The sequence below is a fragment of the Myxococcus sp. CA056 genome, from assembly GCF_013336715.1.
GTDB lineage: Bacteria > Myxococcota > Myxococcia > Myxococcales > Myxococcaceae > Myxococcus > Myxococcus llanfairpwllgwyngyllgogerychwyrndrobwllllantysiliogogogochensis.
Window position 1 is genome coordinate 57,672 of record NZ_JABUMT010000020.1, and the last position, 56,987, is coordinate 114,658.

The 56,987-nt window shown below is 68.0% G+C and carries 45 protein-coding genes and 1 pseudogene (2 of these 46 cut by a window edge); 13 read left to right on the forward strand and 33 right to left on the reverse strand.

The features are described 5' to 3' along the window. The 17 genes from HUA76_RS41150 to HUA76_RS41230 all read right to left on the reverse strand — a co-directional run. Positions 1–1,541 carry the 5' portion of an OmpA family protein gene (locus HUA76_RS41150; RefSeq protein WP_217440878.1) on the reverse strand. It extends 304 nt beyond the left edge of the window, so the window shows 1,541 of its 1,845 coding nt (coding positions 1–1,541); it begins with the start codon at positions 1,539–1,541; its stop codon lies off the left edge, out of view. A 255-nt stretch (positions 1,542–1,796) separates the two neighbouring features. Next, complete coding sequence (locus HUA76_RS41155; protein WP_174463993.1) at positions 1,797–3,404, reverse strand: CocE/NonD family hydrolase; 1,608 nt, start codon at positions 3,402–3,404, stop codon at positions 1,797–1,799. A gap of 101 nt (positions 3,405–3,505) precedes the next feature. Continuing rightward, positions 3,506–4,873, reverse strand: coding sequence for an ATP-binding protein (locus tag HUA76_RS41160; protein WP_174463994.1), 1,368 nt, complete (start codon positions 4,871–4,873; stop codon positions 3,506–3,508). Between the two features lie 4 nt (positions 4,874–4,877). Then, positions 4,878–10,658 (reverse strand): contractile injection system tape measure protein, encoded by a 5,781-nt coding sequence (locus tag HUA76_RS41165; RefSeq protein WP_174463995.1) that lies wholly within the window; start codon positions 10,656–10,658, stop codon positions 4,878–4,880. Further along, positions 10,655–13,111, reverse strand: coding sequence for a hypothetical protein (locus HUA76_RS41170; protein ID WP_174463996.1), 2,457 nt, complete (start codon positions 13,109–13,111; stop codon positions 10,655–10,657). Before HUA76_RS41170 ends, HUA76_RS41165 begins: the two co-directional genes overlap by 4 nt. 17 nt (positions 13,112–13,128) lie before the next feature. After that, a complete protein-coding gene (locus HUA76_RS41175) occupies positions 13,129–16,920 on the reverse strand; it encodes a hypothetical protein (protein ID WP_174463997.1) in 3,792 nt (1,263 codons plus the stop codon). Positions 16,921–16,923: 3 nt separating this feature from the next. Next, complete coding sequence (locus HUA76_RS41180) at positions 16,924–17,349, reverse strand: GPW/gp25 family protein (RefSeq protein ID WP_174463998.1); 426 nt, start codon at positions 17,347–17,349, stop codon at positions 16,924–16,926. 6 nt (positions 17,350–17,355) lie between these two features. Next, the gene (locus HUA76_RS41185; protein ID WP_141644325.1) at positions 17,356–17,658 is read right to left on the reverse strand and encodes a PAAR domain-containing protein; all 303 of its coding nucleotides are present in this window, start codon (positions 17,656–17,658) and stop codon (positions 17,356–17,358) included. 25 nt (positions 17,659–17,683) lie between these two features. Then, complete coding sequence (gene vgrG, locus HUA76_RS41190) at positions 17,684–19,483, reverse strand: type VI secretion system tip protein VgrG (protein WP_174463999.1); 1,800 nt, start codon at positions 19,481–19,483, stop codon at positions 17,684–17,686. Beyond that, positions 19,480–20,181 carry a LysM peptidoglycan-binding domain-containing protein gene (locus tag HUA76_RS41195; RefSeq protein ID WP_174457739.1) on the reverse strand — a complete coding sequence of 234 codons (702 nt, stop codon included), beginning with the start codon at positions 20,179–20,181 and terminating at the stop codon, positions 19,480–19,482. Before HUA76_RS41195 ends, vgrG begins: the two co-directional genes overlap by 4 nt. A gap of 2 nt (positions 20,182–20,183) precedes the next feature. Continuing rightward, positions 20,184–20,375: a DUF5908 family protein gene (locus HUA76_RS41200; RefSeq protein WP_141644328.1), complete on the reverse strand. Its 192-nt coding sequence runs from the start codon at positions 20,373–20,375 to the stop codon at positions 20,184–20,186. A gap of 10 nt (positions 20,376–20,385) precedes the next feature. Then, the gene (locus tag HUA76_RS41205) at positions 20,386–20,916 is read right to left on the reverse strand and encodes a phage tail protein (protein ID WP_174457738.1); all 531 of its coding nucleotides are present in this window, start codon (positions 20,914–20,916) and stop codon (positions 20,386–20,388) included. A gap of 14 nt (positions 20,917–20,930) precedes the next feature. Next, positions 20,931–21,383, reverse strand: coding sequence for a phage tail protein (locus tag HUA76_RS41210; RefSeq protein WP_141644330.1), 453 nt, complete (start codon positions 21,381–21,383; stop codon positions 20,931–20,933). Between the two features lie 57 nt (positions 21,384–21,440). Next, a complete protein-coding gene (locus HUA76_RS41215; protein ID WP_174464000.1) occupies positions 21,441–22,997 on the reverse strand; it encodes a phage tail sheath C-terminal domain-containing protein in 1,557 nt (518 codons plus the stop codon). A 38-nt stretch (positions 22,998–23,035) separates the two neighbouring features. Continuing rightward, the gene (locus HUA76_RS41220; RefSeq protein WP_174464001.1) at positions 23,036–24,490 is read right to left on the reverse strand and encodes a hypothetical protein; all 1,455 of its coding nucleotides are present in this window, start codon (positions 24,488–24,490) and stop codon (positions 23,036–23,038) included. Beyond that, positions 24,487–25,089 (reverse strand): DUF4255 domain-containing protein, encoded by a 603-nt coding sequence (locus HUA76_RS41225; protein ID WP_174457735.1) that lies wholly within the window; start codon positions 25,087–25,089, stop codon positions 24,487–24,489. The genes HUA76_RS41220 and HUA76_RS41225 overlap by 4 nt, the downstream gene beginning before the upstream one ends. A 612-nt stretch (positions 25,090–25,701) precedes the next feature. Beyond that, positions 25,702–26,586 (reverse strand): RNA polymerase factor sigma-32, encoded by an 885-nt coding sequence (locus HUA76_RS41230; protein ID WP_141644334.1) that lies wholly within the window; start codon positions 26,584–26,586, stop codon positions 25,702–25,704. A 305-nt stretch (positions 26,587–26,891) separates the two neighbouring features. Between HUA76_RS41230 and HUA76_RS41235 the strand changes: the two genes are divergently transcribed. Continuing rightward, positions 26,892–27,338, forward strand: coding sequence for a hypothetical protein (locus HUA76_RS41235; protein ID WP_174457733.1), 447 nt, complete (start codon positions 26,892–26,894; stop codon positions 27,336–27,338). Positions 27,339–27,468: 130 nt separating this feature from the next. Here HUA76_RS41235 and HUA76_RS46630 read toward each other — a convergent pair. Both HUA76_RS46630 and HUA76_RS41240 read right to left on the reverse strand, forming a co-directional pair. After that, a pseudogene (locus HUA76_RS46630) lies at positions 27,469–27,669 on the reverse strand (Imm52 family immunity protein); the annotation flags it as partial. Between the two features lie 52 nt (positions 27,670–27,721). Beyond that, positions 27,722–28,663 carry a zinc-binding dehydrogenase gene (locus HUA76_RS41240; protein WP_174464002.1) on the reverse strand — a complete coding sequence of 314 codons (942 nt, stop codon included), beginning with the start codon at positions 28,661–28,663 and terminating at the stop codon, positions 27,722–27,724. An 80-nt stretch (positions 28,664–28,743) separates the two neighbouring features. Here HUA76_RS41240 and HUA76_RS41245 point away from each other — a divergent pair, with 80 nt between their 5' ends. The 3 genes from HUA76_RS41245 (at position 28,744) to HUA76_RS41255 (ending at position 32,005) form a co-directional block, all read left to right on the forward strand. Then, the gene (locus HUA76_RS41245; RefSeq protein WP_174457731.1) at positions 28,744–29,184 is read left to right on the forward strand and encodes a MarR family winged helix-turn-helix transcriptional regulator; all 441 of its coding nucleotides are present in this window, start codon (positions 28,744–28,746) and stop codon (positions 29,182–29,184) included. Between the two features lie 486 nt (positions 29,185–29,670). Then, entirely contained in the window at positions 29,671–30,165 is a 495-nt protein-coding gene (locus tag HUA76_RS41250; protein ID WP_141641432.1) for a hypothetical protein, read from the forward strand. Positions 30,166–30,361: 196 nt separating this feature from the next. Continuing rightward, a complete protein-coding gene (locus tag HUA76_RS41255; RefSeq protein WP_174457730.1) occupies positions 30,362–32,005 on the forward strand; it encodes an LVIVD repeat-containing protein in 1,644 nt (547 codons plus the stop codon). Positions 32,006–32,077: 72 nt separating this feature from the next. On the opposite strand, the gene HUA76_RS41260 is transcribed toward HUA76_RS41255, so the two are convergent. The 3 genes from HUA76_RS41260 to HUA76_RS41270 all read right to left on the reverse strand — a co-directional run bounded on the left by HUA76_RS41260 (position 32,078) and on the right by HUA76_RS41270 (position 35,500). After that, positions 32,078–32,590, reverse strand: coding sequence for a hypothetical protein (locus tag HUA76_RS41260; protein WP_371823598.1), 513 nt, complete (start codon positions 32,588–32,590; stop codon positions 32,078–32,080). Positions 32,591–32,712: 122 nt separating this feature from the next. Then, complete coding sequence (locus HUA76_RS41265) at positions 32,713–33,570, reverse strand: hypothetical protein (RefSeq protein ID WP_174464003.1); 858 nt, start codon at positions 33,568–33,570, stop codon at positions 32,713–32,715. Between the two features lie 7 nt (positions 33,571–33,577). Beyond that, the gene (locus tag HUA76_RS41270; protein WP_174464004.1) at positions 33,578–35,500 is read right to left on the reverse strand and encodes an SPFH domain-containing protein; all 1,923 of its coding nucleotides are present in this window, start codon (positions 35,498–35,500) and stop codon (positions 33,578–33,580) included. Between the two features lie 142 nt (positions 35,501–35,642). On the opposite strand from HUA76_RS41270, the gene HUA76_RS41275 reads away from it, so the two are divergent. Further along, entirely contained in the window at positions 35,643–36,986 is a 1,344-nt protein-coding gene (locus HUA76_RS41275) for a sigma 54-interacting transcriptional regulator (RefSeq protein ID WP_174464005.1), read from the forward strand. Between the two features lie 134 nt (positions 36,987–37,120). Here HUA76_RS41275 and HUA76_RS41280 read toward each other — a convergent pair whose 3' ends face one another. The 3 genes from HUA76_RS41280 to HUA76_RS41290 form a co-directional block, all read right to left on the reverse strand. Further along, positions 37,121–38,143, reverse strand: coding sequence for a hypothetical protein (locus HUA76_RS41280; protein ID WP_174464006.1), 1,023 nt, complete (start codon positions 38,141–38,143; stop codon positions 37,121–37,123). A gap of 150 nt (positions 38,144–38,293) precedes the next feature. Then, positions 38,294–39,289 carry a bifunctional helix-turn-helix transcriptional regulator/GNAT family N-acetyltransferase gene (locus tag HUA76_RS41285; protein WP_174464007.1) on the reverse strand — a complete coding sequence of 332 codons (996 nt, stop codon included), beginning with the start codon at positions 39,287–39,289 and terminating at the stop codon, positions 38,294–38,296. A 221-nt stretch (positions 39,290–39,510) separates the two neighbouring features. After that, positions 39,511–40,857 (reverse strand): thioredoxin family protein, encoded by a 1,347-nt coding sequence (locus tag HUA76_RS41290; protein WP_174457727.1) that lies wholly within the window; start codon positions 40,855–40,857, stop codon positions 39,511–39,513. A gap of 139 nt (positions 40,858–40,996) precedes the next feature. On the opposite strand from HUA76_RS41290, the gene HUA76_RS41295 reads away from it, so the two are divergent. Continuing rightward, positions 40,997–41,944 (forward strand): hypothetical protein, encoded by a 948-nt coding sequence (locus HUA76_RS41295; RefSeq protein WP_141641425.1) that lies wholly within the window; start codon positions 40,997–40,999, stop codon positions 41,942–41,944. 86 nt (positions 41,945–42,030) lie between these two features. Here the strand turns inward: HUA76_RS41295 and HUA76_RS41300 are convergent, their stop codons facing one another. Beyond that, a complete protein-coding gene (locus tag HUA76_RS41300; RefSeq protein WP_174464008.1) occupies positions 42,031–42,486 on the reverse strand; it encodes a MarR family winged helix-turn-helix transcriptional regulator in 456 nt (151 codons plus the stop codon). 30 nt (positions 42,487–42,516) lie between these two features. On the opposite strand from HUA76_RS41300, the gene HUA76_RS41305 reads away from it, so the two are divergent. Beyond that, positions 42,517–43,674, forward strand: a complete 1,158-nt coding sequence (locus HUA76_RS41305; RefSeq protein WP_174457725.1) for an NAD(P)/FAD-dependent oxidoreductase — start codon at positions 42,517–42,519, stop codon at positions 43,672–43,674. A 26-nt stretch (positions 43,675–43,700) separates the two neighbouring features. Here HUA76_RS41305 and HUA76_RS41310 read toward each other — a convergent pair whose 3' ends face one another. Then, positions 43,701–44,129: a hypothetical protein gene (locus tag HUA76_RS41310; protein WP_174464009.1), complete on the reverse strand. Its 429-nt coding sequence runs from the start codon at positions 44,127–44,129 to the stop codon at positions 43,701–43,703. A 114-nt stretch (positions 44,130–44,243) separates the two neighbouring features. On the opposite strand from HUA76_RS41310, the gene HUA76_RS41315 reads away from it, so the two are divergent. Then, positions 44,244–45,005, forward strand: a complete 762-nt coding sequence (locus HUA76_RS41315) for a hypothetical protein (RefSeq protein WP_174464010.1) — start codon at positions 44,244–44,246, stop codon at positions 45,003–45,005. A 1-nt stretch (position 45,006) separates the two neighbouring features. Next, the gene (locus HUA76_RS41320; RefSeq protein WP_174457722.1) at positions 45,007–45,666 is read left to right on the forward strand and encodes an SCO family protein; all 660 of its coding nucleotides are present in this window, start codon (positions 45,007–45,009) and stop codon (positions 45,664–45,666) included. 82 nt (positions 45,667–45,748) lie between these two features. On the opposite strand, the gene HUA76_RS41325 is transcribed toward HUA76_RS41320, so the two are convergent. The 3 genes from HUA76_RS41325 to HUA76_RS41335 form a co-directional block, all read right to left on the reverse strand. Next, on the reverse strand, positions 45,749–45,943 hold the full coding sequence (locus tag HUA76_RS41325; protein ID WP_174464011.1) for a hypothetical protein: 195 nt from the start codon (positions 45,941–45,943) through the stop codon (positions 45,749–45,751). 16 nt (positions 45,944–45,959) lie between these two features. Then, the gene (locus HUA76_RS41330) at positions 45,960–46,679 is read right to left on the reverse strand and encodes a DUF1775 domain-containing protein (RefSeq protein WP_174457721.1); all 720 of its coding nucleotides are present in this window, start codon (positions 46,677–46,679) and stop codon (positions 45,960–45,962) included. Between the two features lie 170 nt (positions 46,680–46,849). Beyond that, complete coding sequence (locus HUA76_RS41335) at positions 46,850–48,139, reverse strand: AAA family ATPase (protein WP_174457720.1); 1,290 nt, start codon at positions 48,137–48,139, stop codon at positions 46,850–46,852. 170 nt (positions 48,140–48,309) lie between these two features. Between HUA76_RS41335 and HUA76_RS41340 the strand changes: the two genes are divergently transcribed. Further along, on the forward strand, positions 48,310–49,155 hold the full coding sequence (locus HUA76_RS41340; RefSeq protein WP_174457719.1) for a DUF2911 domain-containing protein: 846 nt from the start codon (positions 48,310–48,312) through the stop codon (positions 49,153–49,155). A 25-nt stretch (positions 49,156–49,180) separates the two neighbouring features. Here HUA76_RS41340 and bshA read toward each other — a convergent pair whose 3' ends face one another. Genes bshA through bshC form a run of 3 tightly spaced genes read right to left on the reverse strand, consistent with a single transcriptional unit; the run spans position 49,181 to position 52,769 of the window. Continuing rightward, on the reverse strand, positions 49,181–50,344 hold the full coding sequence (gene bshA, locus HUA76_RS41345) for an N-acetyl-alpha-D-glucosaminyl L-malate synthase BshA (RefSeq protein ID WP_174457718.1): 1,164 nt from the start codon (positions 50,342–50,344) through the stop codon (positions 49,181–49,183). Then, positions 50,341–51,147 carry a bacillithiol biosynthesis deacetylase BshB1 gene (gene bshB1, locus HUA76_RS41350; protein WP_174457717.1) on the reverse strand — a complete coding sequence of 269 codons (807 nt, stop codon included), beginning with the start codon at positions 51,145–51,147 and terminating at the stop codon, positions 50,341–50,343. Before bshB1 ends, bshA begins: the two co-directional genes overlap by 4 nt. Continuing rightward, a complete protein-coding gene (gene bshC, locus HUA76_RS41355) occupies positions 51,144–52,769 on the reverse strand; it encodes a bacillithiol biosynthesis cysteine-adding enzyme BshC (RefSeq protein ID WP_174464012.1) in 1,626 nt (541 codons plus the stop codon). Before bshC ends, bshB1 begins: the two co-directional genes overlap by 4 nt. A 144-nt stretch (positions 52,770–52,913) precedes the next feature. On the opposite strand from bshC, the gene HUA76_RS41360 reads away from it, so the two are divergent. The 3 genes in view from HUA76_RS41360 to HUA76_RS41370 are tightly spaced (each overlapping or abutting the next) and all read left to right on the forward strand, a layout consistent with a single transcriptional unit that may run on beyond the window. Next, positions 52,914–55,400, forward strand: a complete 2,487-nt coding sequence (locus HUA76_RS41360) for a PIG-L family deacetylase (RefSeq protein ID WP_174464013.1) — start codon at positions 52,914–52,916, stop codon at positions 55,398–55,400. Next, positions 55,397–55,567 carry a hypothetical protein gene (locus HUA76_RS41365; RefSeq protein ID WP_174464014.1) on the forward strand — a complete coding sequence of 57 codons (171 nt, stop codon included), beginning with the start codon at positions 55,397–55,399 and terminating at the stop codon, positions 55,565–55,567. Before HUA76_RS41360 ends, HUA76_RS41365 begins: the two co-directional genes overlap by 4 nt. Continuing rightward, a protein-coding gene (locus HUA76_RS41370; protein ID WP_174464015.1) for a sodium:solute symporter crosses the window boundary here: on the forward strand, positions 55,564–56,987 show its 5' portion. Its footprint extends 289 nt past the window's final position; 1,424 of the gene's 1,713 nt are visible here — the first part of the coding sequence; the start codon lies at positions 55,564–55,566; its stop codon lies beyond the right edge, outside the window. Before HUA76_RS41365 ends, HUA76_RS41370 begins: the two co-directional genes overlap by 4 nt.

Genomic DNA, 56,987 nt, shown 5'->3' on the forward strand with positions numbered 1-56,987 from the left:
ATGGACGCGACGCCGTCGAGCAGCTTGTGGCTGCGCGCGCTGATGACGTCCTGGTTGTTCTCGAAGAAGACGGCCTCGAGGATGCGAATCTGGCCCTCTCCAATCTGCGCCAGCTGCTTCTGCTTGCAGCCGTGGTTCTTCTCCGTGCCCGGCTCGTCGGGGCAGTTGTCCAGGCGGTCCACGAGGCCATCGCCGTCGCGGTCCTTGTCCGGGCAGCCGCGGTTCTCCTTCGGGCCCACCTCGTTCATGCAGGCGTCGCGCGCGTCGGCCACGCCGTCCTTGTCGTTGTCCGGGTCCGGGCAGCCGTTGGTGTCCTCGAAGCCGTCCAGGTCCTCCGCCTCGCGCGGGCAGGTATCCTTGGAGTCGGCCAGGCCGTCGCCGTCCGTGTCCGGGTCATCCGGGCAGCCGTCGGAGTCCTCGAAGCCGTTGACGTTCTCCGCCTTCGCCGGGCAGCGGTCCGCCAGATTGAGCAGGCCGTCCTTGTCGTCGTCCTCGTCCGCGCAGCCGTTGAGCTGGGCGAGGCCCGGCGCCGTCGGGCAGCGGTCCGCGAGGTTCTTCACGCCATCGCCGTCCGCGTCCAGGTCGGGACAGCGGGCCGCGTCGTGGGGCTGGCCCGCGACACATGACGCCACCGGCGTGTTGCCAGGGCCGAAGTTGACGCCCGCCAGCACGCGGAACTCCGGCGTGCCGGGCGTCTGGCCGAAGCCCGGGCCGCCCATGACGTAGAACTCGGTGCCGTTGCTCGTCGGCGCGCGCAGACCCAGCAGCACCTCCAGGGACTCCGGCGCGTCCGCGAAGGGCAGCGTGCCGCGCACGACGAGCTCCTCGCGCAGGCCGAACAGGTGAGCGGTGAGGTTCACACCGCCGTTCATCTCCACGCCCATCTCGTCGCGAAGCGGGTCCGCGCCGGGGGAGAGGGCGTACGTCTTGGTCCGCACCAGCGCGCCCACGTCGGCGCCCACGCGCCAGGTGTCGCCCAGCTTCTTGCCCAGGCCCAGGCGCGGGGTGAAGACGAAGCCGTCGTCCTTCGTGAGCACTTCCTCACTGCCCAGGGGCAGCGCCGCGCCCAGGTGCAGGCCCACGTCCAGCGGTCCACCGCGCGACTCGGACAACAGGCCCGCGCGCACCTGCAGCCAGGGCGTGCCCAACGAGCTGGTGTCCGGCGTGTCGAAGCCGAGCGTGCTCGTGTCCGGCCCCCACTGCGCGACGATGGGCACCTGCGCGCCCACTTCCAACCAGTCCGTCACCGCATAGGCGCCACTGAAGTGCACCGTCATGCGGTCCGAGATGATGGTGCCCTGCCGCGCGTCGTTGCGCAGCAGCACCAACGGCTCGTTCTCGTAATGCGCCGTGAGGGCGATGCGGAACGTGCCGTCCGGCAACAGGTCGCCGGTGGACAGCACGAGGCTGTCCTTCGCGCCCGGGTTGAGCTGCAATCGCTCCAGCTCGATGCTTGGGATTCGCTGGGCCTGTGCTTGAGCGGAAAACGCCCAGAGAACGGCCAGTCCTCCAAGCAGGGGATGACGACTTCTTGAATTCAAGGGTTCCTCCACGTCCGCGCTGCTCACTGGGAGCGCGCGCGGCCTTCAGCCACCAAATGTGTGTGAGCGCACATTTGCACGCCCCGGGCCAGGGCGTCGTGGGCGGTAGGCAGGAGGACGAGAGCCCCTGCTGACGTGTCAGGGCACGTCCGGACGCAGGTGCGCGTGCCGTTGACGTGTCAGGTCAGCAAGAGGCGGGTGGATGCAGACCCTCCCGGGCTCCTCAAAAAGAGTCCGGGAGGGATGGGCGCATTTCTAGCGCAGCGGCAGGTCCAGCCAGGACGGGCCACCGAACGCCAGCGAGGCGCCAGTGGTGTTGGCGTCGAAGTAGAGCGGGTCCTCGGTGTCGACGACGAGCGCGAGCCGGTGCCAGGCCGGGACGTCGTACGCCGTGGCGGGGAACACCAGGTTCAAGTCGAGCGGCGCGCCGGGCGTGGCGCCCGTCCAGCTCAGGGGGACGTGGGTGATGAGGCCTCCGAAGTCGCCGGCCAGGTCATAGAGGTAGGCGACCACGGTGCCCGACGCCGTCGTCGGGGTGATGCGCAGCCGCAGCGTGGCCGTGCCGCGAATGGCGACAGCGTTCGTGGAGAGCCCGGAGGTCCAGACGCCCGCGTTGAGGCGGTTGACGCCCGGCAGCCAGACCACGGGAGGAATCCCCGTCAGCGCCTGGAGCCCGTTGGTGAGCAGCGCGACGCCCGCGTCGGCGTGGGTGTCGAAGCCGCCAAAAATGGTCCGGGATGGGTTCGTGGACGAGCCGCCCAGCGTGCCGGTGCCGTCGAGCAGGCGGATGGCGCCGAGCGCGTGACGTTGGGTGCCCGAGGACACGTCGGCCCAGGACGTGTAGCCCTCCACGTCGCCGTCATAGGTGCGCAGCACCACAGGGGCCTCGTTGCCGATGCCGGTGTTGATGCCGGCCACGTACTGGTCCATCCAGCGCGTCACGCTGGTCCACACGTGGTTCTCCAGGCCGAGCAGGCCCGTGGCCTCGACGACGGCGTGGTCCCCGGGGGCGAGCTCCAGGCGCTTGGGGCCGGTGAGCTGACCGAAGAACGCGGAGAGCTGGTTGGGCGGAAACAGGCTGTCGCCATACGCGTTGGCGATGAGGATGGCGGGCGCGTTCGCGTTGATGCGGTCCACGTAGGTGGCGGCCGAGCGCACGCGGCCCCAGCTCTTGATGCCCTCGATGTCGCGGTTGGCGAAGTAGTTGTCGATGGTGGTGCGCAGCTCGGGGCTGGGCCGGCCCAGCAGGCGCGAGGCGATATCCAGCAGGGCCACCGCCTGGGGCCTGCGCGTGTCCCCGCCGTACAGCGAGGCCACCAGGTCCGTCCAACCGGAGAGCGCGGCGACGGCCTTCACGCGCGGGTCGAAGCCGGAGGCGATGAGCGAGATGCCGGCGCCGTACGACACACCCGCCAGTCCGATGCGCGCGCTGTTCGTGGGTGTATTCGCCACCAGCCAGTCGATGACGCGCGAGGTGTCCGCGATGTCCGCGGGTCCGCCCGTGTCGATGCCACCACCAGAGGCCCAGAAGCCCCGGGGCGTGTACGAGAGGGCCACGTAGCCCTTCTGCGCCAGCGCCTTGGCCTGGGCCAGGTACTCCAAATCATTGAGGCCCCAGCTCGCGATGAAGACGACGGCGGGATGGGGGCCGGGCGTCGTCGGCGCGATGAAGTTGGCCTTCAGCACCACGCCATTGCCGACCGGGATGTCGACGAACTGGAAGCCCGTGGTCGGCACCGCCGCGAGCACCACGCGCGCGACAGGGGAGGGATTGGGAACGGATGCGGCCCCGGCGAAGGGGACGAGCAACGCCAGGAGGAGGGACGGCAGTCGGAGCAACCGGGGGGCAAGACGCTGCGCCATGGAGCACCTCACGGGACTGCTGGCTAGAGGGGGAGCGTCCACCGTAACGGTAGATTGATTCGTCAATCAAGGTATGTCTAGGAAGACTTGTTAAGCAGATTTCATCGTCCCGGGAGGGAGTAGCGGCCTTCCTTGTGGAGTTCGCGGGTGATGCCGTGGAGGAGGTCCTGTGCGCGAATCTGTTGGGGCGTGCGGACGACGGCCTTGAGGCAGGCGTGGCGGAGCACGTTGATGATGGCGCCACCGGACAGCTCGTGCTCGCGCGCGAGTCGGGGCAGGTCCACGTCGGGCGCGAGGGGGAAGGGCTTGTCGCGGAAGCACGCCTCCCAGAGCCGCAGGCGCTGCGCGGGGCCGGGCATGGGGAAGTGAATCATGGACTGGAAGCGGCGCGCGAAGGCCTCGTCGAAGTGCGAGCGCTGGTTGCTGGCGAGCAGGGCGATGCCTGGGAAGTCCTCGATGCGCTGGAGCAGATAGGAGATCTGCTGGTTTGCGGCCTGGTCATTGGCGTTGCGCGACTCGGTGCGCTTGCCGAAGAGGGAGTCGGCCTCGTCGAAGAAGAGAATCCAGCGCTGGAGCTGGGCGTGGTCGAAGAGGCTGGCGAGGTTCTTCTCCGTCTCTCCGATGTACTTGGACACGACCTTGGAGAGGTCGACTCGGAAGACGGGCAGGCCCGTGGCCTTGCCCAGGAGCGTGGCGGTGAGCGTCTTGCCGGTGCCGGGTGGGCCGTGGAAGAGGCTGCGGTAGCCGGGCTTGAGCTGTTTGCGCAGGCCCCAGGTGTCCATCAGCGTCCGTTGGTGGCGCGCCCAGGTGATGATGTCCTCCAGCTCCTCTCGCAGGGGGCCATCGAGCACGAGGTCGTCCCAGGTCTGGAGCGTGGTGAGGCGCTGGGCGGGGAACTCGGGGCCGAAGGGAGGTTGGTAGGTACCTCCGGTGGTGAGGCGCTCCAGGTACTCCGGCGTGAGCTGGAGGGCGGCGGACAGGGGCGGCTCGTCCGGGTGACGGCGCTCCAGGCGCAGCACGCGTCGCGCGAGGAGTGGGTGCTCGGGATGGAAGAGGCGGTGATGGGAGAGCCGCGCCGAGAGGTCTTCTCCCGCGAGGAGGAACAACGCGGTCTCACCCGTGGGGAGGAAGCCGCCGTGGGAGCTGCCCACCAGTCCGCCGAACTCGGTGAAGCGGCGGTCCAGCGCCTGGTTGCGGATGAAGAGCGGGTCCAGGACCGCGGGCTGGATGTGCGGCAGGTACGCGAGGATGAGGAGCAGTCGCTCCGGAGGAGAGAGCTCCAGCTCGCGGACGACGTCCGCATAGGGTGCGGAGAGCTCCGGCAGGCGCGGGGGGGAGAGGGCGTCCTGGAGGGACTCGTGTGGAGCGTCTCCGGCGTGCTGCTTGAGGCGGAGGTCCAGCAGTTGGCTGAACCAGGCGACCTCGGCGCGGATGCACGCGGCGTTCGCATCGAGAGAGGGGGCGTCCATGTCGCTACCAGGAGACATAGAGGGGCTGAGGCATCCACGGATGGGTGAGGATGGAGATGCTCCAGGGGACCTGGTCGACGAGCACGTCGAGCGTCTTGCGTTGGACCTGGAGCTTCCAGCGGTCGTCGAGCTGCTCCAGTCGTCCCTCGCGTTGGAGGAAGGTCTCTCGCAGGCCGGCGACGGAGGTGTTGGCGATGGTGGTCCAGTTGGCGATGAGCGCCTTGAGGAGTCGGTCACAGAGAGACTGCTCGCGCTCGGTCAGGTCGATTCCGCTGGGGACGGGGGTGGGGACGGAGAGGCCGCAGAAAATCTTGTTGAGGACGAGGAGAGGCTCGGGCGCGGAGGTGCGGCCGTCGACGAGGTACTGGAGCAGGTGTACCGCGCGCGTGGCGGGCTCCGGGTCCAGGTGGGTCTTTCCCGCGTCGTCGACGCGTGACAGGCCCAGCTCTCGGAAGAGGTGAGGTATGAAGGGACTGACGAGGACGAGTCCGGCGTTGTCGATGTAGATGGGTGTGCCGCCGTGTTTCTCCTCGCTGAGTCGGAAGGCTGTCCGACGAGAGTCCTTCGAGGGATTCGCGGGCCGCGAGCGAGAGGTGTTGGAGCGACGCGAGTCGAGGCGGGTGGTGGTGGTCCACGTGGTGACGAGGGCGTCTCGTCGCTGACGGAGCAAGGCGGCGAGGCGCGGGACGGCTTCGTTTTGAGCCAGCTCGATGGCGCGCTCCAGCAGTCGCTCGGCGGTGTTGCGTGGGTCGCGATGGCCGGGCTGGGCGGTGTGGAGGCGCGCGGAGAAGTGCTCGAAGAAGGCGGAGACGAGTTGTTCCAGGGTGAGGCTTCCGCCGGGCCGTTCGCCGAGCAGCTCCAGGACGAAGCGCCAGAAGGCGGACCGCTCCGTCAGCGCGGGAGTGCCGGGTGGGGCGACTTCCTGCCAGGCGGCGGCGAGTACCTCGGTGGCGGAGAGGAGCGCCGCGTGGACGTGGGGAGCGAGCACGGCGCTGAAGCGTGAGAGGACGGAGTCCGGCAGGTTGCGGGCCCAGTGTTCCTGAAGCCGCTTCCGGTGGGCGTGTCGTCGGACGAAGCCATGAAGCACTTCCGGCGATTCATCGAGGAGGGACTGGAGCAGGCGCAGCAGGGCATCGTCCGAGAGCCCCGCGTAACGGTCCGCGCTCTCCGCGAGTAGGAACGAGAAGAGGGCCTCGCGTGCGTCGTGACCCTGGAGGTTCGTGGGCCGCGAGGGACGCGGATGTGCTTTGGCGTCGAGCGGTGCCACTTCGTCGGGGCTCGAGCTGTCGCGGCGGTCAAGTGGTTCGGGCGCTGAGTTGCCGTCCTGTGTGCGCGAGGTGTCGAGAGGGGCGAGGGATTCGCGGCCCGGCGCGGAGGAGGACTCCGATGGTGGCTCACGCGTAAGAGGCGAGGGAGAACGTTGAGGTGCGCCGGCTTCGTGTGATGCAGCGGAGGACCGCGATATCGGGAGGGGTGCATCCGATGAGGGGCTGGAGTCTTCATCTTCACGCGGCGCACTGGCAGTGGCCGCATCCAGTCTGCGACTGGATCCTTCGCGCGGAGCGCTGGCGGTGGTCGCATCCGATATGAGCCCGGAACCTTCACGCAGTGCACTGGAGCCGGCCGCATTCAGCCTGCGACTGGAGCCGTCACGCGGTGCGCTGGTGTTGGTCGCATCCGGTATGAGGCTGGAGCCGTCACGCGGTGCACTGGTGTTGGTCGCATCCGGTATGAGGCTGGAGGTTTCGCGCGGTGAGTTGATGTTGGTCGCGCCCAGTCTGCGGCTGGCGTCGTCACGCGGTGCGCTGGTGTTGGTCGCGTCCAGTCTGCCGCTGGAGTCGTCACGCGGTGCGCTGGTGTTGGTCGCGTCCAGTCTGCGGCTGGAATCGTCACGCGGTGCACTGGTGTTGGTCGCATCCGGTATGAGGCTGGAGTCTTCACGCGGTGCGCTGGCGTTGGCCGCGTCCAGTCTGAGGCTGTAGCCGTCACGCGGTGCGCTGGTCGCATCCGGTATGAGGCCGGAGTCTTCACGCGGTGCGCTGGCGTTGGCCGCGTCCAGTCTGAGGCTGTAGCCGTCACGCGGTGCGCTGGTCTCATTCGGTATGAGGCCGGAGTCGTCACGTGGTGCGCTGGTGTTGGTCGCATCCGGTATGAGGCCGGAGTCTTCACGCGGTGCGCTGGCGTTCGTCGCGTCCGCTATGCGGCTGGAGGGCGGGGCGGAACGTTGAGATGCACCGGCTTCGGGTGAGGCAATGGGGGTCAGCGAACTCGGGATGGGTGCATCGGATATAGAGCTGGAGCCTTCATGCGGTGCGCTGGCGTGGGTCGAGTCCGGTATGCGGCTGGATCCCTCACGCAGTATTCTGGCGTTGGCTGCATCTGGTGTCGCCGGTCGCTGACTGCGCGCATCCTCAACGGAGTGACGGTGCTCCGCGCCTTGGGATGGAGCCGGGATGAAGCCATCGGTGCGAGTATCCGGCTGTGTGCTCGTGCGGCTCGGGACAGCTTCGCGCGATGGATGGAGACTCGTAGGTGGCGGCTGGGCCATTCCTGCGTCAGCTGCCTTCGGAATGGTGGACGCTGAAGCGACCTCAGAGTCACGTGGACGTCCGAGACTCGCGGATGGTGGCTGGGCAGTGCCTGTGTCTGATTCCGTCGGGAGCGGGGCGACTGAGTCGGCCTCGGTTGTGCGTGGGTGCCCGAGAGTCGTGGCGGGTAGCTCGTAAGGAAATGCGCCCGCTATTGGGGACAGGAGCGTGGAGGTTGCCTCGGGCGCTGGTGAACCCTCGAGTCTCGTAGGTGGGAACTCGGTTCGGGTTGCACCCTCCGACAGAGGAACGAGCACCGAATCTGCTGCGAGCACTCGCGGATGCCCGAGGTGCGCGAGCAACGGATCGACAGGAGCCGCCTTCGCCTGCTCCGGTGGAGTGACCGCTGCTGTTGATTCGTTCGTTGGTGGAGGCTCGCGACTCGCAGGTTCCGACTCGACAAGTACAGCGGAAGTCGTCGGCGAAGCCGTAGTTGCCTCATGTGCGCGCAGAGGCTTGAGGCCCTTGGTCGGTGGCTCAGCCACCTCATACGTGTGCCGTGGAGCAATGTACTCCGCCTCCGCTTCATGCGTGGACGGCGGCTTGAGGTCCACGGTCGACGGCGCAGCCACCGCGTCCACATGCCGTGGAGACCCAAGGCTCGCGGTTGAAAACGGAGCCGGGTTTTTACCCGCCCTCACTGGAGGCGCGGACTCACCTCTCTCTTCGACGCGTTGGGCAGTTCCCAGGGTCGCGGGCGATGAATCAGCTTGGACCTCATCTCCTGTCTCGGAGATGAGCCTGCCCGGCGATGACCTGTCGATTCCCTCCGCCTCGGGGGCTGACGCTGCCAACCCAGATGTGCGCCCACGAAGAGCGCCCTCGAGAGACCTCTCTGCTTGAGCGACGTTCCCCTCCTCAATCGGCAGAAGTGGCTCATCGACGTCAGTCGTTCGCGCATGCCGGGCGCCTCCAGCGGAGAACGCCAGCGGCTCATCCTCGTCGAACGTGGGTGGTGGCGCCGAGCGACCCTCGCTGCCCACGGTCCTCGACCGCGTGGAGTCAGTCTCTCTTCCCGGTCCTCGTGAGCTCCGTTGGACCTCGGGCGAAGTCACCTCAGCGGCCGAGTCATCACCCGTCGTCTCCTGGCGAGCGCGAACCACGCCCGTGTCTGGCCGCTGCTCATCCCTGGCGGTCTCGGACAACGCCTCGATGGAAACACGCTCACGTGACACGGATGCACTGCGTTCAACCACTCGACGCACGTCCCCGGCACGAGCCGCGTCCACGTCATCGGGTTGCGACGCCTTCACAGCACCCGGCGTTCGTGGACCGAGTTCTTCAATCGCCCCGCGGAACGCCTGAACCTGTTTTGCGGGAAGTTGCCCCGCTGCCTCCCAGGCAACAGCGGTCCGGAGCAGGAAGCCATGAACCTCGTCAGGAAGCACCGACCCGAACAGCCTCGTCAGCAACCGACTGAATGACCCCTGTGACAGCGGAGCAGTCTCACCCAGCAGCAACAGCTCGTGAAACACCTCCTGCCGTGCCCCCTCCCTGCCGAGTGGAAGGACTCTCTCCGGCAATGCATTCAGCGCGTGCAGGAGCGCACTCATCGTTCCCGACTCGCGGGGCCGCAACAGGTCCATCGCCCGTTCGAGCAGCTCTGGCTCGCTCTGCTCGACCAGCTCCGTCCGCAGCGCCTCCACATCCCGCAACGCGAGCAGGAAGTGTCGAGTGTCCTCCGGAAACGATGCCAGGAGCGCTGCCAGCAGCTCCGCCACCGTCGGTCCCGTCCGCGTCCCGAAGCGGAGTCGACTCACCAGCGCCGACTTGAGCGCATGTGCCTCCCAGCGTGAGAGGTCCGACTCAGGGGAGCTCCGTGTCTCCGCGAACGCCCCCGCACGAGGCGCCGCCAGCTCCTCCAGGTCCACCGGCCTCCCATCGAGGAGCGCCGATATCAACCGCGCGAAGAACAGCGGCTTGTCCTCCGCCCGCGCCACGAACACTGGCAGCGCCGAACGCAGAGGACTCCCTTCATCCCCCGAGCGCGGCATCAGCCGCACAAGCAGCTTCGCCAGTATCTCCTCCGGAATCCTCCGCACCGCGCGCACCAGCCGCGTCAGAGAACCTCCCGGCTGTTCCCACGCAAGCGCCCGTCGCTGAAGCGAGCGAGGCAGCTCCGGAAGCGTCGCCACGACACGCTCCGCGGTCAGCTCCGGCATGCGCACGAGCGTTCCCCACGGCAACACCCCATGCTGAAGGTAGTAGCGAAGCGCCTCTGTCAGCTCGTAGCGAGCCGACGCCGTCTCCGGCACCGTCAGCTCCTCCACCACGTCGTGCTCCGCCACCTCCACGACGTCCTTCACGGGCGGAGGCAGCTCACGCACCAGCTCCCCGATGACGAAGGACAGCGAGGCCAGCACCGGGTGCCGCTTGCGCACCTGGTCCAGTCCGATGCCCAGCGTGGTGAGCAGCTCCGGATACTCCAGACCCTGGCTCTCGGCGACACCCTCCAGGAGCTGCTTCAGCGCGCTCTTGCGGTTGAACTGCGACCCCGCTTCCTTCACCAGATACGTCAGCGTCAGCGACCACAGCAGCCGCGACAAGCCACGCTCACTCAAGGGCAACACGGGCTCGACACGATGGAGCGCCTGGAGGCTGATGATGTAGTCGATGAGGAGCGCCGCGTGCTTCGGCTCCAGGAGCGTGATGAGTCGCTCCAGGGAGCGCTGGTCCAACTGGAGCACCAGCCTGTCAATCACCCGCCCCATCGAGGCGTGCCTGCCCACCAGGACCACCAGGGCCTCGGGGTCGCTCCGCGCCACCTCCGCGAAGAGCGCTCCGAACGAGAACCCCGCGCCCCGGGGCGCCCAGTACGGCAGCGTGCCGTGCAACAGGTAGTGCTCCAGCAGCTCCAGCCGCACCTCCGCCTCGGTCCGAGGCTGCTCCCCCTCGGCCGGAGCCACGCGCCGAGCATGCACGGCCTGCTCCACGACCTCGCGAAGTCGCGCGGTGAGCCGCTCCTCCACCACCTGCTCGAAGTTGTCGAGCGGCACCGTCCCCAGGTCCACATCCAACCGGTCGATGCGCAGGTGCAGGCCCGGGACATCCACCGAGTCGAAAACCTGCTCGATGATGGCCAGCAGGCGCTTGCGATTGAAGTCGCTCAGCCGAGGCTGAAGCACGAGCGCCTGGGCCTCCGACTCCAGCTCCACGCGCAACGTCTGCTTCCGGATGTGGTGCCGCGAGCCCGTCATGCGGGAGCCGCCTCGGACTCACGGGTCGCCGCTTCCAGGAAGTCCCTCAGCCGCGCCGACGCCGTGGCCAGCCCCGCCGAGTCCTCCTGGCGGAGCGCGTTCCTCCACGCCCAATAGAGCCGCTCGAAGCCGGCCATGCGCGCCGGGCCGAGGAACAGACAGTCCGCCACCACCAACGCGGGCGCGTTGCTCCGGATGACCTCGCGTGCGAAGGCCTGGAACTCCGTGTTGCGCCACTGTTGGGTCGCCGTGGAGATGACGGCCGTCACCGTGAAGCTGTAGGCGAACGCGTCCTCTCCGTCACGGCGAGCGGACCGCAGCAGCACATGCTCCACGATGTAGAGCTGCGAGCGTTGGCGATTGAGCGAGCCCACCTGTTCGGCCAGCGCATGGGCACGGGCCACCGCGCTCCCGGTATCCGGGAACTTCCCCGCCAGGTGCCACCCGGCCTCGGAGGGCGCCTTGCAGACCAGCGCCACGGAGGACTCCCCGGGCAACGTCCCCACGCGGAAGTTCTCCAGCGAGCTCGCCGCCCCCAGGAACGCGCCGCTCACCGCCTGGGCACGCAGCGGTGAGGCCACCGGGCTCTCGGGAGCGGGCAGGGACAGGACGGGAGCGAAGCGCTCCTCGATGGTGTCCGCATACCGTGCGAGCGCGCGACCCTCGGGCGCGGGCCCTCCCGAATCGGAGAGGTCGAGTCCGTGCTCGTCCAGCGTGTCGATGAGCGGCCGTGCATCCGCCTCATTCATTCCAAGCTGGATGCGGCTCTTGATGGCCATGCCCGCGACATTTCCGGGGCCCGGCCGCTCCAGGGCGTCGATGCCGCGTCCGCGTCCATGCGTGCTCTGGACCAGGCGCTGGAGCAGCGCGAGCTTCGCTTCCATCAAACGCTCCGTCTGTACCGCCGCCGGGCGTCCTTCCCAGGCCACGTTCGCCACCGAGTCGTCTTCGAGCTCCTCCCCACAGAGCGCGAGCAGCACGTCGAGGAACCGATTGCGTCGCTCGGTGACGGGGTCCTGGCTTGCGACCAGCTCCTCGAGGCCGAGCGCATAGCCCGGCGTGCCTTCGCCAGGGACTTCCCGCTTGAGCAGCGGCTCCACGTCGGGAACCGAGTCCGCGAGTGACTGGGAGAAGTACGTCTGTCTCAGCTCCGTGTCGCTCGAGAACAAGTCCCGGACGTGAGCGAGCTGCGCGAAGAAGTCGGTGAGGAGCTGCTCGAAGACGAGCAGGTAGCCCTTGAACTGCCGCGCCTGTCCCTGTCGCGCCAGGGGAGCGCCCTCGGAGAGTCCCGCCGGGCCGATGCCGTAGACCATCGGGTACTGCGTCTGGATGGAGGTGTAGCCGCGGAAGTCCTGGCGCTGACCTTTCGGCATGGCGAGGTACTCCTCGTACTGGGGCGCCAGGGGGTAGGTTCGGCGCTGCTCGGCCCACAGGCGGTCCAACTCGCGGCGCACGCGCGCGGGTTGGGGCTTCACCTCGACGCCGTTGCGGAACAGGCGGATGGAGAAGCCGCCCCGCTTCGCGTCCACACCCGCGTCCACGATGAGCACCTGGTTCGGTGCCACGGGAAGCGAGCCGTCCGGGCCCACCGTCACCTTCTCGTCCGCGCGCAGGCTCACGTTGCGGACGCTGGTGATGCCTGGCGTCTGGACCATCGCCCGGGTCAGGTCCTGGATGGCGATGGACGTCGCCTGGGGCTGGAGCTCCGGGTCGGCGATGAAGCCGTCGCGGAGCAGCGGTCCCTCGAAGATTTCGTCAGGCGTGCGGCCCGCGTCGAGCAGGGTCTTCAGCGATTCGCGAAGAGGCTCCGGCGCGAGGAAGTTCCCGATGCGGAAGAACAGGCCGGCGAGGATGACCTCGGGCGTGCGGCTCTCGTCGATGCTCGCCTCGGCGGAGACGGTGGCCTCCACGTGCTCCAGCAGGGTGACTGTCCGGAGGTCCTCGCACAGTCCCCGGTGTCGGTTGTAGACGCGACGAACGGCGCTGATGATGGAATCGGGTGAGCGCTCATCGGTGGCGCAGTCGTCCCGGCCCGGCGCGTAGATGGCGACGTCATAGAGTCCCTGCACCGCGTCGGACGTGGCGGGCGTGAGCCAGACGTTGCCGACGGCGGGCACCCGGTCGATGAGGAGCTTGCGATAGTCGCGCTCCGTCAGCGGGTTGCACGGAAGGATGTCGAGCGCGGGGAAGAGCCCCTGTCGCTCCGGCTCGATGAGGCCCGTCACCGGGTCCAGCAGCATGTCCGCGAGGGGGAACGAAGCCCGATAGGACAGCTCCGTGAGCGCGTAGCAGAGCTGCTCCAGCGTGGTGACGCCCGGGTCGTGCTCGTTGTAGTCCGTCCAGATTTTCCCGGAGAGCTCCTGGACGAGCGTGGTGCCTTCTTCCTTGAGGGCCACGTAGTTCATGCCCACGTTCGCGGGCGGCTCGGCGCTGACGGTGACGGGCTCTGTCATGAAGGACTCCAGGAGGCTCAGTAGCCCTCCGCCAACGGCTCGGCGGTGGGCGCACCGGCGGCTTGCAGCTCGTGCCGCGTGGCGGAGGTGAGGAAGTACCAGTCGGACTCCAGCGCCTCGGGCGGAGGCGTGTGCCCGAGCTCCAGTGACAGCAGCGCCGCGACATAGGGCCGTGTCTGGATGAACTCCGAGATGTCGGCCTCGGAGCCATACCGTCCCTGCCGCGTGGCGCGGGACGCGTCGTAGAACCACGGCGACAGATACTCCACGAGCTCGCGGTCCAACCGGTCGATGCTCGCGCCGACGTCCTCACCCACGCGGAAGTCCACCAGGGCCTTCACGGTGACGTGCACGTAGAGGGGGTTGACGACGCGAACCTGGGCGAAGGGGCTTGCGCGCTCCTGGAGATAGCCCTCGATGCGCTCCAGCATGTCCGAGGTGACCTGGGGCACGGTGGGGTCCGCCGAAGTCGTCCCATCGCGTCCGGGCACCACGACGACGAGCACCGCGCCGGGCACACCGGACTGGCGCGGCGTATGGGCGGGCAGGGCCTTCACCTTCCAGATGGACGGGAAGCGCTCCAGCACCAGGCGCTCGTAGTCCCACGCGAGCACGGCGCGCTCCTTGTGGCGCAGCCGCTCGGAGGCGCGGGCCTCGAAGGTGCGAGGCGTCTCGGGCGGGCGACCGCCGAAGGACGGCATCGGCTGGGAGATGCTCCCGATGTCGGGCAGCTCCTGCACGGAGAGGGTGATGCTCCCGGCCGGCACGGGCGTGTCCACGTCCACGCCGGGCTCCTGCCGCGTGGACAGCAGGGCGTGCGGCGTGATGTCGAGCGTGCGAGGAAACAACTCCGCGTCGTCCGCCACGGAGGCCCGCATCCACTGAATCGCTGACTCCTCACCCGCCGGCATCAGGTGGCTGCCCTGCGAGCTGAAGGCCGGAAGGCTCAGCGCGAGGATGCCCGTGCCCTGGAAACCTCCGGTCGAATCGAAGAGGACCTGTGACGGCGCGAGCGCCTTCCAGCCCCCCGCCGTGAGCAAGTCCCACCGCACGACGGGCGGCTCACCTGTGCCGGTGAAGGTGCCGCTCAACTGGAACAGCAGCGTGAGCGTCTGCGCAGTGTCCAGCCCCGTGAAGCCCAGGTACAGGTTGGCGGGCGCCTTGAAACGCGGCAGCAGCGACATGGGACGCCGAGTGTCGGACGACACCTCCTGGAATCCCTCGAATGGCAGCAGGTGGAAGAAGCGCGCGTCGTCCAACGTGCAGCGGGCCGAGTAGTGGACGCTCAGCTTCTGGAGCTGGGGCTGCCAGGGAGGATTGGGATACTTCAGGTCCTTCGGAGGCTGCATGCACTCGGTGAGGCACTTCTCGATGCACTCCAGATACTCCTTGCCCGTCTTGCCCGCGCACTTCCCCCGGCACTTCGCGCGACAGCCGAGCGGGTCCGGAATCTCGCCCAGCACCGCGCTGAGCACGTTGACGGTGTAGAGCGAATCACCGAAGGCATAGGACGGCGCGGCCAGCCGCAGCTCCAGCGCGCTGGTGGCGGGGTCGTAGTAGTCGGGCGGCGCGCTGGGGCTGATGTCGAACTGCTCCAGCTGCGTGTCCTGGCACAGCTCGCCCAGCGCGGCGGGCGTGGGATTGGCGCAGTCCTCCTTCGTCCGGAAGAGGTAGCCGCGCACCGCGTCCCACGGCTCCACGCCTCCCTGTGGGGACACGGGCGAGAGCGGCGATGCGAGCGGTTGCAGCGTCCAGGAGCCCGGCTGGAGCACGCGCAGGTCCGCGAGGAAGCTCTGGTTGTCGAAGAGGTCGGTCGAGGTCTTGCCGTCCGGTCCCACCACATAGTCACGGTAGTAGCCGTGAAACCCATCCGAGTTGGAGGGCAGGTTGAACCAGTCCAGGGAGAGGCGCAGGGTGTCGGGCCGCTTGACGAAGAGTTCGGTGTGCCGGATTCGCACGTAGGACCCGACGACGGGTGACGCGCCGAACAGCGGCCAGGGCGTGCTCGGGTCCACTTCCCCCTGCGTGTTCTCCACGCTCACGCCCGACAAGTCGGAGACCCGGACGTGCAGCTCCAGCGTGGAGAAGTCCACCGCGTCCAGCAGCGACACGGGGTGCACTTCGACGCCGGACCTCAACGTGACGGGCTCGGACTTCAGGAGCGCCCGGAGCATGGGCAGGTCCGCGGCGGGGGCGGCGCCATTGGGTACCACGGCGGGCGCGGAGGGCGTCAGCTCGAACCAGAGGCCAAAGCCGCGCACCAACGGCTGCGTCCCGTCCACCGGGTGAGGTGGCGGGAGGATGGCCTCGTAGCGCTCCACCGTCAGCCAGCCCTCGGCGGTGGAGACCTGGAGCGTGAAGGACTCGCGCAGCACCTGGAGGAGTACGCTCTGCGCGTCCAGGCCCGTCGCCGAGGCGAGCGCCGTCAGCAGCGTGCTCAGTCGCTTCGCGGAGGCCGGACCGAGGGGGACCTCCAGCGTCACCACGCGACTGCCGCCCGTCAGCAACAGATAGCGAGAGGCGAGCGCGAAGCCGAGCGTCGCGGGCACGGTGACGGTGGTGGACGTCACGCCCATGCTCCCCGCGCCGAAGGTGGCCCAGCCGGGGAGCCGCTCGTCGGAGGTCGACTCCGCGTCGGTCTGCTCCGGCTCCAGCGGCATCCGCGACGTGAGCACCTGCTGGACGACGGTGAGCGCGTCCTCCTCGCTGGCGAGTGGCGACGTCGGCAGCAGGGGCCCGCGCAGCACGCGCAGCGCCAGCCGCTGGGCGACAGTGGCGGGCGTGACGCCCACCGAGGTGTCCGAGGCGAAGAGGATGTCCTGCCCATCCGGACGCTTGCCCGCGGGAAAGAGGGTGCCCAGAGGGACGAGCGCTTCGCGCACCTCCTCGTCCTCGGCCAGGGTGAACGTGAGGTATGCGCTGTCGGGGAGCGCGGCGCGGTGGCTCAGGCGCAGGACGTCGCGGTGGTAGAAGCCAGCGTACCGGCCCGACACCGTGTTGACGGTGTCCTGCGCGGTGCGGAAGAGCTGCACGAAGGACAGATAGAGCGCCAGGTGCGGCGGATGATTTCCCGTCGCGAGCGCCGCGGGCAGCAGGGTGGCCGTGAGGCCCTGGAGTCGGGACAGCGCATCGAGGAACGGGTCGAGCAACGGCTCCAGCTTCGCCGCCGCCGCGCGAGCCCGCGCTTCCTTCGTGGCGCCCTTGTAGCTGGCGCCGTCCGAGGCGAGCTCCTCCAGCCCCCAGATGGGCAGCATGCCGGCCGTGTCCAGCCGCACCTGCCGCCCGAGCGCCTGGGGCAGCCCCGCGCCCTTCGCCGCGCTCACCAGCGCGCGCAGCGCCGCGGACAGCGGGCCCTCCACGGCGCTGACCAGGCCCTGTCCGAGCAGCCGGGACAGCTCGCCCTGCGCGCCCAGGCCCGTGCCTCGCAACCAGAGGTCGAAGCGCCGGGCCAGTCCGAGGATGAGCTGGAAGGCGTCCGACAGCGTGGTGAAGGCCCGCTCGAAGCCGCGCGCCGAGTCCACCTCCCGCGCGGTGATGAGGAAGCGGTCCTCCACCGCGCTCGCATCCAGCGCGTCGATGGAGGCGAGCACCATCACCGGGTCCGCGAGGAAGAACTCCGACCAGTCTCCGTCTCGCGTGTTCTTCAGGTCATAGAAATAGATGAGCGCGCCGAAGCGGGGCGCGAAGTCGAGCAGCTCCGAGCGCGTGCGCCCGTCCACCGGCGCATACCCCGCTTCCAGGGCCCGCAGCCAGCGGCCCATCTGGCTGGGCGCGTCGTTGATGGCGACCTTCGTGTCGGGCGGGGCCATGGGCTAGGGCCCCTGCACCGGGATGCTGCCCTCCTGGAGATAGAAGGGGTAGACGAGGTTGCTGCGCGTGTTCGTCTGCGTGACGATGTACGAGACGGTGATGGTCAACAATCCATCCGCCGTCGCATCCCGCTGCACCGTCACCGCGTCCACCGCGATGCGCGACTCCCAGTAGAGGATGGCCTGCTGGACGTAGTCCTGAATCTGCCGCGTCAGCGTGGTGTTGATGCTGCGGAAGACCATCTGCCGCAGCTCGCAGCCGTAGTTCGGGAGCATGACGCGCTCCCCCAGCGAGGTGGACAGGAGCACCCAGAGGCTCTCGCGGATGTCCTGGTCATCGCTGACCATGAGCACGCCGCCGGAGCGCCGGGAGAAGGTGGGCGGGAAGCTCCACCCGGTACCGAGGAACGAGGGGGCCTTGGTCTCCATGGCGCCTCAGCCTCCAATCATCACCGTGGGAAACCCCACGAGGATGGTGCCGCCGTGGGCCGTCTTGTCCCCGAGCCGCGCGGCGGGAAGTCCCATCACCTTCACCGTCGTGGAACCCTTCATGACGGCGTCCGGTGGCCCCACGCAGATGGCGATGTCGCCGACCTTCGCGGCGGGCAGCCCGCCAATCAGCACCGTGGGCGCGCCGGGGCCAGCGATGGGGCCTCCGACGTGAGGCACCTGCACGGGGCCCACGGGGGTTGTCATCGGGCACTGATGGAAGTCCGTGACGCGGGCGGCGGGAGGCATGGGGCGCACCTTTCGGGGACAGCGCTCAGTTGATTTTCACCAGCGAGCCGCGGACGGTGAGGATTCCACCGGACTTCACCTCGGTCTGGGTATTGCCGCTGGCGGAGAAGCTCACGGACGCCTTGTTCGCCACCTGCTTGCCGCTCACGGAGACGTTGCCCGTGGCTTCCAGCGTCAGGTTGGCGCCCGCCTTCACCGCGACGTTTCCCTTCGCGGTGATTTTCACGTCCTTGCCGCTGTCCAAGGCGATACCGCCCTTGGACAGGGACACGGTGTTGCCGTTGCTGTCTTGAATGGAGATGGCGCCGGACGAGTCGTCCAGCTTCACGATGTGATTGCCGGGCGTCTTGATGACGATGACCTTCTTCTCGTCATCGAACGACAGCTCCAGCTTGGAGCGCGTGACGACCGCCTTGCGCGTGTTCTTCTCGTCGGGCGCGGACGCCGGCGCGTGCTGCTTGCTGTACACGGAGCCGAGGATGACGGCGTGGCGCGGGTCCTCGTTCATGAAGCCCACCACCACCTCGTCGCCGACCTCCGGATAGAACAGCGCCCCCACGCCGCTGGATGCATAGAATGTCGCCAGCCGCGCCCACACGCCCTTGCTCGGCTCCTGGAGCAGCGGCAGGCCCACCTGCACGCGCAGCTCGCCGCCGGGGTCCTTGGCCACCTGCTGCACCACGCCCGTCTGCAGCCCTTTTATCGGCGGGAGCTGTCCGGCCGCGTCCGGCGCCGCGATGTCGGGGTTCTCCACGGTGAACCAGCGCGGCGACAGGCCGAAGTCCGCCGCCGTCATCCAGCGCCCGTCCTCGATGTGGTGGTGCACGGCGCTGATGAAGGCGACGCCGTTGAAGCGCGGCCCCACGCCCCCCAACTCCAGCATCTTCCCCACATGCGCCAGCGCGCTGCCGTGGAAGCGCACCGAGCCGCGAATCTTCGCCAGCTTCGACAGGAGCAGCTCCGCGGAGGCCCAGTCCTGGAGGTCCGCGGACTGCAGCTCCGCGCCCGTCTGGAGCGCGAACTTCTTCGCGCCGAACACCTTCGCCAGGTCCGCGGAGGTGACGTTGCCCTGCTCCTTCACGGAGACACTGCGCGGTCCAGACTCGATGAGCTTCTGCGCGCCCGCGTCCCAGGTGTAGCCCTTGATGGAGGACGCGTCGAGCTGGGTGGTGGCGTCCATCTCCACCTGGAGGTCCAGGATGGAGCGGCCATAGGTGAGGTTCAGCACGGGCGCCTGGGAGGTGTTGGGCGGGGCCACCGTCACCTCGCCGCCGTCCGCCATGACGACCAGGCCGTTGAGCTGCGCCCGTGTCACCATCAAATCCCAGTCGGTGGCGTAGTACTGGACGATTTCCTCGTGCACCCCTGTCGTGGCCGTCACGTCGCTGGCCAGCCCGTTGCGCGACAGCAGCGTCTGGATGAGCGCGCTGTCCTTCACCTTCTCGAAGAAGCCGCTCTTGCGCTCCAGCGTCATCTTCATCGCCTCGTCGGTCAGCTCCACCACGAGCTTGGAGCCGGAGGACTGGTCAATCTCCAGGCCCTGGCTGGACACGATGCCCTTGAAGATGCGCGTGTTCACTCCGTCGTAGCCGGCGGAGATGACCACCTTGGCCCCGGGGATGAAGATGTCCTGGCTGCTGATGGGGAACAGGCCCGTGGACGCGCTGCCGTCGAACAGCACCAGCTTCGCGCGCGGCAGCTTGTTGACACCCAGCCACGTGTCCACGCTGAGGACCTGGTACGTCTTGGGGATGACCTCACCGTTCGACTCGATGGTGAACGTCGCCAGCGCTCCTTCGTTCTTCTCCGGATAGGGCGTGGTCATGCCTGGCTCCCCTGCAGCGGCGGGAACATCAGCTGCGAGCCCACGGTGAGCCGCCGGAAGTCCGACAGCCCGTTGACCTTCGCCACCTCCAGATACAGCGTGCTGGAGCCGTAGATGCGGAAGCACATCAACGGCAGCGTGTCTCCCGCCTGCACCGTGCGCACGTGCGTCAGGTCCGGCGAGTTCATCCGCGCCTTGAGCGCCAGCTCCACCTCGTCGTTGTAGCCAAGGAAGGTCCCCTTGGCCCGCGCGCGCAGCGGCGTGCCGTCCGGCTTGAACAGCGTGTACGTCATGCTCAGCTTGGACAGCCGGCACTTGAACAGGAACGTGCCCCACGACAGCTTCAGGTAGTTGGGGCTGTGGATGTTCCCGTTGTAGGTGAAGACCAGGTTCTTGAACTTGGACACCTGCTCGGCGATGCCGTCGTCGGTGAAGGGCATCAGTCCTGGCAGCGGACTGGGGACGACTCCGGTGCCGTCGAACACCAGCTCCAGCTCCACCGTGTCCGCGGGAATCCGGTTGAAGTCCGGCGAGCCACCGGGGCTGCCCTGGGTCTGGTTGTCGTTGTACTTGACGCAGTAGGTCTGCGAGTACGACGCCGGGTTGATGTACACGGTGTAGCTGCCGACCTCCGACGTGAAGTCGGACTTCTGGTAGGCGATGACGTTCATCTTCTCGAGGCTGCCGGAGAACCCCATCGCTACCGCTCCTGTCGCGCCTTCAAGACCTGGAGGACGCGGCGCACGCAGTCCTCCACCAGCTTCTGGTGCGCCTGCTTCTCGTCGTCGCAGCCGCAGTCGCCCACGGGCGTGCTGGGCGTCTCCGGAATCGCCTCGCCGGAGCCGCCCCGCACGCTCATCTGGATGCCGACCTCGTTGACTTCCAGGGCCATGGCGCGCGCCTCACATCAGCCGGGACGTGAGCTGGGCCAGCTTGACGGCGACAGAGGCCGGGCTGCCCAGATTCACGCGCTCGAAGTAGTTGTAGGACAGCTCCAGCGACTCCGTGAGGATGCGGTTCTCCTGGGAGCTCATCGGGGACACCTCCCAGCGCAGCGGCCAGGCGTTGATGAAGCCCCACGCCACCAGCGGCAGGCCATCCTCGTTGAGCAGCAGCACGAGGATGTTCTGTGGCAGGAGCGGCAATGACAGCCCCGAGCCCACGCTTTGTCCGAACCACTCCGCCAGGAACGAGTCCCGCGTCACCACGCCCCGCTTGAGCACCAGGTTTGAGTACCTGGCGGCCTTGGGCAGCTTGTGCGTGAAGCGATTCTCGCCCCCCTCGGTGACGTCCTCCGTGTCCCAGCGGGCCTCGATGCCGGAAATCTCCTGGAAGGAGGCATCCAAATCGCTCGCCGCCGCGAGCAGGGTCGCGGAGCCGAGGACGGAGACGCTGAAGTAGAACGCGCCTGGCGGATAGTAGGGTTCGGACATGGCGATGGCTGTGATTACGGCGCGGCGACGACGAGCGTTTCGAAGGCGACCTCGAGCGACTCCACGGCGACCTCGTTGCCTTCCGACTTGAGGTCCGTGCCGGAGAGCTTCGTGGGCCACGCGTTGTTCAGGGTCCACGTCATCTTCGGTGCGCCCTGCTCATCCAGCAGACTGATGATGACCGTCCGCCGGGCAATCGTGTTCATCTTGATTTCGTTGTACCAATCCCAGAAGCGGGCATCGTTGATGAAGATGCCCTTGCGCATCTTCACGTTGCCGACCTTGCCCAGTCCCGGCATCTTGATGGGAAAGAAGCTGGGGTTGTTGCCGTGCCGGTACTCGATGACCTGCGTCTCCGTCTCCAGGCCATCCACTTCCTGGAAGCTGACGGACGTGTCGTCCCCCAACTGGACGGAGAAATAGAATTTCGGCAACGGCCAGATATCGTTTTGGACTTCTCCTGCCATGGCGGCTCCTCGGTGAATTCGTGAAGGGTGGAATCAGTCGTCGAAGTCGGGCGGGCGCTACGCGCTGGCGCCTTCCATCTTCTGCTTGAAGGTCAGCTCGATGAACTCCGCGGGGCGGATCATCTGCAGGGTGACCTGGACGACCATGTAGCCCTCCAACACGTCCTGGGCCGTCATGGTGCTGCCGAGGCCGCACTCCACGCTGAACGCATCCGACGCGGTGGCGCCCAACAGGCCTCCCTGGGACCACAGCCCCTGGAGGAAGCTGGACACCATGGACGTGACGGAGGCCCAGGTGTTGCCGTCGTTGGCGGCGAAGACGAAGCGGTCCAACGCGGCCTTGATGGACTGCTCGGCGTACGTGAGGGTGCGGCGCACCTGGATGTAGCGCCAGTCATTGCTGTTGCCGTCCAGCGTGCGCGCGCCCCAGACGACGGAGCCCCGGCCCACGAACTCGCGCACGGCGTTGACGGCCTTGCCATCCACCGGGACGTTGAGGTCCGCCTGCTGCTCGTTGTTGAGCTTGAACGTGGTGCTGGTGACACCGGTGAGGCTGACGTTGGCCGGCGCGTTCCACACGCCCCGGTTGGCGTCGTTCCAGGTGTAGATGCCCGCCATGGCGCCGCTGGACGGAAGCACATCGTCCTTGCGGGAGATGATGCGCAGCATGTCCGTGAGGAGCGGCAGCGCGGCGGTGAGGTTCTGGTTCAGCACCTGGATGTCCTCGGGCGCCGTCACCGTGCCAATCTTGGCGATGTCCGCGTCCACCGCCGTCTTGCGCGAGGGCGCGTTGGTGTAGAGGTTGGCGCTCTCCGCCAGCAGGATGGTCTTGAGCGTCGCGTCCGTCTGGATGTTGGTGTAGTCGAAGTCGCTCAGCTCCTGCACCGTGGTGTGCAGGAAGGGGAAGTACGTCATCCCGTAGTTGAGGAACTTGCTGCCCAGCACGCCCCGGTAGTCGGAGATGACGGTGGGCAGGGTCGTCTGCGTGACGCTGGCGGAGCCATACACGTCCAGCACGGCCACGCGGTCCTGCAGCGCGCCGCACTGGGCGAGCATGGCGGTGGCCACCGTCCCGTAGTCCGCCAGCGCCGCCAGGTTCACCGCGTCCGGCACCACGAGCATGGTGGGGCCCACCTGCTCGGCGATGATGTCCAGGCCGCCGACGAGCGTGGGCGCATCCAGCGTGCTCGTGTAGTCGCCGACGGAGACGATGTACGCGGTGCCGCCGCCGTTGGCGTAGAACAGACGCAGGCTGTTGAAGAGGACGTACTTGGTGCCCGCCTTGGGGACCAGGTCGTAGTACTTCCAGCCGGGCGTGGCGCCGGCGCTGTCATACACCTTGAAGTCGTAGTCACCCGACTTCTGCTTGGTGGTGTCGGTGACCTCGGTGAGGTCGAACGTCGGATCCGGCGCCCCGCCGAAAATCTGCTGGTAGTCGGCCAGCGAGTTGATGAGGACGGGCTTGTTGGGAATGGGCTTGCCGCTGAGCGTCGCCGTCTTGGTGTAGCCGATGAACGCGGGCACCGCCGTCTGGATGCCGACGACGGAGGGCGGGAAGGCGTCCAACTCGGTGACATAGACGCCGGGGGTTTTACGGGCTGTCCTGATGGGCATCGGGTCCTCTCTTCGCTTCGTGGGTGGGGCTTCGGGGTTCAGAGGTTCAGGTAGATGTCCGAGTAATCCCGCCGATCGAGGGGGGAGGGCCGTGGCCCCTGGGGCATGCCGGAAGGTCTGGTGCCGCGCGGGACACCGGGGAGCGGGCCCACCCGGGGCAGCACCAGCGCGGGCGAGGCCACGGGCACGTTGGACATCAGCGTGCTCTCGAAGAGGCTCTGTTCGCGCGTCCCCTGGAGTTCGAAGACGTAGTCGGGGACCTCCTGCAGCGGCAGGTCCTGGTCCGCGATGAAGCGGTAGGTCACTCCCGCGCCGGGGACCTGGACGGGCACCGGGCCGGAGAAGGTGACGGGCTGGGACGAGCCCACGTCGAGCAGTCGCAGCGCGTCGTAGCGGACGCCCTGGGGCGGCACGACGAAGTAGCACCAGCGGGTCTTCCGCCGCTCGAAGCGCAGCTCGGCGCGCAGCGGGACGACGCGGGTCTGCTCCGCGCCCAGGTGCAAATCACACAGGGGATACAGGCCCGTGTCGTCGGGGTTCGGCTTGGCCAGCACCAGGTCGAGGAAGGCCAGCGGCGTCGGGTACGCCTGGGTGTAGAGGACCTTGCTCTCGACGAGTATCCCGCCGTCGAGGTCGAGCTGGCGGACGGTGTAGAGGCCCTCGGGCAGGGCCGCGAGGTCCAGGTAGGCGAAGTCGCCCACGCGCTGCTCGGGAATGCCGGGCCCGCGCGCCACGCGCACCTGCTGACAGGAGATGGCGGAGGGCGCCTGCTTCCCCAGGAGCAGCGTGACCGGGATGCTGCACGGCTTGCAGAGGACCTCCTCCCCCGAGATGTCGAGCAGGACGATTTCGGCGGTCTCCGGGAGCAGCGGCACCTGCATCTGCACCTGGGCCACGCGCTGTCGGCTGGCGGCGGTGACCTGCTCGCCCGGGTTGAGCAGGATGGGCAAGGTCCTGGTGGCCGTGCAGTGGAGTTCCTGGTCCGTGGGCTCCGGCGGCTGTCCGGCGAAGTGGGCCTGGCGGTTGCTGAAGTAGAGGTTGTCCGAGGCGGGCTGGAAGTCGCTGGGCAGGTCGGTGAAGTTGACGAAGAAGGGCGTGTCGGGAATCAGCACGAAGGACAGCCACGTCCACTGGCCCGCCTTCTCGCGTCGCTCCATCGCCTTGAGCAACTGCGCGCGGCGGTTGAAGTCGTAGAGGACGGAGAAGGCCGTGCCCTCGTCGCGGAAGAGCAGGCCCAGGTCCCTGAGCGTCGCCGCCGTCGCCGCCGTGGGCCGGCAGACCAGGGCCGGACAGCGCCCCTCGGAGCGGTTGAAGTAGGTGTGCCGCAGGTCCACCGACAGCAGTCGCTCGAAGGTGTAGCGGCGCGGCGGCACGTCATAGTCGTCGAGCGACTCGTTCGTGGCCAGGGCCCTGGCGAGGCGGGGCAGGTCGCCCTGCCGCAGCCGCAGGGGGCCATCCAGGGAGCGCTCGTTGGCGCGTCGGAAGCGCCTCATGGCTGCATCCCCTGGGGCCGGCCGGGCGCTTCGACACCCTTGGCCGCGGACACCTGGCCCTGCATGGCCTCGCCCCGGTAGGGAATCATCCGGACCTTGTAGAAGACGGAGGGGAGGTACTTCACACCCGCCAGCCCCATCAGGTGGTTGAGGCCCAGGAGGTCCAGGTCGACGAACTCGAACGTGAGCTTGTCGATGTCCGGGTCCAGCCCCGGCAGGCTCTGCTGGGTGAACCAGGGTGTCTGCTGGAAGAAGCTGATGACGTGGGAGATGGCCTCCAGCCCCACGGGGTACGCCTGGTCCTCGAAGTTGGCGTACAGCAGGACGAAGAGGTCGATGAAAAGCGGTGGCGCGATGAGGCCGTACGCGTCCGGCGACACGGGCACGTTGCGGTTGTAGGTGCTGACGATGGTCTCGTGCCGGATGTTCGCCAGGAACATCACCACCGCGTCTCGCGCGGGCGCCGCGGGACGCCCTTCGCTGTCCGTCAGGTTGGAGAGGACGACCCACGGCTCCTGCCGGGGCGCCGCCTCCGCGTTCCGGATGAACTCATCCAGACGCCTGCGGACCAGCTCCAAGGTGCCTCCCAGCTTGCCCAAGACGAGACTCCTCCAGCACGCGCGCCGGGCGTGTCTGTGATTGATGAGGGTGGTGAGACCCGGAGGGCCGCCGGGGTTTTCGCGAGCGAAGATCCAACCGCCGACCGTTCGCCACAGCCGCTGAATGGTTCACGCGAAGATTGATTCGCGAGATGGTCAAACAGTAACAGGGAAAGCCAGTGTGTCAATGGGGGTGGGTTTGTCTGACTTGGTGAGGAGGATGTCTGTTGAAACCCCGTGCGTCTGTATTTGATGTCACGCGAAGGGGCGGATTCCGGCGGTGCGCTTCGCGGGCGTCAGCGCACGTAGGACGTCCTGCCCCCGAGGCGCGCGGAGCATGGACGTGGAATCAGGGGACTGACCTGGAGGGTTCGCGGGAGGGGCCGTCCCGGACAGCGGGCCTCGGGTGGGGAGGCCGCGCGTCGACGGGAAAGGGCCCACGGCGCCGCGCGGGCCGGATTTTCGGCCTCGCGCGCATTTCCGGAGGAGGAGGTCGGGTGGACCCCCGGCGAGCAGGCCAGGGACGTAGGGCCTGGAAACGAATGAGTCCGCCCTTCTTTCGAAAGGCGGACTCGATGTGAGTCAGCGACCCCGTGAGGGCGTCGGTGCGGGTCAGGCGAGGGCGGCGGCGTCCAGGCCCGCGTCGGCCATCAGGAGGGCCAGCTCCGCCTTGAGCTTGTCCTTGGCGCGAATCTCGAGCTGACGGGCGCGCTCGCGGGAGAAGCCGAAGTGCTCGCCCAGCTCGCTGAGCGTCATCTCCGCGTCACCCATCACCCGGTTCTCGATGATGAAGCGCTCGCGCGGGTCCAGGCGGCGCAGGGCGCGCTGCACGAGGTCGCGGGTGAGGCCCGCCTGCTGGCGGTCGGCCACCTCGTCCTCGTGGGACGCGGCGGAGGACTCGACGAAGTCCAGGTGGGTGGCGTCGCCGTCCTCGCCCACGGGCGCGTCGAGCGACAAGTCCCGGCCGCCCATGCGCTGCTCCATCTCGCGCACCTCGGAGGCCTTCACGTTCAGCCTGCGGGCAATCTCCTCCGCGTTGACGACGCTCGCGTCGCCGGCGCCCATGCGCTCCAGCTCGCGGCGGGTGCGCGCCAGGCTGAAGAACAGCCGGCGCTGCGCCTGCGTCGTGCCCAGCTTCACCAGGCTCCAGTTGCGCAGGATGCAGTTCTGGATGTACGCGCGAATCCACCACACCGCGTAGGAGATGAGGCGGATGCCCTTGTCCGGGTCGAACTTCTGCACGGCCTTCATCAGGCCGATGTTCGCCTCCTGGATGAGGTCCGACATCTTCAGGCCGTAGGAGCGGTACTCGTAGGCCACCTTCACCACGAAGCGCAGGTTGGCCGTGACGAGCTGGTGGCCGGCCATCAGGTCTCCCCCGCGAAAGCGGCGCGACAGCTCCTGCTCCTTCGGCTGCGTCAGCAGCGGGTACTGGTTGATCTCCGAGAGGTACGTGGAGAGGGAATCCGGGGAGGAGAAGTGGGAGGTTTCCTGCATGGCGTCTCTCGGGGAAGGGGGCCGGTGGGAGCCGCGCGTCGGCGGCACGGGACGGGTCCTTCGCAATGCATGTGCCACGGCCCTTCCCAAGCGTTCCCAAGTGAATGCGCGGGTTTGCATCAAGGGGGGAGGGTGCTTAAGGGCGGCACCCTTTCGTTTTTACAGGGGGGTATTTCGAAGACTCTTCCGACTGTCTTCCGGCCGACAGTGGGAGCGGGTGGGGCACGTGGCGGCATCCAGGCGAGCGAGGTGGCGGTTGTGCGACGTGCGTCCCTGTCTCGCCCCGTCATCGCCACCTTGGGGGGATGGAGAACCTGTTCCAGCTCTTCGCGGTGTCCGCGGTGGTGATGGGGGTGTCGCAGACCATCGCCCGCGAGCGCATCTTCGCGCCGCTGCGCGAGCGGCTGGGTGGCAAGGACACGTGGTGGGGATATCTGGCGTCGTGTCCCTACTGCCTGTCGCACTACGTGGCCTTCGTGCTGGTGCCGCTCACGGGGACGTACGCCATCGACGTGGTGGTGGGTGGTTGGCCTGGGTGGGCGTTGGAGTGGTTGCTGTCCTCGCTGCTCGTCACCGTCATCGCCGCCTTCTTCCGGGTCATCTTCTGGTTCGTGGATGAGAGCCAGGGGCTGGTGCGGCGGCGGCAGCGGACGGAAGAGGAGGAGACCGCGACGAAGCGGCTGGTGAGGAAGCAGGTGGAGCAGCAGGTCTCCGAGGAGCCCCACGAGCCGCTTCCTCCGTCACGGCACTGAGGGGCGGCGCGGGACTACCCGTGCCCCTGGCATCATGAGAAGAACGCTCCCCTCCGAGATTCCTCGAACGTGCCGGTATCCTCGAATTTCGATACGTCGTCCCGATGATTGTCGGACGTGAAGACGCCCATTCAGGGTCCCATGCCAGCACCATCGTGCTCGTCACTTGGGTGAGCACAGCCGCTGAAAGGAGGCGCTCAGTGGCATCTCCTTTTGCTGGAGGGGTCAACACAGCGGTCCACGGTCTCAGGCGATGGAGAACCACAGGAGATGTTGACCACGCTGCTCGCGTTCGACTCCCCATTCCCCGCCGCGAAGAAGATCTCGCCATCCGCTAACTGATACTTCTTCTTTGTCGACGAGCCGGAGAGCGGAGACAGCCCTCATGGAGTCAGGACGATGCGCTCGTTCGTGTGCGTTGCTTCGGTCCACGCTCGCTCCACGTCGGAGAGAGGCATCGCCTTCACATCGAGGTGAAACGTACCGCGCGCAATCTCTTTCACGAGCGCCGGCAGTTCCTTGACGATATCGCGACCTGGCACCGACCCAAGCCCACTGCCGATCAGCTGGAGACGCGAAGCACGCAAAAGGGCTGCCGGAATGGCGGCGGTCTGCCCTGCAACCGAGCCAATTTCAACCCATGCAAGCGGTCGCTCTCGGTCCGCACGTGCTCTGACAACCATGTCCATGGCCTGTGGCGTACTTTCCCCCCAGATGAAGTCGAGCACGACATCGACCTCGCGTGCGAGGGACCCCAGTCGAGCATCCCCCAGCGCCACAACCTCCGTCGCACCGAGTCCGGGCAGCTTCGCGAGCTTCTTCTCATCACGACCTGTCGCGATGATCTGCCGCGCCCCCAGGTGCCGGGCTATCTGCACGGCCATGCTTCCAGCATTCCCCGTGGCTCCCAGGATGAGGACCTTCTGCCCCTTCTTGAAGGGCACTCGACATCGCAGCGCGAGCCATGCCCCCATGGCGGGGTTCATCGCCGCCGCGACGGTCATCGCATCGATATCGCGCGGGAGCACGATGCTGTGGTCGACCTCTATCACCACCTTCTCGGCCATCGAGCCTGTCTGCGTGCCGTCGACCACGAAGTAGCGCAGCTTGCCGTCAGCACCGCGCCCAACGCCGTCGACACCCGGGATGAGCGGGAGGACGCTGGTACTCGTGTAGTGCGAGCCCTCGGCCCTCGCGCGGGTGAGATGATGCAGACCGACAGCGAGCACGTCGACGAGCAACTCGTCACGGCCCTTGGGAACGGGGTCAGCGAAGTCTTCGTAGCGCGGTGGGTGCTCGAACGAGGTGATGACGGCGGCTTTCATGAATTCCCCTCCACTGGAGTAGATTCGTAGTGCGAACTAAATTTGATTCGTAATACGAACTACGTCAAGATGAATCCCCAATGAAGAAGCCAACACAATCCTCCGTGCCCAACGAGGGGCTGGTGGACGCCCTCGTACGCGCCGCCTTCGTCACGACCTCCGTGCTCAACAGGCTCGGCGCCGAAAACGACCTGTCCCTCACCCTGCTTCGAGTCTGCGGAATACTCCGGGACCGGCGCCTCCGCATGGTCGCGCTCGCCGACTATCTGGGCCTTGAGAAGTCGACGATGACGGGACTCATCGACCGGGCTGAGAAGAGAGGGCTCGTAGCGCGCTCGCCAAGCGCGGAAGACGGCAGGGCCATCGACGTCTTTCTAACGAACCAGGGCGCGGAGCTCGTCGAGCGCCTGTATTCACAAGTCCAACAGGCGCTCGCACCACTCACGGAGCGGCTCAACACCGCGGACCAGCAGCGCCTCCAAGCTCTGCTTCTGCGGATGCTCGACGCTCCGGACAGCTGAGGCGTAGCCCTTGAGGTCGGAGGCGACCAGGGAGTCGTTCAGGCAATTCAGGTGCTCGCATGCAAGGAGTTCGTCGGAGCTCTTCGACAGACAGAACTTCTCGTTGCAGGCAATGCGGTGCGCGGTCCTCCTTCCCTCGTTGTCGATGGGGCCCTCCACCTGCGGGGGATTCGCTTCCGGGGCGGCGGCCCCGGGGACCTTGGGACCTGGCCGTGAGGACGGCCTCCATGCGCTCAGGGGGCTTCGAGAATGTGCAACCCAGAATTCAGGGATTGCCCTGCCCAGGCACGCAAGTGCAGACTCCCGTCGCTCTCGATTCACAAGGTGATGCGGATGCGGCCCGGTGTCGTTGTGGGTGGTATCTCGCATTCCCATGTGGATTCGGGCGCCGGGGCTTGCGCGTCGTGGCGATGCCTCGCGAATCCATGGGCCGTGTGATGGCTGTGTGACATTGACGCATTGAATGACGACGACGGGGGTATTGGCATGCGAATGCAATTCGATGTGCGCCTGGTTTGTGCCGCATTCCTGGTGGCGACGACGCTGTCGGCCTGTGGCGCTGAGTCGCCGGGCGGCGACGGCCTCACTTTGGAGAGCCGCGAAGCGGAGCTGTCGTGTCAGGTGACGCAGCAGTGCACCAACACCACGGTGTCCTGCGGCTCCGCGAGCGGTGTCTGTACCTCCGGGGTGGACAACGGAGGATGGGTGGAGTGCGATGGCACGCGGACCTACTGTCCCTCGGTCACCGCTTGCACGTGTCAGCCCGAGCGACGCGTGGTCGCAGGGTACGGAGTCCACCCGCGGTGCGCTGGGGCCTATCTCTCGGCGAGCCGGGATGCCCGCGAGAACGCGGCGGCTCAGTGCCCTCGGGGCGTCTGCAACGCCGTGGAGGAGAGGGGCGAGTGCTTCGCGACGCCGGAGGAGGCCAACGCGGACGTGACGCTGACCTTCTCCTGCATGGGACCTCCGAACTGCCAGTGAGAGGCGCCGCTTGAGGGAGGGTGATGCCCGAACGCCTGAGGGCCTCGGGCGTCACCCTCCGCTGGCTTCTGGGCACGCGGGCAGTGCCACCAGCGGATGGGGTTTCATCGAAGGCCTGAGGGAAAACGCGCGGCAGCGTCGTCTCCTCCGGAATGGCACCCATGCCCCTTCATGGTGGCCTTCCAGGAGGTTCCACATGGCGATGTCCCTTCGGGTCCTGCTGTTCACCGGGTTGCTGTTGATGTCCGTGTGTCTCTCTGGCTGTGAGGACTCACCCGACCCGGACTCCTCCGACTCCGGGTCGCCTGATGCGGGGCTCCCCGACGCGGGACCCGTGGTCTGGGATGGCACCTATACCGAGCTCGAAGAGCGCGGAGACATCCTGGACACGGGGCCCTTCGCGCCGTGCACCTTCGATACCCGGGACGCGGGTGCCACGACGTGCGAGGAGCTGTCCCGCTTCGACCTCTCCCAGTGCAATCTCGGCTCGCTGTCCGAGGTGGAGGCCGGGTCCATCTACTTGTACCCGCTCCGGGACGCACGGCCCGTTCCGGACGGGGGCAACGCCGTCATCGAGGTGGGGGGCGTCCACTTCACGGAGGATGGCGGCAACATGTTCTATGTGCCCTTGCCACTGAGGGACACGGGACCTGGGCGCTTCTTCGTGCGTGGTTTCGCTCCTGCTTCGACGGCCGCCATCACCCTGGCGGGCTGCGAGCAGAAGGAGACCGACATCATCACCGGGTGCTTCGCCTACTGCTACCGGGCGCGGCTCATCCGGTCGGGAACCTTCGAGGCGCATCGGGTCTCCAGGTGGGGAGGAGAGCCCGAGTCCTCCGGTGGCCTGGAGTTGCTCTCCGAGGGTTACACTCCCCTGGGCCACCCCCTGGACCTCTACGTCACCAAGGGGCACGCCTACGTCGTCTCGATTCCCAAGCAGGTCCGCACGGGCGGCCTTTCCATCTTCGACGTCAGCAACCCGCGCGCGCCCGTCCTCAAGAAGACCCTCTCCCTCCCCGGGGACAACACCTGGAACGGGGTCTGGGCCAAGGGTGATGCCCTGTATATCGCCAGCAACACCTCGGGGACGCTCGTCTACGACATCTCCCAGCCCGCCGAGCCCCTGTTCATCCGTGGCCTCACCACGGGAGGCACGGGGACACATACGGTGCTTGTCGATGGAGACCGGCTCTACTCGATGGCGCCTGGCACCGGCACCTTCGTGCATGACATCTCGGAGCCGCTGTCGCCGCGTCTGCTGACGGTCATCGCGCTGCCCGACGCGGCCCTCCTGGGCGGTCCCCACGACACCTTCGTGTACGAGAACCGCCTGTATGTCAGTGATGCCTTCCGCGGCTACTTCGTCGTGGACGTCACCGACCTGGACCATGTCCGCGAGCTGGGTGGGTACGTCCGTCCGGACTTCACCTTCGCGCACCACAGCGCGGTGGGTACCTTCGCCGGGCGGACCATCGCCTTCGAGGGCGGAGAGTTCCAGTACGCCCATCTGCGCGTGCTCGACGTCACCCGTCCGGAGCGCATCGTGAAGATTGGCGAGTTCCGCACCCACCGGCCCTTCACCTCCATCCACAACCTCCTCCTGCGCGACAATCTCCTCTACATCGCCTGGTACCAGGACGGCGTGCGTGTGCTGGATGTGTCCAATCCCACGCGCCCCCGGCAGGTGGCCCACTACAACACCTTCCGCGAGGCGGACCCCTACCGCACCGAGAGCCCCTTCGAGGGGCTGCTCGGCATTCGCGTGCCCGGCGACGGGTATGTGTACGCGGCGGACTCCTCGCGCGGCCTGCTCATCTTCAACGAACTCGCCCAGCCGTAGCCCTCGTCCACGCGGACTCCGGGAGCTGGGCGTAAGGGGGACGCCCGCTTCTGGAGTTCGTATTCTCAGGCCCTAGCCATCGGCCCGGGAGAAATCCATGACCCAGTTCGTCTCCCACGTGTTCCCGCCGTCCGAGGAGAACGCCTGCTCCCAGCGCGGCTTCGCCGTGGTGACGCGCGACCAGGTGTAGCGGACGCGGATGGGCTGACCCTCGAAGGTGTCCACGCCCTCGAAGATGCCAACGTCGTCCGTGAACGAGCCGACCACGGGCGGCTCAAGGGCGCCGCGGCGGTTGTCCACCCAGTAGATGGACCACTGCTTCGTTTCCGGATTGAAGAACTGGAACGCGGAGCCGATGAAGCCGCTCCAGTAGTCGGTGCGGTACTCGTCCTCGATTCCCATTCCGCCCAGAAGCGGGCGGGCCACGCTCGTGGCCTTGAACTCGATCCACTCGGTGGAGCCCTTGAGCCGCTCGCGCAGGCGTCGATTGTGGATGTCCCACCGGCCGACCCAGAAATCGAAGGCACGTGCTCCGTCCCGGGTTGGCACGACGTCCTTCTGCACCACTGCTTGCTCCTTGTTCACGTTCACTCCTGTGTCATTCCCCGACGGGGGAGGGCGAGGAGCACGGTAGGAGGCATATAGGGTGGAATCGGCCCTCATTCGGACAAGGCGGGTCCGAATGGTGGTGGGGCGGCGCTCCAGAGTCACCGCAACAGGTCCTCGAGCGACAACGCTCCCTGGGTGACCTCCACCTGGGCCCCAGCCAGGGACCGATAGAGAGGGGGCAGCACTCGCCGCGGCATCAATCGCGGTCTGACCGTGCGCAGTCGTTCCAGCACCCAGGGCCATCCAGGTGACTCGCGCTCCGCATCCGCCTTCCGTGCGAGCACTCGGAGTTCCTCGAGGTCGAGGGGCGTCAATGGCGCGCGATGACAGAAGTCATCCAGGCGCCGCGCCAGCTCCAGCACCGCCGCGCCCGCGGGCGGAGGTCCGTCTCCCAGCACCCAGCGTGCGATGGGAAGCACCTCCGCTGACGTGATGGGAACAGGCGCATGGAGCCGGGAGAGCTCGCTCGCGAGCTTCGTGCGCGCCCCCGCCATGGCGCTCTCCAACGCCAGCCGGGTCGCGGTGGCTGGCGTCTGCTGGAGCAGCAGCTCCGCCCGTGACAGCGCGCCAACGCACTCCCCGGTGAGCCCCACCTTCAGCGCACGCAGCTCCGAGAGGGCTCCGCGAAGTCCCGTCAGCATGGCGACGAGGACCTTCGCATCACTTCCGGTCGCGACCGCCGCCGCCTCCGCGACGGTGACCGGCGTATCCTCCCCCATCACCGGGCCCAGGACCCGGATGAGCTCGTCCGCGATGCGCGGGTCGACCTCCTCCTCCACCTCGACCGCGGCTTCGAGGAGCGTGGCGAGGCCGCGCAACGCGGCGGGCCCGGCGCCTTGAGGGAGCGCCCGGAGCGCCCGCAGCAGTTCTTGTCTCGCCGCTTCGGCCAATAGCCCTCCCACGCTCGACACCCTCCGCGCACCCGCGTCCTTCCGTGGGTGCGCGGCCTTCGCCATCAGGACTTCACGCCTCCTTGGGGCCGTGCACCATGCCGTTGGCCTGCGGCGGCTTCGAAGGCCGCTGCGGCACCTGCGGCGTGGCCCCGCTCTGGAGCACCCGCGCCATCAGCGCACCCAGCAGCCCCTGCCCTCCCGCTCCCTCCTGACCCAACGCGATTTCCGGGACGAGCTTGACCCCGTGCTGCGCAAGCACCGTGGCCAACTGCACCGCGGTGAACGCCTGGGCACCGAGCGCCGTCACGCCGGTCCGATACGCCTCCGCCTTCGCCTCGCCCACGAGCCGCGTCGCCTCGGCCTCCGCGCCGCCGTGCAGTCGCTTCGCCGTCGCCTCCGCCTCCGCTCGCTGCCTCATGCCGTGGGCCTCCGCCTCCGCGCGCTGCCTCATGCCGTGGGCCTCCGCCTCCGCTTGCAGCCGCGTGCGGGCGGCCTCGCCCTTGGCCGTCTCCTCCACGGCGAGCGCACCCTTCTCGCTGATGGCGACCATCTGCTCGCTGCGCACCACCTCGCCCTGCATGTTCGCCACCGACGTCGCGCGCTCCAGCTCGCGGCGCCGGACCTGCGCCTCGCGCTGCACCTCGTAGGTGCGCTGGAGCTCCTCGGCGATCTTCCGGTCCGTCTGCGTCTTCATCAGCTCCGCGGGCGGCTGGATGTCGCCGATGAGCGTATCGATGCACTCGACGTCATACGCGCCCAACGCGCCGCGGATGGCCTCATACGCTTCTCGCTGGCGGTCCGTGCGCGCGGACAGGAACTCCAGCACCGACACCTGCTGCGCGGAGTTGCGGAAGTAGTTGGCCACCGTGGGCTGAAGTACATGGTCGACCAGATTCTGCATGGAGCCCACGCGGGAAATCACGCGCGGCGCCTGCTTCATGCTGATGTGGATGATCTGCGACACATCGAGCGTGAAGCTGAACCCATCCATCGAGCGCACGGTGATGGGGCTGAGCTTCTCGTCGTACTTGTGCTGCTCGGTCCGCTGGGCCCAGTTGAGGACGATGTTCGTCGTGGGCACCAACTCCACCTTCATCACCCGCGTGTTGAGCGGGTGCTTGCCGGGCAGCAGCGGCTCAATCCACACACCCTTGCGCCCGCGCTCGACGAGGTCTCCATGGGTGAATTCGTCTCCCGACACGTCCAGGTGCTCGCGTCCCACGTAGCTGACCACGACGCCCACGTAGCCGATGGGGACCTCCGTCATCGGCGTCTGCTCCACCCGCACGAACCACGGGTTGAGGTTCCACGAGCCCGACAGCAGCACCTGCTCTTGCAGGCCTCGGCAGCCCCCCTCGTCCAGGAAGCGCTGCGCGCTCTGGAACGAGTCATGTCCGTCCACCGGCGCGCCCGCCAGGTCCCCCGCCGGAATGGGGCGGCCGTCCAACGTCGTCACGATGCCCACCTTGTCCATGCCCATGTTGAAGACCTCCAGGTCCTCGGCGGACATGTCGAACTCCTCCGCGTTCTCCGGGGTGATGACGGTGAACAGCGCGGGGTTGATGCGATAGGTGCCCGCGGTGAGGAAGGCGAGCTGGCGGCCCTTCTGCCCGCCATCGTCGAGGAACGCACGCGCGTCCTGGAAGTCGTCGCAGCCCACCTCGCGACCGAGGATGTTTCCGGCCGGAATCGGCGCGCCGCCGTTCGCGACGACGAGCGCGATGTGTCCCTGCCGCACCACGACCACCGGGACGTGCGTCACCTTGAAGCGCCAGAACGGGTAGCCGAAGTGCCACCCCGGCGGGAGCAGTTGCGCCTGGTAGCCTGCCTCGCCCTCCACCGCGACCAGCCTTCCGGGCGGCAGCGGCGCGCCGTATTTCTTGATGACCAACCCCGACTCGTTCTCGCCGATCACCTGCAAGCCGCTGAGCACGAGCACCAGCCCGATACCCAGCAGCAGCGCGACCCCGACCAGAACCACGTTGTATTCCATGAGGCCCTTCTCCCACGGCCCGCGGGAATGCGGGTGCCCCCCTCAGTGCATGCGCCCTGCCAGGGCCAAGTGGCTGGAACTCCTGGAGTCGCGTGACCGGCACCTGATTCAAATCATGCCACTTCCATGTTTGAATCGTGGAATGCGCAAACTCCTCTGGAAAGGTCCTGCTCCAGGACGAGCCCTGCTCCAGCATTTGAATGATGCGGGCTGGCGACTCGGAGGAGCCGAGCCCCGGGTGACGGTGGTGTGCTCCGCGCAGCCTCGGCTCGCGAGCGCGCCGAAGACGGGGCGGTGGTTGTGGCTGTGTGAAAGGGCCGTCCCCGTCGACGCGCTCCGGCTCGCGGTGGAGCAGGGGGCCATGGACGTGTTCTGGAAGGGAACGAGCGGCTGGGAGGCGCGGCTGCTGCGGCGGCTGGAGGAGAGCCTCATCGAGGCTCCGGCGCCGAAGGTGCCCGGGACGCTCATCGCGCACAGCGCGGCGGCGAAGGCGCTGCTCGCCCAACTCGCCCAGGCCGCTCGCACCTCGATGCCGGTGTTGCTCACCGGAGAGACGGGGACGGGCAAGGAGGTCGCCGCACGGCTCATCCACGAGTGGTCCGAGCGGCGCTCGCACACGTTCGTGCCCATCAACTGCGCGGCCATCCCCAATGAACTCATGGAGGGCGAGCTCTTCGGTTACGCGAAGGGCGCCTTCTCCGGCGCGGTCCATGGGTATGACGGACTGGTGTCCGCGGCCGAGGGCGGCACGGTGCTTCTGGACGAGATTGACGACACGCCGCATGCGCTCCAGTCGAAGCTGCTGCGCGTGTTGGAGGACCGGGTCATCTCGCGACTGGGAGAGAACGCGTGGCGCAAGGTGGACTTCCGCATCCTCGCGGCGACCAATCGTGACTTGAGGCAACTCATCGAGCGCGGCCTGTTCGGCGAGGACCTCTACGAGCGCCTCGCCACGGTGCAGATTCACCTGCCCCCCTTGCGCGAGCGGCAGGAGGACGTGGCGCCACTCGTGCTGCACTGGATGGAGCGCTACTACGCCGTCGAGGAGCCGGCGCCGGACAGTCCGCGCGTCCGGAGCGCGACACCCGAGACGCTCGACGTGCTGCGCGCCTATCCGTGGCCCGGCAACGTCCGCGAGCTGCGCAACGTCATCTACGGCGCGCTGGTGGCCAAGCGCGCCGGGGACGAACTGCTCGTGTCGGATCTGCCGCGGCGGTTGTGGCAGCGCGAGCGCGCGAGCAGCTCCGCGCTGGTGTCCGAGCACGAGGTCGAGCGCCGGGTGACGCTGGGGACGATGAACCTGCGCGCCGAAATCGAGCGACTGGAGCGCATGGCCCTCAAAGCCGCGTTGCGGCGCGCCAGCGGCAATGCCTCGGAGGCCGCGCGCCTGTTGGGTGAAGTCGGCCGTGGCACGGCGAAGGACCCCGGGGGCACGGTGCGCACGATGATGAAACGGCTCGGCGTGACGGTTCGCGGCGGCAAGTGAGCCTTGAGGTCGGATGCCCCGCCCCGACAGCCAGACCGCGCCGAACTGGCCGAACGGCGACCCTCACTCGAATCGAGGTGTTCGCCGTGGCTGGTGGGCCCTGTGCGTCGGGGACCTGTCCGCTCGACATGAGGCTATAGCTTCTTGCCCTCTTGGATCTCCTTGTCGATCTTCTCAATCGTCGTTCTGAGGTCCTTGATGGATTCATGGGCCAGGGGTTGGATGTATTGAAGGTAGAAGTTGCTGTCGTGCTTGAATGGAGCGGGTACGCGCGTGTTCTGCATGGTGCCGTGGTCGCGCTTCAGTTCATCGGCGACAAGCACCAGATTCTCCTTCTTCTGCTCCGGGTACTCTCCCTGTTTCCAGTTGAAGTAACCCGGCTTCTGGTAGACGCGAAACGGACCTGAGTTCTTGTTGCTGCCAATCTCGAAGAACTCCCATTTGGTGCTGTCCGTTGTCTTCACGTCCGTACCCTTCCGCTTGCGTTTCAAATTATTGAACGCGAGTTGGTGCTTGCTCGTGATGGAGCCGAAAACCGCCTCTGCATTGGTTTGCTGGTCGAAGGTGGCGTTTTCCAGGCCGCTCGCGCTCAGGTCGAAGATTTGGCCGTACTCGTTTGAAACTTCAAGGTTGAGGCTGCCCAGGCACTGGTTCTCCACATCAAAAGCACCCGTTCGGGAGAAGCTGATGAAGGTTTCGGTGAATGGCTTTGACGGATAATCATGGACCCATTGGCTGGGGCCGATTTTCAGGTCGAGCACGATGCCCACGCGAGTGCCTGCGATAAATGACTTGGTCAGGTCTCCGATGGCGTAGCTGGTGTAGCCGACGCCGATGTCACCAATCCACCGACGCAGGAGTGCCCGGGTGGTTGGCATGACCGTGGTCGCGGCTTCGAGAGCGTCCGTGAGGGAAACCACGGAGAGGGTCTCCTCGGTGACCTTGGGGGACTCGAGCGCGGAACGGGCATCCTCGTGGAAGATCGCGCTCACGGCGGCATTCCCCTGCGGGGCAGGGTGCTTGTAGATGGTGACCGTCCAGCCACACGATATCCAACTCAGGATGTTGAACGCCGACTGGCAGCTGATCAGTCCGTTCCCAATCCAGACACAGTTGATCTTCTTTTGATCCGTGGGAAGCGCTGCCAGGCTCGTCATGATGAACTCCATCGCGGGGAAAATCTGCTGGGAGCATCTCGTGACGAGGTAGCCGAATCAAGGTTGCGCGCGTGTCGAAGCCAGCTCAGGCGCCGACGGGCTGGCGAAACATGTGAATGGTCAGGTCGACGTTCGGGAACCGCCACTCGGTCATGACTCCCGCTGTGAAGACGGGGGCAGGGGATTCAGGTCACCCCTCGGCCTGTATGACATCGCCACGTCACATCTCGCGTAGCGCGCCCCGAACAGCCGCATGATCTCCGCGTCGTGCACGAAGCCCAGCTTCTCGTAGAGGTGGATGGCTGGCGCGCACTTCTTGTTGGTCAGCAGGTAGACCTTGTCGAACCCCAGGCTGGAGGCCCGCTGCAGGGTCTTCGCGAGCAGGAACTCGCCGACCTTCAGGCCCCGGGCGCTCTTCAAGACGCCCATCTTGGTCAACTCGACCCAGCCGCCCTTGGACACCATCAGGGCGCAGGTCCCGACCACGCCCAGTCGTGGCGTCTCGGCGAACAGCACCACGCCTCCCTTGTCGAGGATCAGCTCACGCGGCTTCGACAGGAGGGCGATGTCGTTCTCCTCGAGGGTGAACATGTCCTGAATCCATTCGGCGTTGATCCGATGGAAGGCCTCGGCCAGGTCGTCGGAGAAGTCGCGCGCCCACATCGCGGGCGGACCGGCGGCTTCGCTCCGGCTCAGCAACGAGGACTCCGCCAGCCGCGCCTCCACCCTGGTCAGGCCCTGCATGAAATCGCCCGACAACCCCTCGACCAGCGAGGCCGCGGCGGGCTCGATGCGCGGCAACAACTGCGTCTGGACGCGGACCATCAGGGCCTCGCCCTTTTCTGTCAGCGCCAGGCGCTTGGCGCGCTGGTCGTCCGGCGAGCGCCGCACTTCGACGAAGTCTTCCAGGGTCCCGAGCGCGCGAGTCACCGTGGGTTGGGCCACCCGCAACCGTTCGGCCAGTTCTCCCACCGTCATCGGGCCGTGCAGGCGGAGCGTCATCAACATCGACATCTGGGCTGGCTGGACTGGCAGGTCCAACGAGCGGGCCACTTCAGCCGCGTCGGCCTGCATCCGCTCGGCGAGTCGCTTGAGACGGCTGCCCAGAAAGCCCACGCCAAGTCCCGCAAGAAGATCCACTTCCATGTCGCACCTCCACATTCATAGCGCGCTATATATCTAGCTATGAATCGGGTGGAGCGCAATGGACTTTCCGGCGGGGCGACGTGCACCTCGTCGTCCAGCGGCACCGAATGTCCGTGTCGAGGCCCCGTCGCGTGGACCGCCAACGCCCCGCGGAAAACGTCCACCGCGCGCCCAGCCTGATGCGGATGCACCTCAGGCCCTGTGCGTCACCCGTCCATCGCTCACGGTGACGGAGGGCCGCCTTCCGCGCGCAGCTGCGAGAGGACCCGCTCGAGGACCTGTCGCTGCAGGTGGTTCTTGGGAACGGACGCTTGTTCCAGCTCGCTCAACGCCTGCGTCAGCAGCGCTTCCGCCTGGGCACGCTTGCCGCTCGCGCTGAGGATTCGCGCCTGTCCCGCGAGGACCGTCCCTCGCGAGGCCCCCTTGGCGAGTGACAACGCGCGCTCACTGGCGGCGAGGGCCCGCTCGTGCTGTCCCGCCATCAGGTGCAGCGTGGCGAGCCGCGCGGGCGGGTTGTAGTCCTCCGGCAGCTCCCGCTCACTGCGCTCCAATCGCGAGAGGGCTGCCTCCGGGCGAGCCAGCAGCGCGACCGCCATCACCCGATGCGAGTCGAGCGCGGCCCGCTCCTCGGCGCTGCGCGCGCGTGTGGCCTGCTCCTCCAGGAAACGCCACCACGTCTCCGCCAGCTCGCGCATGCTCGCCTCGTCTCCCGACGCCTCGTGGACCTCGCAGCCCACCTCGTAGAGCGAGGAGCGCAGCGCTGGCGTCAGCGTGCCTTCGGGCGCCTCACGGGCCCGAGCCGCCTCCTGGGCGAGTTGTTCGCGCAGCGCTCGAGCCTCATCCGTCTTCGCATCCAGCGCGCAGCCCATGCCCACGTACAGCACCCGGGTGCGGTCATCCACGCGGGGCAGGTGCCCAAGCTCCTGGGCCGCCACGCGCATGCAGGAGACCGCGTCGCCCATGGCGGTGAGCGACTTGAGCCACGAAACCACGGCGCTGGCCCGGCGCGAGTCCTCGGGCGTCCAGTGCGCCACGGCCTGCTGGTAGGCCGCCGCTGCCTCCGCGTGGTGGCCGGTGAGCGCGAGCCCGTCCGCCCTGGACAGCTCCTCCCCGCCCGCGCGCCCCCGCTGGAAGGCCTGCTCTCCCTGCGCGAGCAACCCGAGCAACTGGGGCACGGACACTCCGCCCAGCGAGCGCACGAGGACCGCGCCCTGTTCCGGCTCCAGGATGAGCACGGTGGGCCACGTATCCACCGGATAGCGCTGGAGGAAGGCCTCATTGGCCGGGGCATCCGTGTCGATGGCGAGCCAGACGAAGCGGCCCTCCTGTTCCCCCAGGGCGGGTGAGGTCAGCACCGTCGAGCGCATCGAACGACACGACTGGCACCAGGGCGCCCAGGTCTCCACGAAGAGGGGCCGCTGCTTCTCCCGCGCCTCCCGAAGCGCCCTTTCCCAATCATTCTCGATGAATGCGGGCCCTGACTTGGAATTGGCGCGCTGCGTCGAAGGACTGCTGGAGGCGCAGCCCCAGAGCAGGAGCAGGACACCGAGGACAGGTCTCATCGTCATGGTTTCTCCAGGGATGTCGCGGGGATGTCGCCCCAGACATTCCCGAAACCGGCCGGGTTCCCACCTGCGACGCAACTTCGTGCGGGCTCTGTGAGAAAATGATGGAAACGCCCAGCACCCCCATGGGCGGGAGCCCTTCATGAGCCCCATCGACCGCAACCGTCCCGCTGCCACGCCTGTCGCCTCGACGCAGACCTCGCGCGCGTCCCTGAAGAACCCGCTGGGCGGACTGGTGGAGGCCGCGAAGAACGGGCTGAAGGAAGTCCCGCGCTTCCTGGAGCAGGGCAAGGATGTCTTCGAGGCCACGCACCTGAGCGAGGTCAAGAAGCTGTTCGGCGGGGACTCGAAGCCGGACCGGACGCAGGACGGCAAGCTCATGGGCGCCAAGGGGCAGACCTTCGCGCCGGGCACGCCGCTCAAGGACATCCCGGGCGTCACCCCGCGGGACAACCCGAACCCTTCGAAGACCATCCTCTACGTCAACGGCATCATGACGCCGGCGGCCAACCAGCTCGGCGAGATGAAGGCCATCGCGGAGAAGGCGGATGCGCGCGTCATCGGCATCCACAACGCGACGCAGGGAATCGTCGCGGACCTGGCCCAGTGCGTGGGTGACAAGCTGGACAAGGGCAAGAACCCCGCCGTGGACACGCTGGCGGACACCCTCTACGGCGAGCTGAAGGCGGGACGCGACGTCCACCTGATGGGCTACAGCCAGGGCGGCCTCATCACCGCTCGCGCGCTGTTCGACGTCGAGCGCCGGCTGCGCATCGAGGACGGCATGTCCCCCGCGCAGGTCGAGAAGGCGATGGGCAAGCTGAGCGTGGAGACCTTCGGCGCCGCGTCCACCAAGTACCCGGACGGACCGAAGTACGTGCACTACGTCAACAACGCGGACGCGGTGCCCACGCTCACCGGCCTGGGCGGCAGCTTCGACCCCGTCGCGTTCGCGAAGGACGCCGGCAAGGGCGCCGTGGTGCACCGCTTCACCGATGGCAACCTCAACCTCATCGGCAACCACATGCTGGACACGATGTACATGAAGCACCGCGTGCCCTTCGAAGAGGCCCGCGCCGGCAACTTCTAGTGTCCTGACGTCCTGACGGCAGGAAGAGGGTCAGCGCCACGCCGGGCACGGCCCTGCTCCGGTGGAATCCCAGTAGGGACCCGGCGCTAACCCTCTGTTTCAAGGTTTTGAACGACGCGCTGCAGGAGCTCACGCAGGAGTGCCTTCTCCTTCTGCGTGAAGCCCGCGGTCGCCTCGTCCTCTCCGCGCATCAGCGCCGCTTTCGCTTCGGGAAGCCGGGCGCGGGCCTGGGGAGTCAGCGAGGTGAGGCTTGCTCGCTTGTCCTCCGGGTTGGGCTCGCGCAGGACCACGCCGTCGCGCTCCATGCGCGCGAGCATCTCCGCCATCGTCGGCTGCTCGACGCGCGCCCGCTCCGCGAGCGTCTTCTGCGACAGCGTCCCTCCATCCTCGAGCGCCGTCAGGACCGGGAGCTGGCTCATGCCGAGGCCCAGCGGACGCAAGCGTGACTCATGCAGCCGCATGAGCAGCCGTGATGCGCGGTTGATCCAATAAGCCGACGTGGATTCCGGGTTCCAGGCGCGAGCCTTGCGTTCGTGTTGCATAGGGCCCTTTGTAATATTAATTAGGGGCCTATGCAAACTGGAAAGCGCATTGGAATCGTGGGCGGAGGACCGGGCGGGCTGACGCTCGCGCGGATTCTGGCGACTCGGGGCATTGGCTCCACGGTGTTCGAGCTGGATGAGCACCGGCTGTCACGTCCGCAGGGTGGCTCGCTGGACTTGCACGAGGACTCGGCCCTGGTCGCTCTGCGCCATGCAGGGCTCGAGGCGGGGTTCAAGGCGCTCGCGCGCTATGACGACCAGGGCGACGCGCTCTATGACCATCTGGGGACGCTGCGCTTCCAGTTGGGAGGAGACCCAAGTGGTGGCCGGCCCGAGATTGACCGCGAGCAACTGCGCACGCTCCTGCTCGACAGCCTTCCTCCCGAGACGATTCGGTGGGGAAGCAAGGTGCGCGCGGTGGAACCCCTGTCGGATGGGCGCTATCGCGTCGCGAATGAGCACGGCTCGCTCGGTGAGTTCGACCTCGTGGTGGGCGCGGATGGCGCGTGGTCCAAGGTGCGGCCGCTCGTGTCGAGCGAGGAGCCTCGCTACACCGGTGTGATGTTCGTCGAGCTGAGTATCGACGACGTGGACGCGCGGCATCCGGACGTCGCGGCGCTCATTCCTCGCGGCAAGGTTTCCGTGGTCGGCGACTGCCTGGGTCTCATCGCGCAGCGCAGCAGCAACGCGCATGTCCGCGTCTACTTGATGTTCCGCGTGGCCGAGGACTGGCTCCGACACGGCGAGGTGGACCTGTCCTCTCCCGAGCGTGCCCGCGCGGCGCTCAAGGCGCGGTTCACCGGGTGGGCACCTTCACTGCTCCGGTTCATCGATGTGAGCAATGAGACCATCGTCCCGCGTCCCATCATCGCGCTCCCGGTGGGGCATCGGTGGACGCACCGGCCGGGCGTGACGCTGCTGGGGGACGCGGCGCATGTCATGCCGCCATTCTCCGGGGAGGGCGTGAACATGGCCATGCTGGATGCGGCGGAGCTGGCACTGGGGCTCACCGAGGACTCCGACTGGAGTCGCACGGTGGCGGCCTATGAAGCGCGCATGTTCACGCGGGCCGCGGAGGCGGCGGCGGGCGCGATGGAAGGACTCGACTTCGTGTCGGAGCACGCGCTGGCGCACACGCTCGAGCACTTCGAGGCGATTCAGCGGATGGCGGGTGCGCCGCATCCCTGAGCGTGAACACGACAGGGCCGTGAGCTTCAGCGTGCGAGCTGGAGGCGGACCACTGCCTTGTCCTCGACGGAGCCCGACAGGGTGAGCCGCAGCTCCCAGGCGCCGGGCATGAAGAGGTCCAGCTCCGATACCTCGAAGTCGCTCGTGCCCTGAAGCGTGATTCGCGCGGGGCTGTCGAGCCCGTGCCCCATGGTGGGCATCCACGGTTGGAGGGCCAGCACCATGCTTGGGATGGACTTGCCCGTGGCGACTTCGGTGACTCGGATGCGCAGGCGTTGAGGGCCTCGGCGAAGGGGGACTGCGTCGGCGAGTACTTCGATTCGCAGGCGCCCCGTGGTGCTCGTCACGGACGTCACGGGTGTCGCCAGGACGACGGGCTTCTCCGTGGCTGGGGATATCGACGTCGGGGTCGGTGTGGCGCTCAACAGCAGGCACAGCAACATCGCGCTCTTCATTCACCCTCCAGGGCGGGACCTGATGCGCGGGAGCTTGTAGCGACGTGTGCTTCGCCATGGCGCGCGGCAAGTTGCCACAGCGTGTTCGCGGTCCGTTTGCGCGAGGGTGTGGACATGAGTCCTTCCTCTTCGCGTCCGTCGCGAGGTGCCACCCGGCTGCGTTCGTGGGCCTGGTGGTGCCTGGGCGTCTCGAGTCTCGCCGTGTTGCTCTCGCTCTGTGTCGCCATGCTGTCGGTGGCGAGGCTGGTGCTGTCGGAGGAGTCCTGGCTCCCCGCCGACACAGAGTGGGTTCCCAACCCCGTGCCCCTCCATGGACAGCTTCCCCGGTTCGAGCTTCGGGACATGGACGGAGCGCTGTTTGGAACACGCCAGCTTCGGGGACGGGCTTATGTCCTTCAATTCCTCCCAGAGGAGCGCGCGTCCAGCCACCAGCACCTCGTGACGCGGCTGTCCCGGGTGGAGCGCGGACTGGAGGCCGAGCGCATTCCCTTCCGGTTCGTCGTGGTGGCACGCCCTTCTTTCGCTCGGGTCGAAGGACTGGCGCGCGTCGAAGGCGAAGCGGGCGGGAGCGACCGGACGTCCTGGCACGTGCTGGCGGCGGACACCTCGTGGGAGGCGGAGGTGCTGGCGATGCTGAGCGCGGGCGCGCTCGTGAAGGGTGACTCGTCGCAGAGGTGGTCCACGTTGCTGGTGGACCAGGCAGGTGGGCTTCGGGGCGTCTACGACCTGACGGAATCCCCGCGTGTGGTGGAGGCGCTGGTGGCGGACGCGCGACAGGTCTCCGAGAGCGGCCCGGTGCCGGCCCTCGCGGGGCTGCCCATGGACCACCCTCATGTGCTTGGCGTGGGCTGCGTGGGCGAGCGGGGGAGGTACTGACATGGCCGCGCCTGCCTTGGAACACCGCCGTCGTCGCTGGATGGGGTTGCTCGTCGTGGGAGTGCTGGCGCTCGTCGCGGCGCTCGCGCTCCCGTTGCTGCGCGAGTCACGCGCTCGACTGCGGGCGCGGGGGCTGCCCGGGTTCGGGGCCCTGCCGACCTTTCGCCTGACGGACCAGACGGGACGCCCGTTCTCCGACGCGGACCTGCGCGGTGCGGTCGTCGTCGCGGACTTCATCTTCACGCGCTGCCCCACGGTGTGTCCGCTGCTCACGGCGAAGATGGCCCGCCTCCAGCGTCAGGCGCGCGAGGCGGGGCTGTCGTCGGTGCGCTTCGTCTCGTTCAGCGTGGACCCGCGCTACGACACACCGGAGCGGCTCGCCGCGTACGCGAACACACGTCATCTGGACACGAGCAACTGGTCCCTGCTGACGGGGCCGCTGGAGGACGTGGAGGCCACGGTGCTGGAGGGCTTCCGCGTGATGATGGGGCGGGACGCGGACGCGGGTGACGACGACTTCCTCAGCATCTTCCACGGCGAGCACTTCGTCCTCGTGGACGCGGACGGGCGCATTCGTGGGTACTACCGCGTGGTGGATGACTCCGACGGACTGGAGTCGCTTCAGCGCGACCTGGAGGCGCTGGTTCACGCGGCGGATTGATGAAGACCCGCCGCGGGGAGATGGGTCACCTGTCCGGGCTCGGCCCCGCGTTTCGGAGCGAGCCCGGCGAGGGTGTCCGTGCTCAGCGGCCCGGGGGCTTGAGGTCCGCGGGCAGTCCCGGGCCCGTGGGAGGCCGCTCCAGGCCCGTGGGTTGCGTCAGGCCCTGCGTGGGCAGCACTCCTGAATCCGGCGTGGTGGCCGAGGGCGTCTTCGAGCCGCTGTCCGAGCACGCGCAGAGCGCGCACGCGGCAGCCAATGCAAGCAGATGGCGAGTCATGGTGTGTCCTCCCGCCTCAGTACTTGACCCAGATTTCCGTGCCCGGATGAATCTCCGTCAGTTCGTCCGTGTCCGTGTCGGACTCGATGAGGCCCTTCGTCACGGGGTTGGGACTGAACGCGCGATTGCCTGCCCAGACAATCTGCGCGTCGCTGAACACCGCGAAGTCGTGAACGTGCTCCTCCACGGTGTACTTGTTCCAGCCCGGCGTGCGCTTGGGGTAGACGAACAGCGCGGGCGCGGGCTCCGCCTGCGGCGTGGTGCCGGCGTCACCCCCGTGGTCATGCCCCCCCGACGTGCCCACCCACTCCACAATCGTCTCGGCGCCCTGGGCATCCCGGCACGTCTGCGTGGTGGGGAAGTACACGGTGGTGAAGGGTGCATCCGGCAGGCGGGCACGCAGCACCAGCCGGTGCGCATGCGTGTCGGCGGGCAGCACCTCGGCCGTGGAGCCCCGCGTCCACGTGACGGACGTCACGTTGTTGTTCGCGTCCTTCTCCACCACGGCCTTGCCGAAGGTGGAGTCCAGGGGCCGCACGGAGGTGACGCCCGCGGGGATGGCGACCTTGATGCGGTAGGTGTCCGCGCCGCTGCACCCGTGCCCCACGGTGAACTGCGCCTCGTAGGACGTGCCAGCGATTGCGGGACCGGTGCCGGAGACGGCGATGTGGGCGTGGGCGGCGGTGCCGACCAGCAGGCTCGAGAATGCGAGCAACGTCTTGAGAGAGGGCTTCAAGCGGGGCCTCCAGTAAGGAATGACTGCGCCAGCACCTCGGCGTAGCAGACCGCTTCGAGCGCACCGATGCGGCCATTTGCCGCAGCACGACAGGGCAGGCCCATCACTTGCGCCAGACAATCATCCGGAAGCCGGAGGGTGGGCCGCGACAATTCGCCGCACCCCATCGTTCACCACACGGCGTGTTCCCTCAGCAGGGCCCCCAGGGGCCGCGCGCCGCTGCGGTGGGCGTCGAAGAGCTTCGCGGCGAGCTGCCGCGTCGGGTGTGCCCAGCCCATGCGCTCGTGTCCCTCATGCAGCACCGGTGCGCAGTGGATGAGCGCCGCGCGCAGCTCCTCCTCGGAGGCGAACACGGGATGCTCCAGCGGCAGCGGGCTCTGCGTGGCGAGGAAGACCTGCCGTCCGCCCAGCTCGCGCAGGCCCGCCTCCACCCAGCGCGGGTGCAAGCCATTGGCGGGCTCGTCCAGGATGGCGAAGTCCTCGTTGACGTCCAGGTAGTACAAGAGCGACAGCAGCCGCTTCTGGCCGAAGCCCAGCTCCGCCTGCGGCAGCTCGCGCCCGTCGCGTCGGACGAAGTGGAACGCGAAGCCGCCGAACCCCACGCGCCCTCCGTTGTCGAACGAGCGCTTCTCCAGCACCTCCACGCGCAGCCGTCCCGACTCCAGGCCCGCCAGGCTCACGAAGCGCGAGAGGAAGGAGCGCTCCAGCGCGTCGTGGCGAAGCTCCAGGGCATCGAGGAGCGGCTCCTGCTCCACGCGCTCCTTCAGCCACCCGGGCATCCAGCCGGGCAGGGCCATCAGGCCCAGCGGAAACACCTCTCCGTCGCGCGCCTCCATGGCGTAGCGGATGGTGCCCAGGCGCTCGAACATCCCGAGCGCTTCATCGAAGCGCTGCGGCGCCAGCAGGAAGGTCCGCCTCAAGAGCTCCTTGAGACGCTCCTTCATGCCCGCGTCGATGTACTGCGCCGTCATGAACAGCAGCGTCCACACCGAGCGGTCCAGGAGCGACCAGTGCATGGTGCGCGTCCACGCGGCCACGCCGTCCACCTTGCAGTCGATGCCCTCCGCGTCCGCGCGCATCACCAGCCGCGCCGAGGGCGAGGACAGGAGTAGCTCCACCTCGATGAGTGGCTGGAGCCCGGAGTCGGTCGTGGGCGTACGCAGGGGCAACAGCCCCGCGCCCTGCCGCGCGGTGGGCTCCGTGCGCTCGGGCACGCGCGTGTCGTTGCGCGCGTAGACGTGCAGCTTCATGCCGGGGAAGGCGAGCTCGTACTCCAACGCGAAGCGCTCATGGATGAGGCTGGCGAAGTCGGAGGCGAGGACGATGGAGACCAGCTCCAGCAGCGTCGTCCGCCCGGTCCCATTCTCGCCGAGCACCAGGTTGAGTGCCGGGCCGGGCGTCAGCTCGGTGCCGGGAGCCACGCTCCGGAAGTGGTGGACGGTGAGCCGGGTCAGCTTCATGCGGAATCCTCGCCCGGCAGCTTCGTCTTCCCGGGGTACGACGGGAATACCTCGGTCACTGGAGTGTCTGGTGGCTCGCCCGAATCGTTTGGTGAGCGGGGGGCTCGTCTATACACTCCGCCCGCCTTCGCACCCCTCAGGTTCTGTTCAGAAAGGATGATGTGAGGACGATGAAGAACGTTGCCCTCGGATGTCTGCTCTCCGCGCTCGTGGTGTTGGTCGCCGCGCCCGCCTCCGCCCAACTCGAGCTGCCCGCTCCCAGCCCCTCCGCCAAGGTGGCGCAGGACGTGGGTGTCACCTCGGTTTCCATCGACTATTCCAGCCCGGGTGTGAAGGGCCGGAAGGTCTGGGGTGACCTCGTTCCCTGGGACAAGCCCTGGCGCTCGGGTGCCAACTCGGCCACGAAAATCACCTTCAGCCACGACGTGACGTTCGGCGGCAAGGCCGTCCCCGCCGGCACCTACTCCATCGTCACCCTGCCCTCGCAGAAGGGCTGGAAGGTGATGCTGAACAAGGAGCTGGGGCTGTTCTCCTCGGCGGCGCAGTACTCGCCCGCCAACGACGTGGCCACCGTCGCCGCGACGACCGCGGCCATTCCCAGCCGTGAGCGGCTGACGTACGTCTTCAGCAACACCACCGAGGACAGCACCTCGCTGGACCTCGAGTGGGAGAAGCTGCGCGTCTCCGTCCCCATCAAGGTGGACACGGCCACGCTGGCCAAGGCCAACATCGAGAAGGCGGGGCAGACGAGCGCGAGCGAGCAGGCCCAGGCGGCGCGCTACGTGGCGGACTCGACCAAGGACTACGTCGCGGCGCTGAAGCTCGCGGACGCGTCCGTGGCCCTCGACTCCAACTGGTACAACCAGTGGATTCGCGCGGACATCCTCGCGCGCAGCGGCAAGTTCGCCGAGGCCCGCAAGGCCGCCCAGATTTCGTGGGACCTGGGCGAGAAGGACCCGAACTTCTTCTACAAGAACCAGGTCTCCAAGGCCCTGGCGGACTGGAAGAACAAGTAGTCGTCCCGGCGCGAGTGGGGCCCCTTCAGCGTCGGGGGGCTCCGCTCACGAGCCGGCGGTAGAGCGCCTCATACCGGTCGATGGCCGGCTTCATCCTGAAGCGCTCGACGACGTCGGCACGCGCTCGGATGGAGAACTCCTTCCAGCGCGCCGCGTCACGCAGCAGGCCGAGCACGTGGCCCGCCATGGCGCGCACATCGCCTAGCGGAGCCAGGAACCCCGTGTCGCCGTGGCGGACGACTTCTGGAATTCCTCCAACGTCGCTCGCGACCACGGGGACGCCGCAGCTGAGCGCCTCCAGCGCGGCGAGGCCGAAGCTCTCCTGTTCGCTGGGGAGCAGGAAGACGTCGGACGCGGCGAGCACTTCCATGAAGCGGTCCTGCTTGCCCGGGAAGGCCACGCGATGGGCGAGGCCCAGCTCGCGCAGCATCCGCTCCGCCGGGGCGCGCTCCGGTCCGTCACCCACCATCACCAACCGACAGGGCAACTGGCGGTGGACCTCCGCGAAGACGGCCACCACGTCGGTGATGCGCTTGACGGGACGGAAGTTGGAGACGTGGATGAGGACAGGCTCGTGCTCGCCCAGGTCCGGGAAGAGGGCTCGCAGGTGCGCGCGCTCCCGCGAGGGGGCATAGCGCTCCGTGTCCACGAAGTTGGCGATGACCTCGATGGGGAAGCTCTCCGGCAGCCCGAAGCCGCTCCACGTCGCGTCGCGGAGGAAGGCGGACGGCGTCGTCACCGCGTCGCTGCGCAGGATGGAGAAGCGCGTCATCGGCAGGTAGCTGGGGTGCACGCCCACCAGCGTGGTGTCCGTCCCGTGCAGGGTGGTGACGATGCGCGGCGCCCGCTCTCCCAGCACCTCGCGCGCCATCCACGCCGCCGTGGCGTGCGGCACCGCGTAGTGGACATGCAGCACGTCCAGCCGCTCCGTGTTGGCCACCTCAATCATCTTGGAGGCCAGCGCGATGGGGTACGTGCCGGAGCGCTGGAGCGCGGGGTAGTCGCTCTCCGTCACCTCGTGGAACGTCACGCCCCGGGGCAGGCTGTCCAGCCGCGCGGGCGGCTCCCGGGCGATGAAGTGGACGCGGTGACCTCGCTCGGCCATGCCCAGGCCGATGCCGGTGGCGACCATGCCGCTGCCCCCGAAGGTCGAAAAGCAGGTGATGGCGATGGAGAGGGGAGGACTCATCGGCGGTGAGGGAAGAACAGGGGCTTCTCGAAGCTATTCCGGCGGAAGTGTTCCACCGGGTCGATGAGCCCCAACGTCTCCCGGACGACATACGGCTCGCCGTGGGCGACACCCACCTGGGCGCCATAGAACCTGTCCCGCGCCTCCAGCGAGGAGAGAGACAGCGGCGAGCCCACCAGCGTGGCGGGCGCGTCAGGGCGGGGTTCCACCTGACTCGCGTAGCAGCGCACGGCCGCCGTCTTGCTCGCGTAGACGGCGGACACGTCCACGACGAAGCTCGGCTCCGCCAGGTGGCGCAGGGGGTAGTAGAGCACCTGCCGAGGGGTGAACGGGGCGCCGGGCGGCTCGGTCTCGAACTTGCGCACGCCGGCGAAGAACAGCGCGCGAGTCACCAGCGCGCTGGCGGCCTCGTGGTCCGGGTGGCGCTCCTCCTCCCACGGGACGATGACCAGCTCCGGCCGCAGGCGGCGCAGCGCTTCCACCACGCGGGCCACGGCGGACTCGCGGATGCGCTCGGACTCAGGGGCCTCGAAGCCAGCCCACGGGCTGAGCCAGCCATCGGGAAGGCCCAGGTTCTCCCGCACGGACAGGCCCAGCACGCGCGAGGCGGCCTCTGTCTCCGCGGCCCGGCTCTCCAGCGTCCCGCGAGAGCTCTTCTCGCCGCGAGACAAATCGATGATGCCGGTGCGGTGGCCCAGGCTCGAAAGCTTCGCCATCAACCCGCCACAGAACAGCTCCACGTCATCGGGATGCGGACCGAAGGCGAGGGCCTCCAGCCCATACGTCGCGCCGCTCGTGCTCATGGCGTCAGGTCCCGCAGGTCACCGGAGAAGGGGACACACGCGTCGAGCACCTGGCGGGTGAAGGCCCGGGAGCCGAAGCGACAGGCGTAGTAGGCCATGCCGTGGCTGCGCTCCTGCGGAGCCCCGTCCGGGACGAGCATGGCGCGCAGCCGGTCCACGCGCTCGGTGGTGACCTCGTCGCGCAGCGCGAGCGCCCGACCATAGCGGGCCGCGAGACGGGACACGGCGGCGCGCACGGTGCCCCGCGTGCGCTTGAGCGCGTCGAGCAGCTGAGGGTCGAGCTTGAGCATCGACTCGCCCAGTCGGTCCAGCTCCGAGGCGAAGGCACCGAAGAGCCGCGCCTCCAGCGTGCCCGCGGGCTCGTAGGGCTCCGCCGCGTCGCGTGTGGCGAGCCTCGTCAGCAGTGCGTCGCGGGGCTCGCCCACCTCGTCCGGCGTGAGGCCCAACTTGTGGAGAAGTCTGCGGGCTCGGTCGTCCAGCACGCGGAAGCGGGCGCGCGGCACCACGAGTGGCATGGGCCGTCCCGCGTGCTCGTAGAGCGGTGAGAGCTGCGCGAAGTAGGAGACCTCGCCGGGGCCACCGACATAGGCCGCCGTGGGCAGCCACGTGTCCTGGAGGAGCGGACGCAAGAGCGCGGAGGTGGTGAAGCGCAGCGGCTCGCGCTCCAGCCAGTCCATCAACTCCCCCGTCGTCACGGTGGCGCCACGCGGATGGCCCACCAGGCTCCAGGTGTCAGCGCCCGCGGGGTCCAGCCGGTAGCGCGCGCCCTCGATGCCGTCAGGTGAGTAGAAGCCGAGCGGCGAGCCGGGCCGGATGTGGACCTGCTCGGAGAAGCCCGCCTGCGTCAGCGCCTCCACGCGACGCGAGAGCGCGGTGGAGATGGCGGCGGCGTCCTGAATCGCGAGCCGGTGGATGGGCGCGGCGAAGGGCGCGAGGCGGGCGTCCCTCGGGTCGATGAAGACCAGGCCCTCGTCCGCGAAGAGGACGGCGAGCACCTGGGTGAACGCCTCCGCGAGCGTCGCGTCGGGCTGGTAGGCGCGCGCGAGCAGCTCCAGGTGCTCGGAGGCCTGGGGCTCTGCTCCCAGCTCTGCGCGCAGCGCCTCGAGGGCCTGGGTGACACCCGCGCCGAGCTTGCGGTGGGCGACGGGCGCACGCGAGGCGGCGGCCTCGGGCACTTCCAACGCCACGCGCTTCGCGGAGCCCCGGGGGCTCGCGACGAAGCAGTGGTCCACTTCCGGCAGGTCGTGGTCCTCGGTTTGAAGCCAGAAGACGGGAACACAGGGCCGCCCGGTTTCTTCCCGAAGCGCGCGCGCGGCAGTGATTGCGGCGGCGGCCTTGTAGAGCGTGAAGAGCGGGCCGAGGAACAACCCCATCTGCTGGCCCGTCACCACGGCGATGGTGCCAGGGCGGGCAAGCTCCTCCAGATGACGCTCTCGCGCGGGGCTCGGCGCGAGGCGTGCGTTCTGGGCGACCACGACGTCGAGCAGGGCCGACGACATGGGGCGCAAGGCGGATGCGGCCGCGGCCTCCGCGCGCGCGGCGCGATGGCGGAAGCGGTCGGGCAGGAAGGCGAGCGCGCGTGGGTCTCCCTTGAGCCACGCGGTGGGAAAGGAAGGCGTCACGGTGCGCGGTGATAACAGGTCATTCCCTTGCCGGCACGGAGAAGGACCGTGACGCGCACGCGAGGTGAGGCCGTGGCTGGACGCGTCATGGTGATGAAGGTCAGGCGCGCGTGGGTGGAGACCTTGTTGTAGGGTCCGCCGCGGATGCGAACCCTGCTCTTCTTTGGCATGACGCTGGCCATGAGTCTTGGAATTGGGACTTCGGCCTTCGCCCAGGCACCTCGGCAACCCCACGCGGGGGAAATCGCCGCGGGACTCCGACGGCTCGGTGTGACGGGCAGCGTGCTCTACGTCGCGGCCCACCCTGACGACGAGAACACGCGCTTTCTCGCCTGGCTGGTCGGTGAACGCGGACTGCGCGCGGGCTACCTGTCGCTCACGCGTGGCGACGGCGGACAGAACCTCATCGGCACCGAGCAGGACGAACTGCTCGGACTCATCCGCACGTACGAGCTGCTGGCCGCGCGCCGCGTGGACGGCGCCGAGCAGTACTTCACCCGCGCGAGGGACTTCGGCTACACGAAGTCCGCCGACGAGGCGCTGCGCATCTGGGGACACGACGCGGTGCTGGCCGACGTGGTGCTCGCCATCCGTCGCTTCCAGCCGGACCTCATCGTCACGCGCTTCAACACGAAGCCGCCCAACCACGGACACCACACCGCGTCCGCGCTGCTCGCCGCCGAGGCCTTCACCGCCGCCGCCGACCCCAAGCGCTTCCCCGAGCAACTGGACCTGGTGAAGCCGTGGAAGGCGGACCGGCTGCTGAACAACGTCTCGACGTGGAGCCTCAAGCCAGACGCGGACATGTCCGGCTACCTCAAGGTGGACGTGGGCGGGTACGACGCGCTGCTCGGTCGCTCCTGGGGAGAAATCTCCGCGGAGAGCCGCAGCCAGCACAAGAGCCAGGGCTTCGGTGTCCCAGCTGAGCGCGGTCCGCTGCTGGAGTACTTCACGCCGCTCGACGGCACGCGTCCGAAGGCGGACGTGTTCGAGGGCCTGGACCTGTCCTGGCGCCGATGGAAGGGCACGGAGGCGGTGGCCCGCGCGGTGGATGACGCGGTGAAGGGCTTCGATGCGCGTGCTCCTTCCCGCACCGTGCCCGCGCTCTTGCGCGTGCATGAGGCATTGTCCGCGCTGCCTGATGACCATCCGTGGAAGGCGCTCAAGCTGCGCGAGACGGAAGCGCTCATCGCCGCGTGCGCGGGGTTGTTCCTGGAGGCACGCGCTCCGGAGGCCGCCGGTGTGCCGGGCGCTCCGGTGACGCTGAACCTGTTCGCGCTGAACCGCTCGCCCGCCGCGCTTCGACTCGTGAGCGTAACGCTGCCGGGCGGAGAGAGCGTGCCCGTGAATGCGGCGCTCGCGGAGCACACGCCCTTCAAGCTGGAGAAGAAGGTGACGCTGCCGGAGGACGCGGCCATCACCACGCCGTACTGGCTGCGCAAGCCCATCTCTGGAGGACTCTTCACGCTCGAGGACTCGGACCGCGCGCTGACGGGGTTGCCCGAGGGCGGCCCCTCGCTGGCGGTGACGTTCGTGTACGAGGTCGGCGGCAGGCGCATCACCGTGACGCGGCCGGTGGTGCACGTGTGGACGGACCCGGTGCGCGGCGAGCTGTACCGCGCGTTCGAGGTGGTGCCCGCCGTCACCGCGACGCTGGAGCGCGACCGGGTGATGTTCCCCAACGGGGCGACGCAGGCTGTCTCCGTGGTGCTGGGCGCGGGGCGCGCGGAGGCCTCGGGCAAGGTGCGCCTGGAGCTGCCGCAGGGCTGGCGTTCGGAGCCGGTGGAGCACGCGTTCCAGCTCGCCGCGCGCGGTGACGAGCGCACGGTCCAGTTCCGGGTGACGCCGCCCAAGGGCGCCACCGAGAAGGCGCGCCTGCGCGTCGTCGTGGACAGCGGAGGCCGCGCGGAGTCATGGCGCGTGCGCAACGTCGCCCACGAGCACCTGCCGCCCCTGGCGGTCCGCCAGCCCTCCGAGGCGACGCTGATTCCCTTCGCGCTCGCGACGAAGGTGAAGCGCCTGGGCTACATCCCCGGGCCGGGTGACCGCGTGGCGGAGAGTCTGGCGGCGGTGGGGTACGAGGTGACGGTGCTCCCCGAGGAGCGGCTGGCTTCCGAGAAGCTGGAGCGCTTCGACGCCATCCTCGTCGGTGTGCGCGCCTTCAACGCGAATCCCCGCCTCGCCGTGCACCGTGAGCGGCTGCTCGACTACGTGAAGCAGGGCGGACGACTGGTGGTGCAGTACAACACCAACAGCCGCGTGGGCCCGCTGGCCGCCTTCGTCGGGCCGTACCCGCTGGAGATTGGCCGCGAGCGCGTGACGGACGAGACGGCGGTGATGACGCCCGTGTCCAAGGACGAGCCGCTGTTGCGCGCACCCAACCGGCTCACGGCCGCGGACTTCGACGGCTGGGTGCAGGAGCGCGGCCTCTACTTCGCGTCGAAGTGGGATGACCACTACCGCCCGGTGTTCGAGCTGAACGACGCGGGTGAAGCGCCCCTGCGCGGCTCGCTGCTCGTCACTCGCCACGGCAAGGGCGTGTTCGTCTACACGGGCCTGGCCTTCTTCCGACAGCTCCCCGCCGGAGTCCCCGGCGCCTACCGCCTCCTGGCGAACGTCCTCGCGCAATGAGCACTCCCGTGAATCCGTCTCCCTCCCAGACACCGCCCGAGAAGAGGCCGGAGCTGGATGACGCGCCGCCGCTCCTGGGCTCGTGGCGCAATGTCTATCTGCTGGTGTTCGGCGCCTTCGTCCTGTTCCTCGCGCTGTCGTCGCTGCTCACCTGGGTGTACTCGTGACCTTGCTTGATTGGGTGGTGCTCGTCGGAACGACGGCGTTCATCGTCATCTGGGGGATGTGGAAGTCCCGGGGCGCGAAGAACACCGAGGACTACCTGCGCGGTGCGCGCGAGCTGAAGTGGCCCACGATTGGCCTCGCGGTGATGGCCACGCAGGCCAGCGCCATCACCTTCCTCTCCGTTCCGGGCCAAGCGTACGAAGACGGCATGCGCTTCGTGCAGTTCTACTTCGGACTGCCGTTCGCGATGATTCTCATCAGCGCGGTCTTCGTTCCCATCTACTACCGGCTGAACGTCATCACCGCGTACCAGTACCTGGAGTCCCGCTTCGACTTGAAGACGCGCCTGTTGGGTGCCTTCCTGTTCCTGGTGCAGCGGGGCCTCGCAGCGGGCATCACCATCTATGCCCCGGCCATCATCCTCTCCACCATCCTCGGCTGGCCGCTGGAGCCCACCGTCGTCGCGATGGGCGCGCTGGTCATCCTCTACACGGTGACGGGCGGCTCCAGCGCCGTCAGCCAGACGCAGAAGCAGCAGATGGTGGTGATGATGGGCGGCATGGTGGTGGCCGCGCTGGTCATCCTCTGGCGGCTGCCCAAGCACGTGTCGTTCGGCGACGCCGTGGACGTCGCGGGCGCGTTCGGCCGGATGAACGTGGTGAGCTTCGACTTCAACGTCCAGGACCGCTACAACTTCTGGTCCGGCATCACCGGTGGCTTCTTCCTGGCGCTGTCGTACTTCGGCACGGACCAGTCGCAGGTGGGCCGCTACCTGACGGGGCGCTCCATCTCCGAGAGCCGGCTGGGACTGCTGTTCAACGGCGTCCTCAAGCTGCCGATGCAGTTCCTCATCCTCTTCGTCGGCATCCTCGTCTTCGTCTTCTACCAGTTCAGCACGCCGCCCCTGCTCTTCAACGACACGCTGGGCGAGCGCATGCGCGCGACGACGCAGGCGGGGGAGTACGCGGCGCTGGAGGCGAAGTGGGAGCAGGTGCAGTCCAGCAAGCGCGCGGAGGTGGAGCGCTACCTCGCGGCGGGTGACGCGGGTGATGCCGCCACGCAGGCGGGAGTCCGGGAGGCCCTGCGCGCTTCCTCGGGCGAGGCCAGCGCGGTTCGCAAGGAGGCCAAGGCCCTGGTGTCGCGCGCGCTGCCCGGCGCGGAGACCAAGGACTCCGACTACATCTTCATCAGCTTCGTGAAGCGCTGGCTGCCCAGCGGGCTGTTCGGGCTGCTCATCGCCGTCATCCTGTCAGCGGCCATGAGCTCCATCGCCAGTGAGCTGAACGCGCTGGGGGCCACCACGACGGTGGACTTCTACCGGCGCGTGTTCCGCCCGGAGGCGTCGGACCGGCACGTCCTCATCGCCTCCAAGCTGTTCACCGTGTTCTGGGGCCTGGTGGCCGTGGGCTTCGCGAGCTTCGC

Coding starts and splice junctions, on each gene's coding strand:
- HUA76_RS41155 (WP_174463993.1), bottom strand. CDS start 3,404: ATGGCGCAGCGTCTTGCCCCCCGGTTGCTCCGACTGCCGTCCCTCCTC.
- HUA76_RS41160 (WP_174463994.1), bottom strand. CDS start 4,873: ATGGACGCCCCCTCTCTCGATGCGAACGCCGCGTGCATCCGCGCCGAG.
- HUA76_RS41165 (WP_174463995.1), bottom strand. CDS start 10,658: ATGACGGGCTCGCGGCACCACATCCGGAAGCAGACGTTGCGCGTGGAG.
- HUA76_RS41170 (WP_174463996.1), bottom strand. CDS start 13,111: ATGACAGAGCCCGTCACCGTCAGCGCCGAGCCGCCCGCGAACGTGGGC.
- HUA76_RS41175 (WP_174463997.1), bottom strand. CDS start 16,920: ATGGCCCCGCCCGACACGAAGGTCGCCATCAACGACGCGCCCAGCCAG.
- HUA76_RS41180 (WP_174463998.1), bottom strand. CDS start 17,349: ATGGAGACCAAGGCCCCCTCGTTCCTCGGTACCGGGTGGAGCTTCCCG.
- HUA76_RS41185 (WP_141644325.1), bottom strand. CDS start 17,658: ATGCCTCCCGCCGCCCGCGTCACGGACTTCCATCAGTGCCCGATGACA.
- vgrG (WP_174463999.1), bottom strand. CDS start 19,483: ATGACCACGCCCTATCCGGAGAAGAACGAAGGAGCGCTGGCGACGTTC.
- HUA76_RS41195 (WP_174457739.1), bottom strand. CDS start 20,181: ATGGGGTTCTCCGGCAGCCTCGAGAAGATGAACGTCATCGCCTACCAG.
- HUA76_RS41200 (WP_141644328.1), bottom strand. CDS start 20,375: ATGGCCCTGGAAGTCAACGAGGTCGGCATCCAGATGAGCGTGCGGGGC.
- HUA76_RS41205 (WP_174457738.1), bottom strand. CDS start 20,916: ATGTCCGAACCCTACTATCCGCCAGGCGCGTTCTACTTCAGCGTCTCC.
- HUA76_RS41210 (WP_141644330.1), bottom strand. CDS start 21,383: ATGGCAGGAGAAGTCCAAAACGATATCTGGCCGTTGCCGAAATTCTAT.
- HUA76_RS41215 (WP_174464000.1), bottom strand. CDS start 22,997: ATGCCCATCAGGACAGCCCGTAAAACCCCCGGCGTCTATGTCACCGAG.
- HUA76_RS41220 (WP_174464001.1), bottom strand. CDS start 24,490: ATGAGGCGCTTCCGACGCGCCAACGAGCGCTCCCTGGATGGCCCCCTG.
- HUA76_RS41230 (WP_141644334.1), bottom strand. CDS start 26,586: ATGCAGGAAACCTCCCACTTCTCCTCCCCGGATTCCCTCTCCACGTAC.
- HUA76_RS41235 (WP_174457733.1), top strand. CDS start 26,892: ATGGAGAACCTGTTCCAGCTCTTCGCGGTGTCCGCGGTGGTGATGGGG.
- HUA76_RS41240 (WP_174464002.1), bottom strand. CDS start 28,663: ATGAAAGCCGCCGTCATCACCTCGTTCGAGCACCCACCGCGCTACGAA.
- HUA76_RS41245 (WP_174457731.1), top strand. CDS start 28,744: ATGAAGAAGCCAACACAATCCTCCGTGCCCAACGAGGGGCTGGTGGAC.
- HUA76_RS41250 (WP_141641432.1), top strand. CDS start 29,671: ATGCGAATGCAATTCGATGTGCGCCTGGTTTGTGCCGCATTCCTGGTG.
- HUA76_RS41255 (WP_174457730.1), top strand. CDS start 30,362: ATGGCGATGTCCCTTCGGGTCCTGCTGTTCACCGGGTTGCTGTTGATG.
- HUA76_RS41265 (WP_174464003.1), bottom strand. CDS start 33,570: ATGGCGAAGGCCGCGCACCCACGGAAGGACGCGGGTGCGCGGAGGGTG.
- HUA76_RS41270 (WP_174464004.1), bottom strand. CDS start 35,500: ATGGAATACAACGTGGTTCTGGTCGGGGTCGCGCTGCTGCTGGGTATC.
- HUA76_RS41275 (WP_174464005.1), top strand. CDS start 35,643: ATGCGCAAACTCCTCTGGAAAGGTCCTGCTCCAGGACGAGCCCTGCTC.
- HUA76_RS41280 (WP_174464006.1), bottom strand. CDS start 38,143: ATGACGAGCCTGGCAGCGCTTCCCACGGATCAAAAGAAGATCAACTGT.
- HUA76_RS41285 (WP_174464007.1), bottom strand. CDS start 39,289: ATGGAAGTGGATCTTCTTGCGGGACTTGGCGTGGGCTTTCTGGGCAGC.
- HUA76_RS41290 (WP_174457727.1), bottom strand. CDS start 40,857: ATGACGATGAGACCTGTCCTCGGTGTCCTGCTCCTGCTCTGGGGCTGC.
- HUA76_RS41295 (WP_141641425.1), top strand. CDS start 40,997: ATGAGCCCCATCGACCGCAACCGTCCCGCTGCCACGCCTGTCGCCTCG.
- HUA76_RS41300 (WP_174464008.1), bottom strand. CDS start 42,486: ATGCAACACGAACGCAAGGCTCGCGCCTGGAACCCGGAATCCACGTCG.
- HUA76_RS41305 (WP_174457725.1), top strand. CDS start 42,517: ATGCAAACTGGAAAGCGCATTGGAATCGTGGGCGGAGGACCGGGCGGG.
- HUA76_RS41310 (WP_174464009.1), bottom strand. CDS start 44,129: ATGAAGAGCGCGATGTTGCTGTGCCTGCTGTTGAGCGCCACACCGACC.
- HUA76_RS41315 (WP_174464010.1), top strand. CDS start 44,244: ATGAGTCCTTCCTCTTCGCGTCCGTCGCGAGGTGCCACCCGGCTGCGT.
- HUA76_RS41320 (WP_174457722.1), top strand. CDS start 45,007: ATGGCCGCGCCTGCCTTGGAACACCGCCGTCGTCGCTGGATGGGGTTG.
- HUA76_RS41325 (WP_174464011.1), bottom strand. CDS start 45,943: ATGACTCGCCATCTGCTTGCATTGGCTGCCGCGTGCGCGCTCTGCGCG.
- HUA76_RS41335 (WP_174457720.1), bottom strand. CDS start 48,139: ATGAAGCTGACCCGGCTCACCGTCCACCACTTCCGGAGCGTGGCTCCC.
- HUA76_RS41340 (WP_174457719.1), top strand. CDS start 48,310: ATGAAGAACGTTGCCCTCGGATGTCTGCTCTCCGCGCTCGTGGTGTTG.
- bshA (WP_174457718.1), bottom strand. CDS start 50,344: ATGAGTCCTCCCCTCTCCATCGCCATCACCTGCTTTTCGACCTTCGGG.
- bshB1 (WP_174457717.1), bottom strand. CDS start 51,147: ATGAGCACGAGCGGCGCGACGTATGGGCTGGAGGCCCTCGCCTTCGGT.
- HUA76_RS41360 (WP_174464013.1), top strand. CDS start 52,914: ATGCGAACCCTGCTCTTCTTTGGCATGACGCTGGCCATGAGTCTTGGA.
- HUA76_RS41365 (WP_174464014.1), top strand. CDS start 55,397: ATGAGCACTCCCGTGAATCCGTCTCCCTCCCAGACACCGCCCGAGAAG.